Raw genomic sequence first — 57,671 nt, 5'->3', positions numbered from 1 at the left:
GAGTTGAGTCAAATTTTTCATATAGTTCCAGCGCTTCTTTCGTTTGCCCATTCAAAGACAATGCGTTGAGAAACAGACTAATTTCAACCGAATAGTCACGTTTGCAACCCTCTTTAATTAAGGTGCCATAGAGCTCAGATGCCTGTTTGAGCTCACGCTTTAAGAGATGATTGTTTGCTCGATTGAGTCGCAAGTCATGTTGATAGTCAACATAGTGATGTTCAAAAAACTGATAGCGCTCTTCAATGTCATCATTACTGTCTAGATTATCGGGTTGCAATAACGGCCAAACTTTATTTTTCTTCTTAAATACCTTACGGATGAGGTCGCTGATCTCTTGTTGGCTATCGTCTGGAATGATATGGACATCAGCCAAATAATAAGATCTATCGCGGACGAACCCTCTTTTACAATCCATAACAATAATAGAGCGCTCGTCTATGGCGTTGGCCTTCTTTAGCTCAAAAATTAAATCTTGAGATTTTATCTGCCCGTTTAGAAAGCTCTGATCACAGATTAAGATATCAAACTGCTGGTGGAAACTCCGATTAAGAGCTTCACACGGTGAGTTTAAGTGGATTATTTTATGCTGACGAACTCCAAGTGATAGTAGGAGACTAGATATACTGATGTTCTTATTTGCAAACTCTTTAATTAACAGTACATTCGCATCTCTCAACTTTAGCATACCAGCCTTCTTCCTTGATTTATTGGCCAGGCTCGTTGGACATATTGAAGTGACAATACATATAGATAACGAATTGTTGATTCTATACTGGCAGTAAAAATCAATAATATCGTTTAAAAGTGGTTAACTATTGTTCTAACGCTAGGATTGTGCGCTTGGTTCCAATGATAGGTTGGATTTTAGGCAAATTAGGTAAATAGCTCTAATAGCTAATATTCTCTTTTACCCATTCAATACCTAGAAAGCCGTCAAATAAAAATCTGACCACAGATGTTATTTCTGCATTCCCCACTGCTCATGAAATGCTTCAAACTCTTCTATAAATACTTTGAAACGCTTAGGGGTATGCACACTTTGTTTGTACAGAATATAGAGAGTACCTTCTTCATACCATTCTCCGTTGAAGAGCTTGATAAGCTCACCTTGACTCACTTGCTCTCTGACTTGGTTATCTGGAATTAGACCAATCCCAAACCCCTCTTGTGCCAAGTTAATTGCGATATCAATCGAGTTGGTGGTCATATCTCCGGTCACTTCAACCTGATGGCTTTCTCCTTCACTGTTAGTTAAGCTCCAGTACCTTTCGAGGGTTGGCGAATTGGTATGTGTGATGCATTGGTGAAGCTCCAGATCATGCACGTATTTGGGTTTTCCATGTTTTTGAATATATTTTGGGGACGCATAACAACATCGAGTAAAGCGAGAGGCTATTCGGCAAACGACTGACTCATCATTAGGTAAAAATGGCGCAATCATCAAATCCACATCTTCAAAAAGGCTCAAGGTATTGGGAGTTAGTGTGTGAAAATGAATATGAATGTTTGGATATTTTTCATGAAAATCGGGCAGGAAGCTCTTGGTTAAGAAGCGCGCCATCGGATGCAAACAACCAATTCGGAGCAGCCCATTAATGCCTTTACGTTCAACGTGAAGCTTCTCAACGGTGTGTTCGATAAGATCTAGAATTTGACCTGCCGATTCTAAGAAGCTCTCCCCTTGGGGCGTAAGGCTAATACTACTGCCTCTTCGGTGCACTAAGGTGACATTGAGACTCTCTTCCAGAGCTTTGATCTTTCTACTTAATGTTGGCTGACTTACATCCAGCGCTTTTGCGGTCTCAGTAAAGTTAAGCTTTTTCGCCAAAACAGAGAACATTTTAACTGCTTCGATATCCACTTTTAGCTCCTAAATCGTATCGCCAAGATATTACTGACTATTATGCAAATTTTCTTCTCTCATCACTGTAACTGAAAAAATATCCCCGCTTTCTTTGATCTCACATCCGCTATTCATTTTTTGAATAACAGCCATTACCTACCTGCGTATTGCCCAGTGAGCAACTCGATATAATTCGACACAACTTTTCATAACTACCACCTTAGAGTAGGCCTATTCATGCAGTTAAAACACCCTTTACTATTCTCCACACTCGCTTTGTGTACAACGCCTGTCGCGGCAACAACCTTTGAAGCACCCAACTTTTATGGCGACATCTTAGGGCAAGTACGCTGGGAAGCAGGACAAGATTATCAATCAGAAATTCATCGCGCGAATGCGGGTATCAAAGGCAAACACGATGCTGGTCTATTGCGTGTAATCTACAAACTAGAAGCTGAGTATTCTGAAGATCTCACTCAAAAGATTCCTGACGAACAGGACTTCGATACCCGCGTTAGCGAAGCAAACTTAATTCTAATAACCAAAGATTTCGGCGGCATCTACTTCGGCAACGGTACCACTGGCACCTATAAAGATCTCTACTCTCGCGTAGACATTTTTGAAAGTAACAATATGCGCCGTTCAAGCAATGCCGCTTTATTTCGTCAAGCAAAATCTGGTGACAACCAACTTGCCTATATGACACCCAAATGGAACGGTGTATACGCAAAAGTCGCGGTCATCAGCCCTGATAATAGCAATGGAGAAGACATTGATATTCTAGGTCTTAGATTACTGTATGTGACCGATAATTTTGACCTGGTACTGAATCGTGCCCAAGTGGACGATAAACAAATGCCAGGCCACCAAAACGATGACTACGTTCGTTACGCCCTCTCGTCTTCTTACACTTGGGATAACGTCTACCTCGGTGGCCTTGTTGAACTGAATACCGACGATCCCCAAGGCGACAGCACTGTATATGGCGTCTCAGGCAAATACTCTCTAGATAAGCTGACCTTTAAACTCGGGGCTCAACACAAAGCTTTCGACGATTCGAATAAAGATGGCCAAACGCTTTATCTAGCAAGTCTCAACTATGCCTTTAGTCAACAGTTCTCTACCTACATTGAAGTCGCTGAGTACGCTGAAGATTCAGCAACCAATGACCCAGCGAACAACAACGGTGAAAACCGAAATGACAACATTAACATCGGCCTCCACTTTAAATTTTAACGCTCTGCGCTAAGGACTGAATAAATGAAAAAGCTAATAGCAACATTAGGCCTACTCTGTGCGAATCAAGCTTCAGCAGGCGTTTCCATTACCGATTGTGTCATTGTTGAACCAGCACCTGGTGTCAATAAAACTGGATTATTTTTTAATGCCACATTTACCGAAGACGAAGAAGTGAAAGCACTAAGACTTCCTTCACCAGAAGCGATTCTTGGGGCAGAAATTCCTGAGCTAACGAACGAGATTCAAATGCACAACACTATCATAAAAGATGGCGTTATGAAGATGCAGCGTTTTCCGAAACTGTTCCTCAAGAAAAACACGGTGACCAAACTGGAGCGCGGTGGAACGCACTTTATGTTAATGGATCTTAAGAAGCGCCCACTCGCTGGCGAAAAGTACACGGTCAACTTATGGCTGACCTACCTTTCAGACCAACAATGTGAAGCGAACGTTCTTAAATCTTCTGACTTTCCACCGAAGCATAAAATGTAGGTGAGACGATGAAAATTATTGAGCAAATTAAACAAGTGAAACGCTCGGTCAAACTTGCCATTGTTGCTGTAGGCATCGGGATTGGTTTGATCTCCGCACTCCCTGCAACAGAAGTTTTGCATGTATTCAGCACCAACGAGTTTTGTGCGTCATGCCATACGATGGAACCGATGGCTGATACGTTCGCACAATCTGTGCATGGTGGTAATAACCAACACGGTTTTGTTGCAGATTGTATCGATTGTCATCTGCCGAAATCCAATATTGTCGAAGAACTTTGGGTCAAAGGAACGTCTGGTACGCGTCACTTGTGGGGTGAGTTTGTGCTTGGTATGGAGTCCCTTGACTATGAAGAGCTTCATCCTAAGCGTGGTGAGTATGTTTATGACTCAGGCTGCATCAATTGCCACCGAGGCTTGGAAGAGCGCGCTCAAGGTGCTGACGAAAACTCACCCGCATCGGACTTTTCTCACAACCTTGCATTTAACAACAAAGCTAACGATCCATCTTGGAAGTGTTCGAGCTGCCACTACGATATCGCACACCCAAATCTAAAACGTGAAATGCGTTTACGTGAAGAAGAACGAATTCGTAACGTTGCGGCAACTGAGGGCTTATAAATGAAATACTTAACCACATTATCACTGGCCATTAGTGTGGCATTAGCTGGTAACAGTTTTGCCGCAGAAGACATTGACAATGGATACGGTGATTACACCATCAATCGTACATTCGAAGATCTGAAGAAATCACCTTCAGATATGAAAGCCGCGAAGCGTATTTTGTACAGTTGCTACCTTGGATGTCACCGTCCAGCTAAAGAGGAAGTACCAGAAACACTCAGCCCGAAACTTGAAGGTTTCGATCCTCAGTGGTTCCTCGATCAATGGTTCTCAATGGATAATGAACGCCATTCTGGTATTGCATCTCAAATGAAAGAGATCGTCTATTCCAACCCTCCACGTGATATGGCATCGACTGCAATTTTACTTGGCGCTCAAAAAATGAAGTACAACCCAATGCCGGATGTACTAGAGAGCGAAGAGTTCAAACGTGGAAAAGAAACTTACGATAGAACATGTAAAGCCTGTCATGGAGAACAAGGAGCCTCGACGCAGAAAAATTTCCCACCTTTGAAGGGACAAATGCCAACGTACATCTACGAGCAAATGATTGCCTACCGCGATGGCAAACGTACAAATGGTGCTTTGGCAGGCATCATGATGCCTTACGCTAAGATGTTGTCAGACCAAGATTACCGAGATGTCGCGGCTTATGTTTCAGGACAGCGTGTAAAACCTATCGAGAGGGAAGAATTTATCACCGGGATTGGCATGCCTGCCCCTGAAGGTTTTAAGATTCCGGAAACTGGTCAGATCCAAAACTTTACCGATACTTTTGGTGAAGACTCTGATTTTCAGGGAAATGAGCCGAGTTACACGATTTCAAAATCTGGCAAACTGGTAAAAGATAACAATACCCAGCTTATGTGGGAACGTGACTCATCGCGTATCTGGATGACGGCGGTCGAAGGTAAAGAATACTGTGCAAACCTAGAAATCGATGGTTACACAGATTGGCGTTTCCCACTAATGAAAGAGTTGTTCTCCATTGCTGATATGGGTGAGTTCCGTCCAGCGATTAATACCGATGTGTTCTTAAATATGCCTCGTCAGAACTCAGGCATTTGGACGTTCCCAATTTCTGACCGTCATGATCACGTTTGGCACGTTGGTTTCCCCGATGCACATATCATGGGCCAACATACCGCATCAACTAAGCTTGTTCGCTGTGTTCGTGCGGATAACAACGCTGCCTATCACAACATGCAATACATCGATAATGGTGATGGTACCGTCACAGAAAAAGTGACCAATCGAATGTGGCAACAGAACATTGATTATGTGAAACGCAAGTTCGATGATTCTCTGAAGTACTGCCAAGACTTAGAGTATGCTGGCTATGATGACTGGCGTACTCCGGATATCAAAGAGATGAACTCCATTGTTAACTACAACAAAGTTTCTCCAGCAATTGATGAAGAGTTTTTCCCAAACACACCAGTGAAGTCATTCTTCTGGACCAGCACTTCTGATGTTGCAGGCCCTACGCTTCATGTGAGACCTCTATCGGCTCGTAAGAAAAATCAAACGCTAGAGCAATTGGATTTGAGATTCACCGGTGATAACGAAGGTTGGGCACATGGTTACCTAACTGGACAAGGGTTTGGTATGTCGAAAGATTCCGAGTTCTACACTCGCTGTGTTCGCACACCTTAATCCTACAAAGAAGCCCTTCCGGGGGCTTCTTTTGCTCCAACCAGTTGTTTTTTTTTCTTTAAATTCAAACCTTCATATTTTGAATAACGCTTATTCAAATGCTCTCTTGTCACGCGAGGTTGCTATGAACAAACTTATCCTTCCCCTACTCACCTCATTGCTCGCTTTTTCAGTACACGCCGATATTCCCGGCCGCTACGACGATGGCGCTCGATGGGCTTTTATTTCTGATGATGCATCTAATAATGTGGCGGTCATTGATACTTTTAGTTTCTCCTATACCGACCAAATTGGGTTAAAAACAAAACCAACGCAAATTGAAGTCTCTGATGTTCAAGATGTTTTGGTTTACATCGATGGTAAAACACCAGTGGTTTATGTGTATGACCTGGTTAAGAAGAAACACTGGTCAATTGAAATGGAGGCCATACCAACTGAAATTGCATTTCATGCCGATGAAGCACAGCTTGCCGTCGCGATGAAAGATCGTATTGATATCATCAAGCCTTTAAAACGTGAATATGTGGCGACGATTACAGGTGTTAGCTCTCCATTTAGCATGAACTTTGATAACGGTGGGTACAATTTATATGTGTCAGAGAGCAATACTGGTAAAACTCTTGTATATCGAAACCATGACGGTCAGAGACGCTATATCAATGTAGGAGAAGGCAACGTTTCTGAGTTGACTCTCTCACCAGATGCTCGTTTGGCGCTTACGTCGCAGTATAAAGATAACGCCGTTGTTGTATGGGATTTATCGATGGAAATGGAATTCAACACCTTTCAATTCGACTCGCAGCCTTGGCGACCATATGTTAGTTCGGATTCTGAATACATTGTTTTAGCAAGTGAGAACGGCCAAGCTCGAGTCGTCGAGTCTTGGGGAGGTGCCGTGGTTAAAGAATTTAAACTCACCGGCGCTCCAAAATCGATTCGTACCGGATGGATTGAAACGATGGGCATTATCGAGTCAAAGGACGCATTGGACATTTTCGAGCTAGGCTCCGATGCGCCTGTCCAATCTGTATCACTTAAAAATCACCTTAGAGAAGTGGTTGTAGTTTCAGACTCAAAAACGCTATTTGCTACACAGGAAGGATCCTCAAAACTCTTCGTTTACGACATCCGCACCAATAAGGTATTGAAAGAGATCGACACTAAGTTGTCCAAGCCCCACCTGCTAGCAATGGGCATTACAAACACCGTATGTCACTAAAGGAACGTACAATGAAACGACAAACTTCCTATACTATCTACGCTTTTTTAGCGGCATGCTTTCTGAGTTTTAGCGCCGTTGCGAAACCTTTAAAGTTTGAACTGCGAGAGAATACCCTAGGGACTGTGACCGAGAAAAATTGGCAAGGCCAGTTTCTCTTGATAGGGATTGGCTATACAAGCTGCCCAGATATTTGCCCTACTACGGTTATTGATTTAGCGACTGCGGTTAATTCTCTAAAAGAAGGGGCAAATAAAATTACGCCAATATTCATCTCTGTTGATCCTAACCGCGATACCATCGAAAACTTGGACATGTATGTAAAGTACTTTGACCCAAAGATGATTGGATTAACGGGAACTCAAGAGCAGATCAAATCAGTTGCAAAGAATATGAAGGCAACCTATGGCTATTCTCTTGAAGGCAAGCCCATTTATCCCCCTCTCCCAAAACAATATGAAGTTTACCACTCTGCCTACATCTACCTTTACGGGCCAGATCGAGAGCTTATTGATGTATTTGGCTATGGCGAAGGGGGTAAAAAGATTGGTCAAAGTTTGGAAAGGTATATTCATGAATAGAATGCCTATCATCATACTGTTTAGCATTGCGTTAGGCTCAATATCATCGGCTTCTGCGGGCGAATGCAAGACGCCGGAAGGCTTTATCACGCATAACGCATCTTACAATCTCACGGAACTCAAAAGTCGAGTTAGTTTGGTCAACCTTTGGGCAGTATGGTGCCCTCCTTGCCTGAAGGAGTTGCCAGCGCTCGACAGCATAGCGAATAACGAAAATTTTCGTGTTGAAACCGTTCATATTGGGGACAATCTTTCAACCATCAAAGAACGATTTTCTAAATTGGGCATTCAGCACCTACCTAAAACCATTGAACCGGACATGGGATCAATTCACGCGCTTGGCTTTCAAGGATTGCCAGCCACATTGGTGGTAATTAATGGTGAAATTAAGTTTCGTTATTCTGGGTATATCAAGCACTCACCCGGAGTGATTCAAGACTGGCTAACGTGTTTAAGTGAGGAGCTGTAATCATGAAACGTATGCTTATTTTACTTATTGCCTCCACCAGCTTCTCAGCTTTTGCCAGCACTGGAATTGATAAAGGCAAAGCGCTTTATATCGCCCCAGGGAAAGGTGGCTGTGCTACGTGCCATGGTGAAACCGGAAATGAGCCCGTGATGCCTATGTACCCGAAAATCGGTGGGCAAAATGAACTTTACCTCTTCAATCAGATGAAAGATTACAAGATGAAAAAACGTAAAAACGGATTATTCATGACCATGGAGGTAGCGATGGAACACTACTCCGATGAAGAGATTCGCCTTATGGCTAAGTACCTGAGTGCTGTTGAAAATCACTAATTACAGGCCACCCAATAAAAAAGACGGCCTGTAACACGGCCGTCTTTCTCTTTTTTAAGAGCGCTTAATCTTGGGGGGGATCCCCTTGTACTTCTGAATTCTCGATAACTTCTGTAACGCCCTGGGTCTCTGTATCTACCCACTTCATAAACACTTGGTAACCTGCTGCTAAGAAAGCTGCACCGATAAACATGCCTAGGATGCCGCCGGACATCATGCCGCCAACAGCACCAATCAGTACGATTGGCATCGGCACTTCAAGACCACGGCCAAGAATCAACGGTTTTAAGAAGTTATCAACCAAACTCGCGGCAAGAAGCAACACAGTAAAAATAACATTGTGTACCGTGCCAGTATCACCCGACCACAATAACCCAACAGCAACAAGCGCGATAATGGTGACCGGAAGTTGAACTATAGCAAATACCAAGGCAATGAGAGTAAACAACGCCGCCGCTGGTACACCAGATAATGCAACCACTCCTCCAAAGATCACCGCCGTTAAGAACGCAATACCAATGATGCCTACCGCAACTTGTCGGATGGTGGCAGTTGTCAGCTCATGTAAATCAGGCCCTCTGATTTCATCTGTAAAACTGATGAAGATCTTGCGTATTGACTTTGCAGCAGGTTGAGCCCAAGCAAGCATGATACCAGCAATAATGATGGCACCAATGAGCATAAATGCACTCTTAGCTGCACCAGTAGCTCTATCGATAAACCAACTCAGCACACCTTTTATTTGAGGTTGGCGTTTTTCAATGAAAGTTGGCAGATCATCCGCAGCTTCATACCAAACGGCGTGAACTTTGTTGCCAATTAAAGGCCATTCTTTAACGCTATCAGATGGCTTAGTGACAACTAAGGTGCCGTCTCGATAAGATTCAAATGTCCCAAGCGTTTTGGACGCAAATGAATTACCGACCATCGCAGTTGGTGTGCCAAGAAGAAGTACACCGATGATCGCTATCAGTGTTGCCGAGCGTGCAGAGCTTATACCCAACTTTTTTTCTATCACAAGTTTGACCGGATAGAGGGCTATCGCCAATACCAGTGCCCACAACAAAATAGGTAGGAAAGGTAAAAATGCCCACCAACACACAATGACGATCAGCGTCGTAATAGAGAATCGTATCAAAGACGTAGTAAATGCCTTTGCTAATACCTTTTCTAGGTTTTCATTTGAATTATTCACTGTTCATCCCTTTGGTTTCGCATCATATTCTCATCGCTGTAAACCAGCGACGAATAGCGTGTGAATCATTCCCAACACAGCATTTACCGCCACTTTGTCGAAACAAGGTTGCCCTTAAGGCTGGGATTCCATGTAGCAATCACTCATATAAAACCTAGTACATCACCCCGCACATTCAACGGTTTAGTATCATATTGTCGACCCATCTCTCTTATGTGCAGCCATAATAAGTGACGGCAAACTAGCTTTCCGCTATCCGGCTTTTACTTATTTCTTCCTCGCCTTATATTGGTTTAATGCACTATTAAGCTGTAAGGGTATATCAAATGTTGGCACTCAATCTCATGCGCTCAGGCGACGTTTACAACTGTCTCGACGAAGAACTTCAGACCATGCGTGATCGCACTGCAACACTCATATTCAAATTTAATCACGAACCAGATTCAGCCAATCGAAAAGCCATACTGACCGAGATGGGTGTTAGTTTGGGAGAAGGCTCGTGTATTCAAGCTCCTTTGCAATTGACCTACGGCTGCCACCTTTCAATTGGGTCGAATAGTTATATCAATTGGGATGCCATCATTTTAGATAATGGACGCGTTGTTATTGGCTCTAATGTAATGATTGGACCAAGAGTTCAAATCTATACGGCGGCGCACGCCTTAGATACAGAGCGCCGCTTAGCAGGCGATGAAGTTGCAAAACCCGTAACCATCAAAGACAAAGTATGGATTGGCGGCGGCGCGATTGTCATGCCGGGAGTGACCATCGGAGAAGAAGCGATAATTGGCGCAGGTTCAGTCGTGACTAAAGATGTTGCTGCAGGAGACCGTGTCGCTGGAAATCCAGCTCGATCTATCAAACATGCGGCTGATAAGGTTATCACCGCGTCTAATTAAAAACCGGAGTGATTCAACGGTTTGTATAGGTAAGCATACGATATACTAGTTCTTTTGTTTCATGGACTTGCTTTATGCCTTTCTCGACAAAGTCACTAATATTAGCAATATCTCTCGCCACTAGCTCGTTGTCCTTTGCTACTCCCGATGAGAGTAATACGACAACTAGCTTCCCATCCACTCAAGCGTGGTTAAAGCATGCCACAGAAGGCTTAGCACCTTACTGGATGAACGAAAATGCCTTTGGTGCTCCCATTGGTAACTTCCCTACTTTTCGTTGTAATGATGGTCAGGTGTTGGATACGGCTAATGTATGTCCTGAGCTGGATCGAGGCTGGATTACCCCGCACTTTGGTCGCGAATACACCCGTATGAAATCACGGCAAACCTACGCTTATGGTGTGCTTTATCATCTGACTGGTAATGCGCAGGCTCTTGAGCTTGCGAAACAAGGGGCTTATTACCTTATCAACGAATTGCAGGACAAAGAGCATGGCGGCTTTGTCTCGTTCACGCAAAATCAAAAAGCAGGATTAAAGTGGACGCAACGTACCTCACAAGACCAAGCTTATGCCCTCGTTGGGCTAGCGATGTATTACTACCTGACACGAGATCCAAACGTAGAGAAAGTGCTTATCGAACAGCAAAAATTTATCTTCGATAATTACAAAGTAAACGATGATGTTGGCCTAGCTTGGGTTTTGGAGGATGGCGATGAACAGAGCGCAAAGCAGCACGAGTTGGTAGCACAATTGGACCAAATTAATGGTTATATGCTTTTGGTCGCGCCTCTGCTTCCTGAGCCTTATAAAACACAATGGCTAAATGATCTTAAGTGGTTAACCAGCACCTTAGTTGAGCACTATCACTCAGACAAAGATCAACGCTTTTATGGAGCTATTCATCATAAAGCGGTAATGCAACCCAATGCCAAGCACAACGACTTTGGTCATACGATCAAGGCATATTGGATGACTTATCTCGTTGGCAAACAGGTGAAAAACTCTGATTGGCAGCAGTTTGCTAGAGAAGGAATGAAAACCACTCTGGAACGTGCCGAATATCAGTTCCCATTTGACACCGTCAGCGACTATTTCTCCGCAGAACTACAAAACGAATGGGCGAACAAAGCGATTCCAGCATGGCAAAGTCGGCCATATTCTAACGGTAGCTCGTCCTGGGAATGGGCCGAGCTAGACCAATCCGCAATGACACTTGCGATCCTAGATAGCAAGGTTGGGAACGTACTACCATATACCACGCGCACATTTATGGACGCATGGGTCGATCATCAATATGGTGGTATTGGTCTTGACCCGAAATCGACCAAAGCGTTCCATTGGGGCAATGGCTATCATCAGTTTGAACACGCGTTGATCGGTACACTAACGTCTGGTGCCTTAAACCATCAACCGATCACCTTATACTATGCGAGTGAACAGAAACCAATGCCAAGCTTCACCCCATACTATTTCAAGGGCCAAGTGAAACAGGTTGATTTAGTGGACGACGGTAAGCGTCAAGCGGTAACGTTCACAGGAATTACTCCCTAACTAGTCCCTATATATCAATTATCCATCCACAAAAAAGGCGACCCTCTGGTCGCCTAATGCGTTTAAAATTTTGAAGATAGTTAGTATGTTCTCTAGGGAAGTAGTACGGTGTCGATGATGTGAACCATACCATCACTGAGCCTGTTGTCAGTGTCTAACAAACCTGCTTCAGATTCATTTGCGAATATCAATCCACTCTCGAAGCTAATGCTATTTCCGTCGAGCATGTTTATCTTTTTCGCTCGAATCACCGAGCGAGAGTTTCGGATATCAGCGGTAACGTGATAGGCAAGCACTGCGGTCACGCCTTCTACGTCAAGAAGGTTTACGACAGCATTAAACGCATCAGCGTCATTGTCGGTGCCAGTAAGATCATAGAATGCTTGGTCTGTTGGAGCGAAAACTGTGTATTCGGTACCGTCAAAGATCGCGACAGTACCCGTGGCGATGAGTGCGGCAACCAAAATGTCAAAGTCCCCACCGTTGTCATCAAAGTCAAATGGTTCACCAGATGCTCCAACGGCGAACTCAACGATGCTGGCATCGATTTCGTCAGCCCACTTAGGTTTTGCAGCGAATACTGTTGCAGCACTTAAAGCAAAAATAGTTAAAGCGGTGATGAGATTAGTGAATGTTCGTTTTAAAGTGTTCATGGTCAGTCTCCCTTTGGCGTGCGATTTAAACGTTATCAGTCGAGACTTACGGGAAACTAAAGAACTGAGATCAGTTTTACTCCAAAAATAGATAGCACTTTTTTGCCATAACACTATCGCTATTAATTATCGCTTCAACTAAATCAATGAGCTCCGAAGATAAGTTAAGAAAGTGATTCGGCTCAGTGTTTATCCTTAGATACTCTACTTTTCAATACCCAAGGAAGCATGCCTTGTCGCCTACTCTTCTCCCAAGCTTCACATTGTTTGGAATTCATTGCTAACACTCTCAAATTAAAAAAACACTTATAAACTATCAAATACCTTTGAGATATCAAACTATTAGGAGAGGTATATGCATGCCTCATGCTGATTTTACATTGAACGGTGGCTGCCACTGAAGACATCTTTCTATATTATATCGTTCAAGCCAGACAGCGCAGTTTTCTATACACGCTTAACATGCCCTCCTTCTTCACGAAGAAGCGGCTTAAGTGCAAATGGCTAGTTTTATAAATCCCACAGTGCTCACCACTCAAATTTTTTGTTTCTGCATACAAGTGGAAACAGTGTTCCTTGAAGAATAATATCTTAATTACTGTTTGAAATTTTATTTACTACAACAAGGTCTTCTCCATGTAACTTAATAATGGAGTGAATTTATGCAAAAAAATATGACTGCTGTTAGCGAACGAAATATTGGCTATAGTCTTGGGGTTCTTGGTGTGGCACTTGTATTAACTTGGATCGGTATATACAAGTTTACTCCTACTGAAGCAGAGCTCATAAAACCCTTAGTAGAGAATCACCCTGCTATGGGGTGGCTGTACTCGGTCATATCTGTGCAAGCCGTATCAAATCTTATTGGCGCAGTGGAAATCGTTGTTGCTATTGGATTGGTGGTAGGCTTAAAAAATCGAAAGGTCGGCTTCTTTTCTGGTATTTTTGCTACCGTGATATTTCTATCCACACTTAGTTTTCTAATCACAACGCCAAATACTTGGAAAGTGTCTGACGGAATTCTAATAACAAACTTCTTTTTAGTAAAAGATATATTATTTCTAGCAACCTCAATCAGTGTAATTGAAAAGAATAGATAATATTATCACGTGATAAATAGAGGAGTTATGGTATTTCCTCTATTTATTCAGTTCCTTTTCCATTAAAAAATTCGTTAGCGTTTGCCCTCTGATATCTACTGATTGCTGCTTAATCACAATGAATCCGTGACGTTCGAAAAATGGTTTTGCGGTTAAGCTGACATTGGCGTATAAGCGATTGTTAAAGTTTCGGGCACCCTCTGCGATTAACTGCTGCATCAGTGCATTGCCAACCCCCTTCCCTTGATGCTGCCAGTGACAAAAGAAGTGATCGACATACCCATCGGGTTGTAAATCAGCGTACCCAACCACTTGTCCATCAAGTATTGCTATAAATGGATTCAATGATGCTATTTTCTTGTCCCAGTCTTCAGCCACATAGATGTTTGGTGCCCAAGCGCTTACCTGTGCATCCGTATAATCGTTTATACATATTTTTCTGACCGTATTGTAGAGAAGCGTTCTTAATGTTTCTTCATCACCACTTTCAAAGCGTCTAATTTCTAACATTCTGCCTCCTTTGCTACTTTTACGTTGCCACAATCTCAACTATATCGCTCACGCTTTCGGCCAGAAATTTGATATTAACCGTCATCTAAGATTTGGGGCGAACGAATTTAGCCGTTGCTGATACTCTGACTTCACCTCCAACCTCTAGGCTCGAAGCCATCTGAAAAATACCTCTTGTTTCTTTTACAACCCTAGCGGTAATGTTTATCTCTTCACCTACCTTAATCGGCGAATGAAAGCGCATTTCTAACTGAGCCGTCAACGCCTTCACTCCATTTGCTAGCAAACAATGAGTCATGGCACCATCAACCAAGCATGTCGCAATACCGCCATGCAATAGTCCACTGTAACCTTGGTGGTGTTCGTTGACTATAAATGATGCAACTACACTACTTTTATCTTGAGTTTGATATTCAACACCCAATGAGTAAGGGTTCTCTTTAGAGCACACCGCACAACATTGGTGAGAAGGAAACGTTTCACGCATAAGATCGTCCTTAAAAGGTTATTAGCATATGCCAATAACAACAGATTCGGACTCAGGTAATCTATGTTTGCACTTGTCTTCTTGTTTTGCGCAGTGGGTGACTTATACCAATTTCGTTAATTAGATGTTCAAAAAATTGCGCCGGTAAAATCACTTAGAACAAGGCAAAGATTGCAGCTAGCTAGTTACTCTACCTACAAAATCTTTAACACCGTTATAAGTGATTTTAACCAGCAAGAATGAGCAGATAATTGATGGAAATGGTATTACCTATCATTGACGTGCCAACAATAAAAAACCGCACTGCTGCGGTTTTTTACTTTCTATTCAACTTAGCGACGCTGACAAGACGTGCAACCACGGCAAGCCGAGCGTGTGGTTTTATCCAGTAAACTGCGCTGCACCTTGCAGTATGCGTTCTTTAAAGCGCGACGAGCCGCAAACCAATCTTCTGGCTTAGTCAGAATCAAATAGCCATTGAAGCGCTTCACTAACTCCACTCTGTGTTTATCAATAAAGCGGCTATCAAAACCAATATCGAAATAGTCCAGAGCTTCTTCGATACAGGTAAAGCTGGCGATTTTGGTTTGAATGTCGTTTTGGCTCATAGCCTCGTTTCTGAGTTTATTTACTTAGCTTGGAGTATAAGAACTTCCGTTCGACTGATCTTTGATTTACATCCGTAGCACGTCATTTTGCTAGAAACTGCAAGCTTGCTGTTTTCAAAATGAAAATCAATATAAGAAGTCACCCTGCAAAACTGCTCTCATCCTTATAACCGCTACTAAGACTCTGATTTTCAAAGACCAAATTTTGGTGCGCATTTTGCGTTAGATATGTCGTTGACTAGGGAGAAAAGCGATGACATACAGAGCAGAGATTGATGGATTAAGAGCGATTGCGGTCCTATTGGTGATTTTTTTCCACGCGAACATACAAGCGTTTGCTGGTGGCTTTATCGGCGTAGACGTGTTCTTCGTGATCAGTGGCTATTTAATTACCACAATTGTGATAAACGACTTAGACAAGAACCAATTCAGCCTTGCTGACTTCTACGAGCGCCGTATTCGTAGGATCTTGCCCTTACTACTGCTGGTTATTGCAGTATGTTACCTGCTCTCTTGGTGGTTGTTCCTTCCCCACGCACACAAAGAGGTGGGCGAGTTTTCTGTGTCTTCCATTCTGTCCGCTTCTAATGTGTTGCTGTACCTCAAAGGCCACAATTATTTTGGGCTGGAAGAGCAAGCCAACCCACTCTTTCATACTTGGAGCTTAGGTGTCGAAGAGCAATATTACATTGTGATCCCTCTTTTGCTTATGTTGCTGGCACATGGCAAGCTCATGTCTTATCTCACCTTCTTCATCGCAGTATTTGCACTAAGTTTGATGACTATTTGGTACGCCAGTGGTGATCCTGATTTCGCCTTTTACATGATTTTCTCCCGGGCTTGGGAGTTGGCGGCAGGCTCTCTGATTGCCCTAGTGATGCGTAAAACCGTCATCAAGCCCAACAACACACTTGCCATGATTGGTTTAACACTGGTGCTTGCCTCCGCCTTGTTGTTCGATAAATCAAAAGATGGCGCCGGGCTCATGCTGTTAATCCCTGTGATTGGTACCGCGCTTATCATCTTGTTCTCATCCAAAGACAACACGCTGGGTAAAGCTCTAAGCCTCAAATCTGTGGTTTTTGTCGGTTTAATTAGCTACAGCCTCTATCTATGGCATATTCCGTTACTGGTCTTTTATCGATACGTACTCACTGCCGGACAAGAGTTCAGTCTCGCGTTTTATCTAGTGGCTCTATTTGCTTTTTCTTACCTAACTTGGCGCTTTGTTGAAAAGCCTTTCCGTAGCCGCAAGAAAATCGGCATGAGCACACTTACTGCCTCACTTGTATTAGTTACCCTGCCACTGCTTGCTTTTGGTGTCGTCGGCCATAAAAACGGAGGCTTTCCCGACCGTAGCGCGTTTTTCGAAGCCATGCGCGTGAACAACGGCTACGGCATCGCATGTAACGGTAATACCGGCATCAATGACACCTGCTCCTCATCTTCCCAGCCTACTGTCGCTGTATTGGGTAACAGCCACAGCATGGTCTTTGTTCAGCAACTCGCGAATGACACACCAACAGGGGTTGTTCAACTTACGCAAGACTCTTGCGCGGTTGGCTATGTCGATAAGGTTTCAGGTGCAAACCATTTGTCTTGCAGCAATTTCTTCACTGATGCAATAGAAACCATTTTGAATACCCCTTCTATCCGTCGTGTGGTGATTTCTTCTAACTTCAATAAAGAGCTATCCAAACAAGACTACCAAGCTTCGCTCACTCGCCTTTTGAACGAGTTAGAAGATCGAGAAGTTCTGGTCTTTGGTCCAACACCTTCCGCACCGCATGCCATTGGTGAATGTTTGTGGAAAGCGCGACTGTTTGGAGACAACACTGGCAATGAATGTGACTTCACGCCAAGGCAATCACACCCACATCGCGTGGCTACGTTGGCTCACTATTTTGAACAATTTGAACATGTGGAGTTTGTCGACCTTACCAATTACATCTGTCAGCAAGGCAAATGTGCAATGAAAGTAGGCGATAACAACGCCATGTACACCGATGCGAACCACCTATCCTACAAAGGCGCAGAAATTGTATTGAGTAGCTATCAGAAGGAGTTGAGTGACAATCAACTGCTGACTGCTCAGCATTAACCCAATGACAAAAGAAAGCTCAGCGCTAATCCAAACGCTGAGCTTTTTTATTTAAAGATTCGTGGGTCAAAAGCAAAATCAAGCTTCTCTGCTTTCTTCAGGATGTCTTTCATCTTGGGATGGTTTGGATTGACGACGTAGTTGTTATCACGAGGCGAAATCGTTGAAGGCACTTGCAGTGCAGCGAACTCAGGATGCGGATCGTTGAGAAACTGGTCACCGATGTATTGTGTGGATTCACTAGCAGGAATGGAGCGCCAAGTGACCGGCAGATCTTCTTCATCCAGTGCGGCAATTAAGTATTCTGGCATCTCGATACGATACAAGTCGTAAAGCTTGGTGATCGCCGGATCGTTATTTACATGAACGAAAACTTCTAACGAGCAAAGAGATTCGGATTGAGAAAAGTACAGTGCTTCGGTTCCTTTCGAGTTCCATCGCCCGCCGTATAGCTTGGCACCGATTGGGCTAAATGGAGACTCAGAGAACTTCTTTTGAGTCAGTCGATAGAGCTTCATATTACGAGAATACCCCGTGCTCTAGTCGTCCAATCAAATCTTTTACAATTTCAAAATCAACCGTGGTTGAAACCATGTCTAGTGGGCGTTTGCCGCCCAAACCGTAAACATTTTCACGCATCCAACCTAGTGCGCGTTCTTCATCATCAAACAGTTCTGTTGCTAGCTTAAGTAGCATCGCTAAACGATAGATGGCATCACTCTCTTGCGTGTTGAAGCGCTCTTCGTTTTTGAGTCGACGTTTGATGGTGCTCACCGGGATCAATGTGACGTGTTGGAATTCGCTTTGAGAAAGCTTCACACGCTCGACGATATTACGGTATACCTTTGGCTCAAAGCCTTTATGAACCGCATCGGTACGACCGGTTTCGGCATCTTCAATGCCCAGCATAAACCAAAAGTTTGCCTTATGAGGCGGCTTCGGTTTAAAGCTTTTTAATGTCGCCGTTGCCATACTGAGCTCCTATAGACCAAATGGTCTTATTATTATGGTCCATATGAGCTCAATTATCAATCGTACAAATTGCAGCCACAGTAAAACAGGCGCTAATCAGAGAAAGAGAAACGTTAAGGCTTGTCTACGCCCGCGTATTTCACCCCAGAAAGCAACGCCATATCGCGATTCCAAGTGGCGAGGTCGTGTTGATTAAACTTGCTGAGATCATCGTGTCCACACGCCCTTGCCATCACTTGCATCAACTCAACCGAGGCTTCAAAGAAGTTCTTCAATTGAACCGACGCTTTATCCACATTCAACCGCTGTCTTAAGTCGGCTTTTTGCGTTGCAATGCCTGCTGGACAATTGTTGGTATTGCACATTCTCGCGGCTACACAACCTATCGACTGCATCGCACTGTTAGAAATCGCAACGCCATCTGCACCGAGCGCCATCGCTTTTACAAAGTCCATTGGAACACGCAGTCCACCCGTAACGATCAACGTGACACGGTCACTCACACCTTGTGCATCCAGATAGCGCCTTGCTCTAGCGAGAGCGGGAATGGTTGGCACGCTGATGTGATCACGGAACATAGCAGGCGCTGCGCCCGTACCTCCTCCACGACCATCCAAAATGATGTAATCCGCACTGGCATCGAGTGCGAACTGAATGTCTTCTTCGATATGATTTGCACTGAGCTTGAAGCCTATCGGGATACCACCTGTTACTTCACGCACCCGATCAGCAAACTTTTTAAAATCTTCTGCGGTATGCAGATCTTTAAACGTCGGTGGTGAAATCGCAGGTTGCCCTTCGGGAATGCCACGCACTTGCGATATTTTGCCCACATTTTTATTTGCAGGAAGATGACCACCAGTCCCTGTTTTTGCTCCCTGCCCACCTTTAAAGTGGAAAGCTTGGACATTGAGTAACTTAGATTCGTCGTAACCAAATTGCGCACTCGCCAGTTCATAGAAATAGCGGGAGTTCGCCGCTTGTTCTTCTGGCAGCATGCCACCTTCTCCAGAGCAAATTCCGGTTCCGGCTAACTCCGCACCTTTCGCGAGTGAGATTTTAGCTTCTTCTGATAATGCGCCAAAGCTCATGTCAGAGACAAACAACGGAATTTTTAGTACCAGCGGCTTCTTCGCTTTTGGACCAATCACCAATTCGGTTTTGACTGGTACATCTTCCATCAGAGGTTTGGTTGCCATTTGTGCGACCATCATTTGCAGGTCATCCCAATGTGGCAATTGGTCTCTCGGCACACCCATCGCCGTCATCGGTCCATGGTGCCCTAACTTTGATAGCCCTTCTCTTGCCAGTTGGTGAATAAACTCAACCGTGGGTTCTTCTTGCGTCGCCACTGCAATTGGGATCTCGTTATTTCCTGCTTGGATACCCGGACCTTCTTGTCCCACTTGCTCAGAGGTAAACTGCTTATGCGTCCCATCGCAGAAAGGCGCATTTGCAGTGTGCTTACACTGACACAGATACGCATCTTCATCTTTCTCAGCGATAAAGCTCATGGGTTTAAAATCGGTTCCGGCGTGGGAGCCATCACAATAAGGTTGGTTCTTAGATCGCCCGCATCGACAAAAGTAATATTCTTGCCCTTGCACAAGCTCAACTTTGATGGGTTTGTTATCCGCTATTACTGGTTTGCTCATTTTGCTTCCCTTTTTCAATGCCATACTCTGTGGCTGGCTTTCAGTAAGCGTAGAACAGCTCAAGTAATGCGTCAGGAGAATAAAGATTTACCTATACTTTATGTGGGTATCAACACTCTGGAGGCTAACATGACCATGTCAACCCGGCTCGACCACTATTTGACTGAGCATCATATTCACTTTCAAACTGTGAATCACAGTCATAGTAATAGTTCGCTGCAAAGCGGTGTTGCAGCGGGTATCCCTCTCAATAACTTGGCAAAAGGCGTGATTTTAGAAGATCACCAAGGTCATCATATGATGGCTGTCTTGCCTGCGAATAATAAAATCAGCTTGTCTCGATTGAATGACGAGCTCAATGCCTCTTTCCACTTAATCAAAGAGCGCGAAGTCTACCGTCTATTTACCGATTGCGATAACGGTGCAATACCACCCGTCGGAGGCGCTTATCACATGGCAACTATTTGCGACGAAATGCTTGCCAACTTAGACCATGTGTATTTGGAAGCAGGCGATCACGAAACCTTGATTAAGTTAGATAAAGAAGCGTTCCGTGAACTGATGGGAGAAAGTCGTTTTCTACGCTTTAGTAGTGAAGTATTCCACTAGCATCAGGCTACGATAAACCTGATATATAGACAATGTTGGCTCTTGTTGTGACGATTACATTTTGAATTGCTCATACAGCAAGAGCCTTTATTCATCCTTACTATCAGCATCTTTAACCTCCTCAACTACACCCGCCCTGTCAATTCGATAATGTGCGAGATCATGAGCAAGAAAGAGGCGACCAGAGTAAGCTGTTTGAGCTTCTTTCCGAATCTGCTCGATCGAAACCTCCGCTTCAGAGCTGAACTGATAGCGAGGACTAAAGTGAGTGAGAATCAAGTTCGGGACTTGTTTTGCCTGCGCATAATTGGCGACTTGTGATGAATAAGCGTGCCCGACTTCTCCCGCTCGCTCTTTCATCGTTTCTGAGTACGTTGATTCATGTACCAACAGATGCGCGCCCTCCATCAGACCATCAAGCTTTTCCGGTGTATCGTTATCACCACAAATGATCGCTTTTCTCGGTGGATGAGCAAACTTAGTAAATGCTTTGCTCATTAAGGTTTGACCTTGGTACTCCACATCATTTCCCCGCACAAGCTCTCCCCAGATAGGTCCCCTCGGAATGTTCGATTGCTCAAGCTTATCAATGTCTGGATACATGCGAATGGTTGACTCTTCAAAACAGAAAGCAAAGCTAGGAACGCGATGCGAAAGTGTGGTAGCGGTAATCGTAAACTGACCAATTTCAATCGAATCAAACTGCTCAACTTCGATGAAGTGAAGTTCAAATGGCAGATAGAGTTTGGTGAACGCTTGAGTCGCTTCAACCCACTGTTCAATCCCCTTTGGCGCAATGATCGTCAGAGGATCTTTACGGTTATTCATGCCCGCACTGGCGAGCAAGCCCGGTAAACCATAACAGTGGTCACCGTGAATATGGGTAATACAGATGGCTTGCAAATAATTAAGTGATAACGGAGTGTGTAGCAATTGGTGCTGAGTCGCCTCTCCGCAGTCAACTAGAAACCACCCTTTCCCCTCGCTCTCCAGCAAAGCAGTCGCAGAAACATTACGGGATTTTGTTGGAACTCCAGAAGACGTCCCTAAGAAATACAGCTCCATATGCTCCTCGACACTTACGTAAAAGCTCTAATCACTCATAAAGTTTAGCATGCGATTCAGTGATAAATTGCGCCATTTTCGCCAACTTTCGCTTTAAGCCTTAAAATTCAATTAAACACACGTTTAAAACAATCGTACTAAATTAACTTTATTACCATCTACCATTCGCTAACACTTAAGCATCGCTTTTTAAGCGAACATCAAACAGTAAAGAGGAGCTTCATCAAATAGAAGCCTTAGAAAAATATCGCCTAAGTATAACATTTACAGATAGTTAGGATGGCAATTACAAACTGATAGTTATATGAGATGGAAATAACAAATTCTGAAATTCAATGTTACAAGTATGTTAATTGTTTTTATGCTTGAGCCGAGTGTGTAGTGAACAACCGATTCACCCCGATATGGATTTATCAGCACTTTTATTTAAAACGCATCCTAAAAACACATGGAGTTTCAGAGTGATATGAAGACAAGGAATGCAAAACTCGCGCTTGCAATAGGCATAGCGCTTAGCTCCCCTAACTTATACGCTGCCGGGTTTCAATTATCTGAACATTCTGCTGCAGGCCTAGGGCGTGCCAATGCAGGTGAAGCCGCCATTGCTGATGGCGCATCAGTGGTCGCACATAACCCGGCCGCCATTACGATGTTCGATTCGTATGAGTTGTCCGTTGGCGCCGCTTACATCATGCCTGAAGTTCGCGTAACGGGTAACGGCCCTTCAGATTCCTTCAATAATCAGCTAACCAACAATGACGTCGTTGACAATGTGGTTGTGCCGTCATTTTATATCGCTGCCCCAATCAATGATTCTTGGTCCTGGGGGCTTGGTATCTTCACTGACTTTGGGTTGGCAACCGAATACCCTGATGACTATTTAGCCGGACCGATTGGTGGGGAAACCAGTTTAGAAACCATTAATTTTAACCCTACCATCGCCTACCGAATCAATGACGAGTTCAGTGTTGGAGCTGGCGCTAGCATTGTTTATGGTAAAGCCAAGCTCACGCGCACACTGGGTATTCTTGCCGATGCCATCAATGCTGATACGGGCGCAAATTTTGCTCGTACCGACGTGGCGAAATCACTCGATGGTGATGGTTGGGGTTACGGCTTTAACCTCGGCGCGCTTTGGGAGATCAACGAGAAGCATCGCTTCGGATTCAGCTATCGCTCTAAAGTGGATGTGGATTTTGAAGGCGATTATTACTCAGATGTTCCAAGCGCAATTTCGATGCCGGGTCAAACTGTCACGGGAGACTTAACCCTCAATCTGCCGAGCATCACTGAATTCTCTGGTTTCCATCAGATTATCGAACCCCTGGCTATCCACTACAGCGTGATGATGACGGGTTGGGATGTGTTTGAGGAAATCCGCGCCACCGTAGATGGGCAAGAAGTTCTACAAAAGGATGAGAACTTCGAGAACGCCTTCAAATACGCATTTGGTGCGACTTACCAACTCAACCCATCCTTCACTCTGCGTGCCGGTATTGCTTACGACGAAACGCCTAACGTGAACGACAAGAGCATCAGTTTGCCAGATTCAGACCGAATCAATTACAGCTTTGGTGCCACCTACGCCTTCAATCAAAACAGCCGAATCGACTTTGGCTTCACCTTTATTGATGCCGAAGAAGTCACGTTCACTGAGCCGCTTGAGCCGCACGCTCTACCGGGCGTGGATATCGCCTATCGCTCCGAAGGTGATGCGTACATATACGGAATCCAATACAACCACTCTTTCTAATTATTCCTGACTGAGTCAATAACACTAATTACAGGGAAGCAAATCATGCACGGAATAAACAAAACGGTTGTCGCTACACTCATCAGTTCCAGTCTTTTGATGGGTTGTAACAGTGACGATTATGACGAGCCGCAAACCTCTAGCGGTTATGAATTATCTGAATACGGTACACCAGAATTATGTGGCAACGGTCAGGAATGGGCGAGCGCGGAACAAGTCACCGCGATTGAAAACCTAGTCGAACTTGCCGAAGACAACAGCGTGGTAACACTGCCCGCCGGTTGTTTCAAAATGAATAACCAATTGACAGTCGATTCGAAGAATAACCTCGTGTTACGTGGTGCAGGCATCGACCAAACCTACCTCGACTTCAGTGGTGTAGATGGCAAAGATGGTATTGCCATCAGTGGTGGTTCGAACATCACCGTATCCGATCTCCAAATTGCGGAAGCTTCTAAGAACGGTCTTAAAGCCGACGGAGTTGAAGGCATCATTATTCGTGATGTCGCGGCGGTTTGGCTCGAAGTGCCTCGTGCACGTGACGAAGATGGTAACCTACGCGGCACTTACGGCATCTATCCAGTAAAATCTCAAAACGTCTTGATCGAAGATACGTGGAGTTACGGCAGTGCTGATGCGGGTATCTATGTGGGTCAAACCATCGGCGCGGTTATTCGTGACAACGTAGCGGAAAAAAACATCGCCGGTATCGAGATTGAAAACAGTTCGAATGTGGATGTCTACAACAACTTAGCTCTGGGAAACACAGGCGGAGTGCTGCTATTTGACCTACCGGGCGCGACCACTATTGGTCGCTTAATTGATGATGTACGCATCTTTGATAACGTCATTCGTGACAACAACTTAGAGAACTATGTTGATACCACCTGTCAAAATGGACTAGGCGGCTGTGGCGTAGTAGGCATCGTCCCTCCTGGTACTGGCGTCGTCATTTTGTCCGGACGTAATAGTGAGTTCTTCAACAACACGATTACTAACCACGACTCAATGGCACTTGCTATGACGAGTTACTTGTTGGTGAACGGCGATCCCAACGCTTACAGCCCACTCAATGGGACATCTGAAGGCAATGCCGTTATGCAGGGCTGGAACCCGGTTCCGACCAACATGTATTTCCACGACAACACCATTACCAACACGGGCGCCAATCCAAATGGTTCTCTGATTGAAGATATGATTTTAGCGTATACGTTAAATCATCAAGCCTTCCCTGCTCTGTTTTACGATGGCGCAGGTGAGTCACTGATTCGTTCACAAATGTTTGCACCATTGCGTGATGCGCTCAACGGTATGACAGGAACAACCAACTGGAATTACCTTACTGAGTTTACCGATGCAGACAGCAACTGTTTAGTGAACAATGGCGCAAGTGTCGGTGTATTGGTTGATAACATGGACCCAACCGCAATTGGTCGTTATGCAGAAAACCCAGCCAATGCAGATTTCTTATATGAGAACGAGCAAGCAACATTACTTACCGCAGGTTGTGATTCCAAGACGCCATTAGACATCAATACCGTCACAATTAATGGCGTGGTGTATGGTTACAATCAAACCGAAGACGGAGCGACGGATCCTGATAATCCAGATACACCAAACGGTATCGTTGGCAACGCAAGCTGTACCCTAGACAGCGTAGCGGGTATTAACTGGGATGCTATTACACGTGAAAGCGCGACATACGGTGAAAACTGTGTGAGCTTGTCGCAATACAATCTGTTTGAAGATGCCAAAGATCCAACACAAAACCTCAACTTAGCGGCATCTGCGAAAGGTACTTTGTATGAGATGAACGTTGAACTCTTTACTGACTACGCACGCAAATACCGCTTTATTGTGATGCCGAACGAAGCCTCTGCAGGCTATCGGGAGCAAGAGGTGTTCGACTTCCCAGTCGGTACCGTATTGATCAAAACCTTTGCGCTACCTTCAAGCACAGAGAATGCCCGTGGCGAAAACGAAGAGCTCATTGAGACTCGCCTATTGATTCGTCGTGGCAGCGGTTGGATTGCCCTGCCTTACGTATGGAATGAGGACAAAACCGACGCTTACCTGACTGCAGTATCGGTACCCTTTGAGCGCAGCGTAGAACATAATGGCGAAACGCTTAATTTCACTTATGAAGTACCAAGCCGAAATGAGTGTACCTTGTGTCACAAAGTAGAATCTGATGTTTCCGATCCTACTGGTAACACACAGCCAAAAGGTTTCTCTCCTATTGGTCCTAAAGCACGTAACCTAAATAGTGTTCAAGATGTCTCTGATAGCTCGCCAGTCAACCAACTTGTACATTGGGAAACGCTGGGGCTATTTACAGAAGCTTTACCAGATACGCCAGAGAACTTACCTAAGACCCCTGTCTTTGATACCGAAGCGGGAGCAAGTAATCTAACGGATACTGAGCTACTGGATTATGCCAAAGCGTACCTTGATGTTAACTGCGCACACTGTCACCGCACTGAAGGTAAAGCGGCGAGCAACCCGTTCAAATTTGAATACTGGCGTGAAGGGATCAGTGAGATGGGCATCTGTGCTCGTGGTATCACCTTCCACAAAGGTCCATCTCCGTATGTGATTGTACCGGGTGATCCAGAAAACTCTGTGTTGCACTACCGCATCAATGTCGACAACGGAAATATGATGCCAGAACTAGGCAGACACGTTGTTCACGATGAAGGTGTTCAGTTACTTGCCGATTGGATTAACTCGATTGATACCACAGGCTGGAGCTGCGTAGAGTAATACCATCAATGGCTACTAGATGTTTAGGTAGCCATTAACTTACTTCAACACCCCGAGTTAATAACAAACAAAAACCGCCTCACTGGGCGGTTTTCTTATTCTTGGGTGTTCCAATGTCAGTAGCGTTAACGCATAAAGAACTTTTGTAATGCTTTTATCGCCATGCCTCGACGTTCCAGCAACATACCTACACGAGGTAACCAAGTTGGTGTACTCAGAATGGTTTTGGCGTGACTAAAGGTTCTAAAACCTTCCTCGCCATGGTAGTGACCGATACCAGATTCACCAGTGCCACCAAATGGCGCATCTTCCGCACCGACGTGCAAAATCGTGTCATTCACCCCAACCCCGCCACTGTGGGTATTACGGGTAATTCGCTCAATAACACTCTTATCTTCTGACATGATGTAGAGCGCAAGTGGGCGTTGATTCTGGTTGATGTAACTGATGACCTCTTGGATATCACGGTAAGGCTTGATTGGCATAAGAGGACCGAAAATCTCTTCCTGCATAATGGCCATCTCTTCGGAAACATTGGTCACTAGGTGCGGATATAATAGTCGGCCTTCTGCGCTCGTCTCGGACACGGTGTGTATTTCTGCGCCCTTGACTTTGGCATCTTCCAATACTGCCTTTAAGCGGTCGTACTGACGTTGATTGATGATATGAGTAAAGCCTTGGTCGTTTTGGCCTTTGAGGTACAGCGCTTCAAAACGTTGTAGAAACAGTGCGACAAACTCGTTGATTCTTCCCTCGGGTACAAAGGCATAATCTGGCGCAACACAGATTTGTCCGGCATTGATGCATTTACCAAACAGTATCGCATCAACCGCTTTACTCAAGTTAGCGTCATCCGCCACGATGACTGGAGATTTACCACCGAGCTCCAACGTAATTGGGGTTAAATTTTCCGCTGCAGCACGAGCAACCGCGCGACCAACATTGGTTGAGCCGGTAAACAGAAGATGATCAAATGGCAACTTGCTGAACGCTTGAGCAACTTCCGCTTCGCCTTCTACGACTTCAACATCTTCAGGTAACGCTCTGCAAATCTCAGAAATCACTTTGTTGGTCATAGGGGTGAACTCGGAGAGTTTCATCATCACTCGATTACCCGCAGCAAGCGCAGTCACTAATGGCGATAAACTGAGAATGACTGGGAAGTTCCAAGGAGAAATGATGCCGACTACGCCAACCGGTTGGTATTCAACGGTGACTTTAGAAGGCGCAAGCAATAAGCCAGCATGACGACGACTTGGCTTACACCATTTATTAAGGCGTTTTAGGGTATAATTGATTTGGGCAACCGTCGGCAATACATCCGTCATCGCCGTATCAAATTCAGAGCGATAACCAAAGTCGGCACTTAAGGCTTCCACCAGCGCTTGCTGGTTATTCAAAATAGTATGCTTAAGAAGGTTCAGCTTTTGCTTTCTTACCTCTAAAGCTGGATAAGGTTCGGCATTGTATGCGGCTTTGAGCTTATCTAACTTGTGTTGCAGCAGTTGACTAACTTCGACGTCGACGATCGCATTCATGTTTTTCTCCTTGTGCACCCAATCAAGGGCAATGTCGCACTTATGTACGATTCAAAGTTAACACAAGGGCAACATTCTGACTATTAACGCAATAAGGAAGTTAGAGTTCAAACTCAGATTTGCTCTGCTTAAAGCGCAAGCTTCATTTTGTAATAAGGAACGTCAGATTTATAAAAGCGCTCACCTTCAACTTGCATCCCAAACCTTTCGTAAAACGCTAGTGCTGATTCTCTCGCATCGCACCAGCAATACTCAACAGGTGAAAACTTAAAGCTTTCTAACACACATCGAATCATGGACGAACCAATGCCCTGCCCTTGATACTCAGGCAAGACAGCAAACTTGCGCAATCGAGCTTGATTGTCATCTCGGTATATCGACGCCACCCCCACCAATACGTTGTCGACGAATGCGCCAAAATGCTCCGCTTCCTCGTCACCTTCTACTTGGCAATGTTCGATGGGTTTATTTGCCCATAGTACTTGATGGCGAATTGGCATCGCATCTTGCCAAGTAATGGTATTAATGCTTATTTCCATTACTCTTTTCCTTTCCAGCTCACTTATCCCTTTATATCGCCGCAACGAATTTTAAGCTACTATTTTCAATTACTTATTGTAGCCAGATCCAGCTCATAAATACCCAGTCGTTGAGAAGAATCTAGGGTTTCAAAATCATGTTCAACGTATTCCTTTAATATCGCACCAGCACGTTCTGCAATTTTGATGCTTGGTATATTGTCTTCCATACAATGGAACTGGATAACGCTAGCGCGCCCTCTTTGCTTGACGGACGGTATAATAACGGAGAGCACCTGGTGAACCACCCCATGACCGCGTCCAACCTCCGCTAGCCAGTAACCAATCTCGACAACTCGCGTATCTTCGTTCATACCTTTAACCCCTAGCACGCCAACAAATTGGTTATCCAGAAAAAGGGCAAACCAGTACGAATCGAGTGCAATGCTGTTGACCCGCTGTGAGATATAACGCAAGGCCTCTCTTCTATTCGTGACAAAGTCTGTCCAAGGTAGATATCGAGACAAGCTGTCACGGCTTTCATTGACTACTTCGAGCAGAACATTCGCGTGTTTTGCCAGCAAAGGCTCAATGGAAATACGCTCCGAAATTTGCAGTGTCTGATGTTGTTCATACCCTTGGTACATAGTGATTCCGTAGTTAACTTTGCTTAATCAAAGTGAAAGGTGTCGGTTCGCTTTCAACATAGTGCTTCCATACATGCTCGTACAGGTGGTGTTGATTGGCAAATGGCGCGAGCTGTTTTACTTCTTCCAACGTGCACCAGCGGTAATCGCTGTGCTCATGATTTAGCGTTACAGTTTGATTCGGCTTACAGAACAAAACAAAGCAAGGGATAACCATGATTCGATTCTTGTGCGCCTCATAAAACTGTTCGAGAAAGTCTGCGCTATGAAGCTCGACATCTTCGATTTGTGTTTCTTCCTTAAGCTCTCGTACGATGGTTTGCCAGCCAGCTTCGCCCTCTTCGACGCCACCAGCGACATGACACCAATAGCCACCTTTCACGCGCTCTAGCAACAGCATTTTCTTTATGCCGTCAAATTCAGAAATCACCACACCTGACACATGCGTTGCTTGAATAGGAATCATGCACTTCTCCTTATGCATTTATTGTTTTTTACTCAAAGTGAGACAGTCTACCTTGGTTCGTGAAGATGCAGGGCCTTATTCTCAAGCTGCTGATCTTTTTGCCAGTTTAGTGTGCTAAAGTGCGATCTCCCGCAATAAACGAGCAGTAACATGCCAAACTCACTCAACTCAATGATTCCCATTGGCGTGCGCTTTATGGTTCTGTCCGCTTTTGGTTTTGCACTGATGTCCGCCACAGTAAAGCACGTTAGCTTACACGGTATACCTGTATTTGAAATCGTAGCTGCTAGGGCTCTGGTTTCGCTAGTGATCAGCTATCTCGATGTGAAACGCAAAGGTATTTCTGTTTGGGGTAATAATAAGCCCTTGCTCTTTGCTCGCGGTGCCGTTGGAACCATGGCTTTAATGTGTGTGTACTATTCTGTTACGACGCTGCCATTGGCTGAAGCGACCATTTTTCAGTACATCCACCCTGTATTTACTGCCTTACTTGCCGTTTTCTTCCTCAAAGAGCGCATCCAGTTCTCGACGTTTATTTGCATCGCCCTGTGTTTGCTTGGGGTATACGTTATGGTGAGGCCAGAAACCGGTCCAGATACCGAGCATGCTTTACCTATGTTTAGCGTGATGATCGCTATCCTAGGTGCTTTTGGCAGCTCAATCGCGTACGTGATCGTTCGTAAGTTAAGCCAGACCGAAGACAGCTCCGTCATCATCTTTTACTTCCCTTTAGTGGCATTGCCTGCATCGATTCTTTTGATTGGAGATCCATTCGTGATGCCAGATTTGTATCTGACCATGATGTTGGTCTTGGTCGGCGTATTTACTCAGATAGGACAACTGGGGTTAACGAAGGCAATGCAAACTCAGGAAGCCGGAAAAGCCTCTGCCTACTCATACGTTCAGATCATTTTCTCTATTATATTGGGAATCGTCTTCTTTGGAGAACTGCCTTCGGCATGGACATACTTAGGCGGAGCATTGATCGTAACGGGGGCTCTGATTAATGTCTTTGGTCAACATCTACTGCTGTTTATGAAAAAGCGCTCGTAAAATCTCACATGCTTAGGGCTTCTCATCATTCAAATAGCAAAAGCCAGAGCAGAACTCTGGCTTTTCTTTCGCCTGTTATTCAAAAATTAAGCAGCAAACTTTAACCCTGCGATACCGACAACAATGAGCAGCAAGCTGATGAGCTTGATTAGCGTGGCTGGTTCATTAAATAAATAGATACTGGCAATCGCAGTCCCTATCGCTCCAATACCAACCCAAACACCATAAGCAACACCTAATGGTAACGTTCTAAGTGCGATACCCAGCAACCAAAAGCTTAACCCCATAAATCCAATAGTGAATGCTGATGGGGCAAGCTTACTAAAGCCTTCTGTGTATTTAAGGCCAACCGCCCACGCGACTTCGCATAGACCAGCGAGAAATAGAATTGCCCAAGCCATTGAGAGATTCCAAATGATTGGGGTCGTCCCCGATAGTGATGAGAGCGGTGAGGTCGTCCTCACTTCTTGTAAGCCCGTATTATAACCAAAAGATCAGACACGAAAAATACCAAAACAAAAGGCTCTGAACAGTGTCAGAGCCTAATAAAGTCGAAAGCAAAGCTTACGGTTTCAGTATTGTAAGGACTCGCTCGTCACTCAGGGTAAAGTTAACGGCGCCGGTTTTCTTCGGAATCCCACTCAACACACACTCACTATCAGAGTTACATACACCGCCAATAGACCAAAAACCACCGAGCAATCCAGAGCCAGAAACTCGAGCTGTCCATGTTTTACCGTTATTTGTCGAACTGGTTGTGATGTCTGTTTCTGGCGGAGGCGGCGGGGCCTCCCCCTCAACGTAGGTCGCTGTTACAGAAAGATTACTGTACGCCGCATAAGCATAAACACCAATGTGCCACGTGCCAGTACTTGGAGATACTAAGGTACAACTTTCATTGCTGTTACTACTATAAGAGCGACAATCATAATCCGATTCTGAAGGTGCACTGCCCAGCTTAACGTATAAATCAGCATCGCCATTACTGCCCGACGTTACGACATTAAGTTCTGTTGCATCACTTGGTACATCAATGGTGAAACAACGCCATTGACCCGTAGAAGCAGAGTCAATCGATGTGCCTACACCGTTCGCCAATACCGTGATATCACAAGATACCACTGGTGGTTCAACAACGCCGCCGCTTGTAGATACCCCAACTTGTGCGAATGCGCTAGTAATGTCCGAACCAGAATAACCTAGCGCTTGTGCAGCAGCCAATACACCAGCAGCAGCTGAATCATAAGTCGCATCAGGCGTCCAATAGTTCTGGTTTGCGTAGGCAAAAGTCACAAACGCTTTTTGTGTCCCCCAACCATATTCGGTTGCAAGTAAATAAAACGCCTTGTTAAACACCCCACTCGAATAGTGCACATCCATACCACTAACATAGTCGGAGGCATGACCGATTGAGCGCCCATCTAAAGGCGGATTGTCCATGTATCGCAATGCACCGTTTGCGGATTTACGAATGTCATAACCGACTTTCCAATCGTTACTGCCTCGCGAGTAAAACTCAGCGGCTTCACCTGCAATGTCTGAAAACGCTTCGTTGATACCACCCGATTGCCCCGAGTAAATGAGGTTCGAGTTTTGCTCGGTAAACCCATGACTTACCTCATGGGCGGAGACATCCAAGCTCACCAACGGATAAAAATAAGTAGCGCCATCACCAAAGGTCATGCTGGAACCATTCCAAAAGGCGTTTTCATATCTTTTTCTGTAATGGACGCGCATCTCCAACTGGAAAGTCAGCGGGGCAACACCCAGCCAGTCTAGGTACATGTCGTAGACGACTTTACCAAAATAGTGGGCATCATTAAGAGGACTATAAGCCCCATTAATTTGCTTTACCGTATTGGTTGGGCAAGTAAAAGTATGAGTGCTGCCTGATGTTCGGCCGTTCAAGTTGATCGTTTTTACGATTCCATCAATCGCCATAATACAAGTACTACCCGACTGCTGAACGTTTAACGCTTCATAGTCCACTCCATAGTGATACTCACCAATTTTTTCATTCCCTCCAGGCCCAATCGCGTCAGCATGCGCTAGACCTTCATATTGATAAAGCACCTTTCCAGTATGAGCATCGATTAGAAAAGTGGGACGGGTTGGTTTATTTGCATTATCCGAATCAGCAAAAAACCGAATCTCATAAGCTAAATGAGCAACATTATTGCTATCGACGTAAATGGTTAACGCCTGCTTTTGGTCTTCAATCTGATAGCCATCTGAGACAAATTGTTTTTGAACGTTAGCCTTTACTTCTGCCGCTTTTAGCGATGGTGATACATTGGAAATATCATTCGTAATGTCTTTAACTAACGTCCCGTTGATACGCTGTATTTTGCCATTCTTATCTCGGTGAACAACAATCTGCTTCCCCCATACAGGAATGCCTTTATACGTTTGCTTATAGCGTGTATGTAGGTTGCCATTTTTACCTTGGTTGGATTGAATTTTTTCTACTTTGTACTCTTTTTGAAGCCCCAAAGCCTTACCGACATTTTGGGTTGAAGACTGATTGCGCTTTTCTAGAGAAACAAGATAGCCATGATTGTTTTCTAATCTTTCTGCTTTTGCGGAAAAAGAATAAGGTGAAAAACATATTGCAGAGAGAAATATTGTCGTCGCGACAACGCTGTAACGATGAGGTGTTACTGTTTCCATCATTTGATCCCCGGTCTTATTAACTAAGCACAGCCACCCTGACAGAGTCGAACGTCTACGTGTAAATAGCGTTATTTTGTAGTTATTTGAGTCGTTATCTATAGTGATTCTAGTTGGCGGTTGCAATAAATCCACCCAATGATTTCATGTTAATCAAATCACTCGACCATCGATATTTAACAGTTTGAATATAACCTTCTGGTGTTGAAAACGATGCGTTAGCCTCACAAATCACAAATAAGCTGGTTACATATGCAAATACGCAATCGATTGTGTGACAAAGATCGCTTACAAAAGCTACTGATAACTTTAGTATTTGCGCGAATCCAATTATAAGGTATGACATACCCATGAAACATTTTAAAACTCCCTTAGCTCTCCTTATTGGCGCAGCGTTACTTACCGGCTGTAACGACGACGATATCAAATATGTTCAACCTCAAGACGTAAAGATCGCCACTTATAACCTCTCTTTTGATCGCAGTACGTTTGAAGACCTTGTAGAAGAAATGCAAGTTGAGCCAGTAAAACAAACTGAACTTGTAACGGCTTATCTTGATGGCACCATCGCGGATGAAGATAAAACAATGGCTGAGAAAGTCATTCAAATCCGTAACGTTGCAGCAATTATTCAGAAAAACCGTCCTGACGTGCTAATGATGGCAGAGTTCAACAACGATGGTACTGGCGAAGATAAAGTAGCATTGGAAGGTTTCCAGAAGAACTACCTATCTATCGCACAAAGCCTAGAAGGTGCTGGCGGCGAAGCAAACCTTGAGCCAATCGAATACCCTTACGCAGAATCTTACTCAACAAACACGGGCCTAAACAGCGGCCTTGACCTAGACAACAACGGCACTGCAGGTCAACTTCCGGGCGATGCATGGGGCTTTGGTTTCTACCACGGTCAATACGCATTCGCATTGATGTCTAAATACGAGATCGACACAAAGAACACGCGTACTTTCCAAGAATTCAAATGGAAAGATATGGAAGGTGCTCAAATCCCAACAATTACAATCTGTGACGGCTCACAAACTATCCCCGATGGCATGGAGTGTGGAGACGATTGGTACACCGCAGACGAATGGGATGTCGTTCGTCTATCTTCGAAAAACCACGTAGATGCACCGATCATTATTCCAACAGAGAAAGGCGACGAAGTTGTTCACCTTCTGATGTCTCACCCTACTCCACCTGTTTTTGATCCAGGTAAAAACAAAGTACAAAATGGTGCTGAAGTTGAATTCTGGCATCACTATGTACAAGGCAAAGAATACTTCTACGATGACGCTGGAAACAAAGGTGGTCTAGCGGAAGGTGCTAAGTTTGTAATGATGGGCGACCAAAACCTAGATCCACTAGATGGCGATGGCTTTAGTGAAATCATGCAGGCGTTCCACAATGACCCATTGGTAAACCAAGATGTAATGAATGGTGAGTTATACCCAACAAGCTTTGGCGCAGCCGAGCATGCGGTAGACAAAAACTCTACTCACCCAATTCCAAATCGCATCACTTCAACATTTGGTCTTGGTGTTGACTATGCAATGCCATCAGCAAACCTAAACGTTGTGGATTCTGGTGTTTACTGGGCAGCATCTTACGAAGAAGGTCGTAAACTGTTCAACGATGCTCGCATCGGTAAATACGGCAACGGTAAAGATGTCTCTTCTGACCACCGAATGATCTGGATTAAAGCTCAGTTCTAATTACTGAAGTCATAATATTTAGATGCAGCAAAGCCTCGGTTAATACCGAGGCTTTTTATTGTTCAGAACTCAAACTACCAACGATAAGTGATTGATACACCGACGTCTTCACTCGTTACCCAAGGAACAAGCTGCACATTTTCATCATATGCGTCAGTAAATACATATGCGGTTAAAGTTCCAAGTGCAGCACCTGCGAGCACGTCGCGCCAGTAGTGCTTCTTCGCTTCAACTCGTCCGAACCCAACTAACGCAGCAACACCGTACGCAGGCAAACCGGCTTCCCAACCATAACGTAAATAAAGGTTTGTCGCCGAAGCAAAAGCGTTAGCGGTATGGTTTGAAGGAAAGCTATCATTACCACTTTTATCTGGGCGCTCCGCATCAATAGTCACTTTCCCGATTAAGCCAATTCCTGATGCTGCACCGATACTAAATCCAGCTTGCCAAAAACCCTCCCAGTCCCCTTTATAGACAGGAACGGCTGCCGCTGTTGCCACTAATCCATAAGCGCCAATATCAGTAAGAACGTCCCAATCTTTTTCACTCATCGCATAAACTGATTGAGAACCCACTACAGATATAACACCGACCAAACGTACAATTTTCTTCATTAATACAACCAACTAGATTTTGAATGCAGGCGCAAACTATCACAGCCATCACGAATATTCGAACGTAAACTGTAACAATTAAAACGTGAATTGATTGTGAAAAAAAGCCAACCACAAAAGTTGTGATTGGCTGTGTATACATGTGAACAATCTGGTCCACTAACAACGTCAGTTGGCTAGGTGACCCTCGGCTTAAAAGGGTCATTAATACTAGTGCATTAGCTATGCCAACTTAAAGAAATATCAAAATCGACTAATATTCAATTAATTGCAATTTAACTAAACGAATTGCAAACAAGAACACGTCAAACTAAGTGCATTATGCAAATTAGTTTTCGCAAATCGCAACCCTGCTTCATCAATTAAGGTTTACGAGCTAGATCTCTCGCTAAGATCAGAGCCAAGCCAAATACCTGAAGAAACAGAGCGATACTTTTATACCACGCGATCTTTTCTTCCAAGTCGGACATCTCTTCCGTTATCTCCAAGTTATTCAGGTAGTAGCCATCAATGCGATTTCTGTAGCTACTTTGGGCATGATTAATTTCCGACATTAAATTGGGTAGTTGCGAGATATCGATTGAACTCACCTCTTTCCCCGTCCAAGCAGTGAGCTGTCCTTGTAAAAGGTAATTCATTTCGTCAGGAAGCACTTCACTTTGGCCAATGTGCAAGTGCAATAACAAGACTTCTCGCTTACGTTCTAGTGTTTCAACACTACTCCAGGCCAGTTGTATCGAATACAAGTTATCCGCTTTTTGGTCCGCGAGTAACCCTGTCTCTTTTCCCAACTGATCTAGCACTACACTGGTTAGAATAATTGCTGCAACATTGAGTACTAATCCTATCAGGACTAGTAACCAAGCGGGAGGTAAGTAAGTCGAAGGCTTTACCATAGGCTATCGTAAGGTAAATAGATCAAATTAAGAGCAACTAAACCAAGCATAGTAAAGAAGGTTAGCTTCATTCCAGTAACTCGACCTTTTAGATCCTCACTTAGTATTCCTTTAGCATGAATCACTCGCCCAACAACAAAAGCAATGCCTGTAAGATGTATCCATAAAACCGATGCACCATTGTATTCCAGTAGGGCCATGAGAATCAGAGTTATAGGTATGTATTCACTGGCGTTACTTTGGGCACTGCGAGCTATTTGAAGAGACTCAACACCACCATCCGCATAAGCAATTTTGTTGCTGCGACGTTGTTTTATGACTTGAAAAGCAAGCCAGATGAGCAGTAGGGCGAGAGCGGACGCGTAGAGAGCGGTAATCATAAAACTTCCTTCTTTAGATATTGATATGTTCTAACACTTGCACAGTACCAGCATTCTCTCGAGGCTAACTATACCCAAGTAACCGAGAAATGCTTGGTTAAGCGAGGATCACTTGGGTATATATTTTATATAAGTCAGCCCTATGAATCTAAAGAAGCAATTGACTAAAGTGAGTGGTTTGCCAACTTTTTACGTTTCGAACGCTTTACAATGCCTTCACAAATAGTGAACAGCAGACCAACCCAAATAAAGGCAAAGGTCACTGCTTTTACACTATCGAACAACTCACCAAAAAAGACCACGGCCAACACAAATTGAAGGCTTGGTTCAATGTATTGCATCAGACCAACAGTAGACAAGTTAGTGATACGAATCGCGATTGAGTAGAAAATCAGTGGCAATATGGTCACTGGCGCACTGCCTAAATAAAGCATAAAAGTCGTCACATCTACCGTAGACGTCAACTCACCTACAGACCACTGCTTGATAAATAAATACGCTAAGGCGAAAGGCGTAAGAACCACAGCCTCTATAAATAAAGTTGTGCTCCAATCAAAATTAATTTTCTTCTTAAAGAGGCCATAAAGTGAGAAGAACAACCCCATTGTGAGAGCCACTAACGGTAACTGGCCGTATTGAATCACTTGGTACAGAACACCAATCGTCACCAATAAGATCGCAACAAACTGCCCCTTAGATAACTTATCACCTAAGACGAACACCCCGAGAGCCACCGAAATTAGAGGACCAATGAAGAAACCCAAGCTCGCATCAATGACTCGGTTATTCGTTAACGCCCAGGTAAACGCAACCCAAGAGATACACATCAAGCTGCTTGCCACAAACGTATAGCAAAGCGATTTTTTATCTTGCCAAATCATATTCCAGTTGGGCTTGTGACGAGTAATTGCCAGCACCAAGATAAAGCCCACAGGCACAGAACCAATAATACGTAGCGCTAATAGCTCATCCATTGACGCATTTGGTAGGAAGCGATAATAAACAGGCAGCAATCCCCAAATAATGAAGGATAGTGCAGCCATAAAATTGCCGTAACGACTGTTATTCATAACTAACTCGACAAATAAAAAGTGACGCGATTCTATAGAGCAAAGTAAGTTTGTAAAGTGAATTTGAGAACGAAGACCCGCTATTACAAAGCTAGACCTTGAATCACTGCCGTAATACCGCTGACAAAACAGAGTGTCAGCGCGCCAAAGCGAATTTTTTCTTTTGGTAGAGTTTGCGTTGTTTTAATTGCTAACCAGTAACCAAGAGCCCCCGCTGGTAAAAGCGGTAAAGTGATCACCAAATGATGAAGTGTGAAGAATCCAACCGGAATTTGCACCACTAGCGAGATAATAGAGCTAAAAACAAAGAAAGCAGAAAGGTTACCGCGTAACTGATTAGCTTCTTGATGTTGCAGCAACAAAGCCATTGGAGGTCCACCAATTGCAGAACTTGTACCAAATAAGCCAGAGAAGAAACCAGCAAACGTCATACGACCCGGAGTCGGCTCTATGCGAAATGGAAGAACACTGACTGCCACGGCAAAAAGTACAAGAAAACCAATCCAAAGCGTGAGAGCTTCTGTTGAAACAAAGTACAATAGTACTCCCCCGGCAATCGAACCAGGCACTCGACCAATCAGCGCCATCTTTAAACCGCCAATTTCAACGCTGCTACGGTGCTTCATCGCATTCATCAAAGAAATAAATAACGCAACAAGACAAATTGGAGCAGGCACATATTCTGGAGCCCAAAGAATAAGTAAGGGCGCAGCCACAATAGCCAAGCCGAAACCGATAGCGGTTTGTACGTATGAGCCGAGAAAAATCAGCCCCATCGCAAGCAAATTTGTAGAATCGAAATCCATCGACGTTATCTTACATGTAATTTATTAATTAAAAGCCAGATTAAAATAAATGTTATTTATAAATAATCATCTCTTACCGTGCGTAGAATTCATCAAAGTTATTAAAAAAACAATCAAAATATTTCCTGAGCAGCATTTAATCACTTCTTTTATTTTCTTTCCGCCTTTCACTATTCAGAAGGCTAACTACAGCAGTATAATTGACATTAACATTAGAGTGATTACCTCCCTTGCGAGTAATGAAGTCGCGCGGCCATGATGTGGTGAGCTGTGCGGTATGAATACATACACGAGCTAGTTTAATTCAATGCATTATTCTACTCGTGAATACGAAAAGGAAACACCACTAGGCTAACGCCAACCCACCGCTCCCTACGAGCAAAGGCATAAAAGCGAAAAACACATCGAAATACTCGCTTCTCTTCGATAACCTAATCAATATTGGTGCTGAGAAGAACATAACAATCAAATACTGAAGAACGTAATCCTGAGGGATCAATAACAGCATACTTACATGCGAAAACAAATGTGCGAGCACACACCAATGGTGGGGTTTAGTACGTAGTACTAAAGCAAGCGTAAATATAAAACTAATAACAATCGGCATACCACACCTACATGATAATAATTCTCACTTGCATTATAATATTGGTAATCACTCGAGTTCAACTCATATGGGACAATTAATTTACAATTCCTAACGGATAGAAACTTAGGTCGATACCCTCCTCAATTAGATGCCCTAAACAAAGGTTCATGCTCAAAGCGTTTCAATCAATCAAGTAGATAAATATCCTCTTACTATCAATCAACATAATAAGTAAAACTATCAATGATTTTTCTCTTAAACGTTTGCGTAATCGCTAACCTTCTCTTAACCTCTAATTGAGGCTTTCATCACGGTTTTTCCATTGCTATAGTTAACCCATCAAAACGAACAAGACCATTCGAGGCATGGAGCTTCCTCACTAATCTCAAGATGAGAAGAATTGGTACCGACAGAATTCGGCAGATTTAGAGGGTCAAATAATGGAAATGAATATGGTTGAAATTTTAGGTTATGCAGCTTCAATCATGGTTGCAATTTCACTAACAATGAAAGACATCGTTAAGCTTCGTATTCTTAACTTTGTTGGCTGTGCACTGTTCACCGCTTACGGTCTAATGATTGATTCATGGCCTGTAGTACTGACTAACGGCTTCATCGCGTGTGTTAACGTGTACTTCCTTGCAAAAATGCAACAGGAAAAAAAAAGCCTAACGCCTGAAAAAGCGTAAAAATGTAGTTTTAAAAAAGCCCGCTAGGTGAATAACCAGCGGGCTTTTTTCATTATTACAATAGCCTGTTCCGCTCTCCGATCCTCACCACCCATCAAACTTCACAAGCGTTTTTAAGGCGGTACTCGACGGTTCTCTCCAAAAGGTAGTTAATCGCATCTACGCATTGAACGCTCTCGCAAAGCTCTTTGGGTAAGCCCACACTTGGGGTTATAATCACGATACACGATATCTAAAATACCGAGGTCATCATGAATATTGGTGCTGTGGCCAAATTAACGGGCCTATCATCTAAGTCCATTCGTATGTACGAAGATAAGGGTATTATCTCACCACCAACTCGAAGCGACTCTGGTTATCGAGAGTATTCGGACAAACATATCCAAGAATTAAACTTGGTTTCCCGAGCAAAAAACGCTGGTTTTTCATTACAAGAGTGCAAAGAGTTTGTCCAACTAGCTCATAATCCAAATCGTAAAAGTAGCGAAGTAAAAGCACGTACGATAGATAAACTACAAGAAGTAGAGCAAAAAATCGCCCACCTGTTGGATATAAAAAAACAACTGGAAGGTTGGGTATCCTCTTGCCCAGGAGATGCAAAAAGTCATTGCCCAATCATTAATGATCTAATCAAATAGACCAGTCATAACCGTTACATGGCCAGCACCACCCACAAACAAACGCTTTGTTAACTGCTCTAGGTAGTCATCACTATTTGGTGATAAATTTAGATGCTTGCAGCAAAAGAAGATGGGATTATTAGCAGCGATATAAGAGCTCTAGCGGCTAGTTTGTTCTTTATTTCTTTTCTGAATTGGTACAATAAATCAACAAATTACAGCGTAACCACGTTAAAATTGAGACGGCAAGCTCAAAGTTATAATTTTATTATTTATCACCTTAACGAATGTTTATACTACTTTTAAATAACTCACTAAAAAGGACTAGAGAATGAAGAAGTTAGCATTAATTTTATTTGTAGCAACACAACTGATGGCATGTACTGAAGTGGGCAGCGAAGCATGGTGTAACGACATGAAAGAAAAGCCGAAGGGTGAATGGACAGCGAACGAAGCTTCTGATTTTGCTAAGCACTGCGTTTTCTAAGCCTCGGTATTAACCGAAAAAGATAAACAAGATAACCCGCGATCCTGTCGCGGGTTATTCGTAAGCATCAAGAAAAGCTTTTAGTGCTAACTCATCAACGATCTCAAGCCCCTGCTCACCTTTTTTGATCAAACCTTTATCCATTAAATCTTTTACTGCTCGACGATAAACGCGTCCTGACGTACCAAACCTTTCGGCTTCTTGGTTTACTTTGTCAAAGCCACCCAATAACGTATTGGTCTGCTTTTGTACTAGCAAGTCATAAGCAATGTTGTAGGTGATTGGATGTAACAAGCGATTGGTATAGATACCCATTGAGTCTTGATAATCCTCTGCCAACGCAGAAGCAAAGAAGAACATCATGTCAGGTTGCTGATGAAGTGCCTCAGTCAGTTTTTGGATGCAGATAATATCCACTTGCATGTGCTCATCTGCGACAACGTTCCATTGGCACGGGGTTTGCGTGAAGTACTCCATTTCACCATAGATGTGATAGTCACAATTGGCTTCACCCAGCTGGAAACGACGACCGTTGGCGGCAATGATACTCATCGAGACTCGACCTACCGCCACCACATAAAGATATTGGAGCTGCTCACCTTGACGAAGAATCTCTTCACCAGAATCAAAGTATCGGCTGCCGATTTGGCATTGATAGATTAAGTCACGAAACTCGGTACTTTTCTGTTCTAGAAAGCTTTTGAAACGTCCGGTTGGGTAAGGGCTTATTTTCATGTGAGTTTCTCTTTAATGATAACTATCTCAAATGGATTGTACTCGTTAGAATCGTTTGATGACAGCCAATAAAAAAGCGACACCAAGGTGCCGCTTTAAAAATTAATTAAGCTGTGATCTGACTAACTCTGTGCAATCAAGGCTTCAAGAGCGGCATAAGATGCCAAACGCTCTCCTTCCATCATTACTTGCGCTTCGTCTACGTACTGCCCTACACCTTCCTTCACATCTTGTTGATACAGGACGACATTGTTCAAGATAGAGGCAACGTTTAGACCACGCAGCCGACCTACGGTAAACAGAGCCGAGGTTTCCATATCCGCACCGAGAATACCCTTCTTGTTCCAGTACTCGCAGACCGCTTCTTCGTCATCGGTATAGAAGCTGTCGTGGGAGCGAACCACACCTAAATGATAACGCGCCACTTTTTCGGCTAAACAGCTGTCCAACGCTTTCAGTAATGAAAAGCTTGCGTAAGCCGGATACGAAGAGCGAACGTACGCTTTCGAGCCACCTTCGTCTCTTACTGCACCTTCAGCCACAATCAACTCACCAAGTTGAATGCCAGATTGCATCGCCCCAGCCGAACCCACTCGAATTACGTCTGTCACTCCACACTGTTTTAGCTCTTCCACCGCAATAATCATCGATGGTGCGCCTATACCAGTACTGCACACTGATACGCGCTTACCTTGGTATGTGCCCGTAAACACTCGATACTCACGGTTTTCAGAGACTAATTCTGCGTTATCAAACAACGCGGCAATACGGTTTGCTCTATCTGGCTCACCGCAGACGATCACTCGCGGTGCTATCTGGGTGCTATCTACGCCAATATGAGGTTGTTTCATCATTGGCTTAACCTTGCGCTGTCGCTTGAGTTAGGGCCTTGTCACCATTGCGTTTCGCACTACGTGCCCATTCTCTTGTGCCGTTTGCTGCGATGAACATTAGAATCGCGTATTGAACCGACATTGCGTATACGCCTTGTGTCGCGTAAATACCAACGCTGATGATGTTGATTACGACCCAAAGAATCCAGTTCTCAACGTACTTACGTGTCATCAAGATTTGCGCCACGATAGAAAGCACTGTCATCGTTGCATCCCAGAATGGAAACGCATCTGGCTCTAAGACTGGATCAGACAAACCAGCACCGAACACATTCAATGTATCAACAGCAATGCTAGCTAACGCAAAGAAGAATGGGTCGATATAAATCGTTAACATCGCAATCGCAACAATGCTCACAGAACCTGTAGCTATCAACTTCTGTTTGCTTAACCAACGAACTTCCAGAGTTTCACCTTGCGCATTTGGCCTGGTCCACGCATACCAGCCATAAATGTTGGCGCAAAAGAAGAACAGCTGAAGCAGAAGCAATCCGTAAAGCTGAATCTGGAAAAAGATAACAGCGAAAAGTGTTACGTTCAGCAAACCGAACAAGTAGTTGATGGTTTTTTCTTGGCTCGCAAACCAAATACAAAGTAAACCGAAAACCGTACCAAAGGCTTCGATCCAGCTCATTGCATAACCATCACCAATAGGGATGTTTACAAGGGTATTGTTGATGTCTAATAGGGCAAATAGGTCCATGAAGATGTCCTTTATTATTGTGCTTGGGATACGCTCATCTTATGGTGTCGCAGCAAACAAAAAGGAGGACATTTGTCCTCCCTTCGATGTACCCGATCATAAATCAGATCAATACTTGCTTTAAAGCGCCGGATGCATATTGATTGAAGCGTAATAATTTACGATTCGTGCCCTAAATAACGTTTTTTGAAAGTTGATGCAGCAGCGAAAAGAGCAGTAGCCATGAACGTAAATACGATACCCAATAAGTAGATGAATTCTTCATTGGCAAGCAACTCATAAACACTCACAGAAAACACTAATAAGACTAAGAGAAGGTTGATACGGTGAAACCATGGTCTCTTAACTGAATGCAGAGCGTATCTCTTAACGAACATAAATTTCTTCCATTTTCTACAATAATTTATAAATCTATTTATAGACCCTTTTAATAATAAGCTTTTTAGGATATTTCTACACGAAATCTTTTATTTTACGGGCAAAAAATCACATTTTGCTGGACTTATTGTTCAAAAGGCGTGGGGATGCTTCTTAAATCCTTGTAAAAAGCACCTTCAATAAAAGTATAGATCTATAACTTATTGAGAATGAACAAATTTTGAGCTAAGAGAGACGCTTCACACTTTCACGTTCAACCAATGTCGGCTCTAATTGCACAACCTGAGCTTCATCAGACTTATCATCCAATTTACGTAACAATGTCTCTACAGCAGCTTGACCCAAGCGATACTTGGGTTGGTGAATAGTAGTGAGTGATGGAGACATAAATTTTGCGATGTGAATGTCATCATATCCGATAATCGAGAGATCATCAGGAATTTTGATTCCAATCTCATTTGCCGCGTTAATTACGCCCATCGCCATCATGTCATTGGATACAAAAATTGAGCTTGGAAGCGGACCGCGTTGAGCCATCTTCTTGAGGGCTTGATAACCACCTTCACACTCAAAATCCGACTCCACAATCCAGTTGGCATTGAAATCAAGCGCAGCTTCAATCATTGCACGCTTATAGCCTTCATAACGCATTTGAGCTTGGTGCTTAATTAATGGCCCCGTGATACAACCAATCTCTTTGTGACCACAGTCGATAAGGTATTTAGCAGCCAGATAACCACCACGAAGAGAGTTATCTTGAATCTTATCGCTCGTGAACAACATTGGGCCCCAATCCATCACTACAACCGGAATGTCAGAGTAACGCTCGAATACATCAATTCGTTCCCCTTCTAACGATGAACACATCAAAATAAGCCCATCAACGCGCTTTTGTAGCAATGTATTGATGGAGTCACGCATGCGTTCATTATCGCCCTCAGTGTTACACAAGATCAGGCTGTAACCTTTTTGGTAACAGCTACGCTCAACACCTTTTACTACTTCGCCAAAGAATGGGTTGGTTGAGGTAGTCACCAACATGCCAATGGTTTTGGTGCGGTTGACTTTGAGGCTACGCGCCAAAGCTGAAGGCGCGTAGTAATTAAGCTCTTGGGCAGCGTTGTTGACTCGTTCCGAGATCTCTTCGCTGACAAAACGAGTTTTGTTAATAACATGGCTCACAGTTGAAGTGGAAACCCCTGCCAGTTTTGCGATGTCTTTCATCGTTGCCATGTTATTACTCCTTAATTAGTTATTAACCAGAAACTCCTCCACCTCTTTGCGGGTTGGAATGGAGGTTTGCGCGCCAAAGCGAGTTACTGAGATCGCTGCTGCTGCGTGGGCAAACTTAATCGCTGATTCTAAAGGTAAGTCTTCCAATAAACCAGTGACGAATGCCCCATTAAACGTATCCCCAGCGGCGGTAGTGTCCGTTGCCTCTACGCGAAAGCCAGGAATGAGCTCACCGCGGCCATTTTGACTCAGCCAAACACCTTTTGCCCCAAGCGTAATCATCACGATGTCGATGCCCTTTGAGTGCAGAATGTTCGCCGCCTCTTGTGCACTGTCATCGTCAGTTACGGTCACACCTGTCAGTACTTCAGCTTCTGTTTCGTTTGGTGTAATGACATCGATGCAAGACAGTAATTCATCTGACAACTCGCGAGCTGGCGCTGGGTTTAGAATCACGTTGGTTTTGGCACCTTTTGCGATTCGCGCTGCTTTCTCGATGCCACACATTGGCGTTTCCAATTGCATCAACAGGTATTCTGCCTTACGAATGCGATCCAAATCGGGTTCAATCGCTTCTGCGGTAAGCTTCGCGTTCGCTTCTGCGGAGATACAAATGCTGTTCTCACCGCTGTCTGCTACTTGAATCATGGCAATGCCAGTTGGGCAATTAGGCTGCATCTTCACACCAGTGATGTCGATGCCATCCATTTTGAAGTTCTCACGAATGTTGATGCCGAACGAATCGTCACCCACACACGCAATAAAACCGATGTCTGCGTTTAATCGAGCTGCTGCAACAGCTTGGTTGGCACCCTTGCCACCTGGGATAACTTGATAGTTGCGACCATGTAGCGTCTCGCCAGGGCGAGGGAAAGAAGGCACTTGAAGAACATGGTCAGCGTTTACACTACCTAACACCACTAACTTATTCATACGGTTATCCTCGGTTCTTAATGAACCCTTTAGTTTGAACAGGAGTAATAGGTTTACGCTCTTTGAAAAAACGTAAGCGTATTACGATTCAGCGAGATTTAATTTTCTAACCTACAGCTTTCGTTGTTTAGAATGACCCAACACATTCATTGGGTCATTCCACAGTCCTCAAGAGTAATACCTGAGCCTAGCGAAAAACTTACTTAGTCAGCACTTTTAGCGGAACAGGAATGTACTCCTCAACCTTCTCACCTTTCAATACTTTATCTGCAGTTTCTACACCTAGCGCACCAATTAGATCTGGTTGCTGTGCAATAGTTGCTGCTAGCTTGCCACGGTTAACTGCTGCAATGCCGTCGTCAGTACCGTCGAAGCCAACGATGAGTACATCTTTACCAGACGCTTGAACTGCGCGAAGTGCACCCAATGCCATCTCATCGTTCTGAGCAAATACCGCTTGAACATCTGGGTTCGCTGCAAGCAAGTTTTCCATTACGTTCAGGCCTTTAGTGCGGTCAAAATCAGCAGGTTGGCTTGCTAGTAGCTCCATGTTGCTGCCCTTCACTGCTGTCATGAAACCTTCACCACGCTCACGCGCTGCAGACGTACCAGCAATGCCTTCTAGTTGGATGACTTTCGCTTTCTCACCCACTTTTTCCATGATGTAGTGACCAGCCATTTCGCCACCAACTACGTTGTCAGATGCGATGTGGCTCACTACGTCACCACGGCTTGCACCACGATCTAGTGTCAACACAGGGATCTTAGAACGGTTCGCCATACGAATCGCATTTGACACAGCGTCTGAATCTGTTGGGTTAATCAGAATCGCTTTTACGCCACGAATCGTTAGGTCTTCGATGTTTGACAGTTCTTTACTCGGGTCATTTTGCGAGTCCAGTACAATCAAGTCGTATCCCAGTTCTTTCGCTTTCGCTTCTGCACCGTCTTTCATCGTTACGAAGAACGGGTTATTCAGTGTAGAAACTACAATCGCCATTGTATCTTGAGCGTGCGCCGCTACCGATACAGTTGAAGAAAGAAGTGCAGCAGAGATAAGAGTTGCGAGTTTTTTCATCGTTCTAGTCCTTTGTGTAGGGTGAGCCAGCACACGTCCTCTGGCTCGGTTTGTATTCAGGATGTAATGGAGCTCTTTATTTAAATATCAATTACTTGTTTTTGTTGTCTACCAGTACTGCTAGCAAGATAACCACTGCTTTCGCAATCATTTGGTAGTAAGAAGAAACATCGAGTAGGTTCAGCGCATTGTTCAAGAAACCGATAATTAGAGCACCAATCAAAGTACCCATGATGCGACCTTTACCGCCCATCAAGCTAGTACCGCCAAGAACAACCGCTGCGATAGCGTCTAGCTCGTAGCCCATACCCGCAGTTGGCTGTGCTGAAGACAGACGAGACGTCACGATAATGCCCGCAAGCGCTGCCAACATACCGCAGATGGCGTATACACCGATCTTTACACGGTCAACGTTGATACCAGAAAGGCGCGTTGCTGATTCGTTGCCACCAAGTGCGTACACGTAGCGACCAAAGCGAGTGTGGTTTAGTAGGTACCATGCCGCAGCAAAGACAATCACCATCAACCAAACCGGTACTGGAATACCAAGTGCGTAACCTGTACCAAACCATGCAAATGCATCAGCAGTGTCAGTAAAGCCTGTAGAGATAGGACGACCGTCAGTGTAAACCATGGTTACACCGCGCAATAACGTCATGGTAACCAGTGTTGCGATAAAGGCTTGAACCTTGCCTTTGGCAATAATGATACCGCTGATCGCCCCCAGAGCTGCACCAGCGAACAATGCTGTTGGAACCGCGATAAGCACAGGTACTTCTAGTGCAATCATGCTCGCGGCGAAGGCACCACATAGCGCGAGTACAGAGCCTACACTCAAATCGATGCCTGCGGTCAGGATAACCAACGTCATACCTACCGCGATGATCGCGTTAACAGAGGTTTGACGCAAGATATTAAGAATGTTGTCTACCGTAAAAAAGTTCGGATTTAAAAATGACACGACAACAATCAAAAACAGCAGTGCAATCAATGATTTTTGTTCAATCAGCCACTCTTTGGTGAACAGCTTCTTGCTGCCAGTTTCGTTTGGTTTGCTCATGGTATTAGTACTCATGCTGCTTCCTCATTCATTCTCTTGCCTACGGCACAAGCGAGTAGTGTTTCTTGGTCGGCGTCTTTCGCATCAAATTCGCCTGTAATTCGACCTTCGTGCATCACCATGATGCGGTCACTCATGCCTAGCACTTCTGGCATCTCAGATGAAACCAAGATGATGCTCATGCCGTCGGCTTTAAATTTGTTGATTAGCTGATAGATTTCTTTCTTCGCACCCACGTCGACACCGCGAGTTGGCTCATCCAGAATCAGAACTTTAGGTTTGGTCATCAACCCTTTTGCGATCGCCACTTTCTGTTGGTTACCGCCGGAAAGGTTGCCGATGATTTGGTCACGCGTTGGCGTTTTGATGTTGAACAGTTTGATAAAGTCTTCAACCGCCACAACTTCTTCGCCGTGTTGGATTTGGAAATCTTTGGTGAGCTTATCTAACGCACACAGAGACATGTTCTCTTTCACGGATAACCCGAGCACCAAGCCATCGCCTTTACGGTCTTCAGAGATGTAAGCAATACCGTTTGCCAAACCATCTTGTGGGCTAACTGGGTTAATAGTCTTGTTATCTAAGTTAATGACACCACGCTCACTTGGTAGTGCGCCGTAAATCACTTTCATTAGTTCAGTACGACCTGCACCCATCAAACCCGATACACCAAGAATCTCTCCGCGTTGAAGGGTGAAGTTGATGTCGTGAACACCAGAACCAGTTAAGCCAATCACTTCAAGACAAACTTCGCCGTGCTTCACATCGATACGCGGGTATTGCTCTTCCAACTTACGGCCAACCATCATCTCGATAAGTCCGTCTTCGTTGGTATCTTTCACTTGGCATTCGCCAATGAACTTGCCATCACGTAGCACGGTAATGTCATCACAGATTTCAAAGATTTCTTTTAGGCGATGTGAGATATAAACGATGCCGCAACCTTGGTCGCGAAGCTCGTTGATCACTTTGAACAGTGATTCCGTCTCTTTATCGGTTAGTGCATCGGTTGGCTCATCCATGATGATGACTTTAGATTCGAAAGACAGCGCTTTGGCAATCTCCACCATTTGCTGCTCACCAAGACTTAAATCACCAAGCAATGTTTTTGAAGAGTGCTTTACATTAAGGCGCTGAAGCAATTTGTCTGCTTCTTCGTACATCTTGCCCCACTGAATACGACCCATCGAGCCAGTAAATTCACGACCTAAATAGATGTTTTCAGCGATTGTCAGCTCAGGGATCAGATTCAGTTCTTGGTGAATGATACTGATGCCCGCTTCTTGAGAGTCACGCGGACCTTTAAACGCCGCTGGCTGACCTTGATATTTAATGCTTCCCGCATCCATGTGGTAGATGCCCGTAAGCACTTTCATCAAGGTCGACTTACCTGCCCCGTTCTCGCCCATTAACGCCATCACGCGACCTGGGTAAACATTAAGGCTGGCTTTATCCAACGCCTTAACGCCCGGGAACGCTTTCTCGATGTCGCTGAGTTGTAGAATGGCTTGAGTCATAATTTATCCTCAATTAGTTGTGGCTTAAAACACCACGCCGGCTTGGAAAATCACGTTCGCGTATGGTGTGCACTCGCCTGTTCTAACAACAGCGCGGCTTTGTTCTGTGCGAGCTTTAAAATCTTCATGCGATACATAGTTAACCGCGATTTGCTTACCTGCTAGCTCGCTTTCTTTTGCTAGCTCAGTGATCAATGCATCATGGTGAACAGGGCTAACTTTTGCGAATTCTTCAGCAATGATGACCCCTTCAATTTGAGACTCAGACAGAATCACGCGAACGGTATCAAGGAAACCAGGAATACCATGAGTCAACGCTAAATCTATACGTTGAACATGATCAGGGATTGGCAAGCCCGCGTCACAAATGGTGATTTCGTCGGTATGACCCAGCGTCGCCACCAAGTAAGAAATTTCTGAGTTAATTAGGGTACTTTTTTTCATCTCATCGACCTTTCGGTTACACGTTCATACAACTGTGAGTGTCTAACTTGGATTAATTTCTATATTGACAAAACACTCATCGAAACGTTTCGATGCAATAATAGAATGCCAGGAATAATTGACCAGTCACAGATCGATAAGGTGTGAGAATGATCCGCAATTGAGTACTAACTGATTAAGAAAAGGATAGTGAGGTCACACTTTGCCATCGAAACGTTTCGATGATGAATAACTAACCACGAAACTGAGGTTAACGATCATTTCCAAGTCCACTTTTGTCTTAAATTCAAGAATACAAAGCCCTCTGTTTATAAATTACCCTTTCCTTCACAAATTTACGACATTTGTAAGACTTTGTTTCATATACAACATACAATTCGTTGAAAAATCAATCTATGCAATAAGTGGCTTCTTATTAGAAGAGAAGCAATGGAAAACTAAAATTATCACCACATGAAACTTAGCAATAGAATCATTTTGCTTGTCACGCCAGTCATATTGCTCAGTGCATTGGTGTCTAGCTATATCATCTACAGCATTCAAAAAGTCACGTTGATAAAACGCGAAGACAGCTATATCCAACTTCAGATGGATCAGCTTGCAGGTCAACTTCGCCAAGCGAATGTGTTTCTTAACAGCTACGCACACACCCTATCAAAAAGTTATGCGGTGTTAGATTATTTAGCCAACCAAGGCTCAAATGAACAATCTACTCGTTTAGAAAGCCAGTTAGCAGAAACGGTGGAAGTGTTAAGCCATGGCTACAACGGCGACACTAACATGGCAATTCTTAACGGCCAAAGCCAAGCATTGTATTTCCAAGAAAGTGCTTATCAGCCCTCTGGCATACTAGACCCCAAGATTTCAGCGTACGTAAAGAAAACCTTTAATAACCAACAGGCCTTTAGCCATACCGGGTTTATCTACAATTCTAGCGGTCAGAGTATCTTATTAAAGTATCAAGTCCTTGATAGCCGTACCGGTGAAGTAGCGACAACATTTGAACCAGCCTTTAACCTATTCATTGTGGCATCCGTATCATTGGAGTCATTTAATGATATAAAACACGAAATTGAATACGATACTCATAGCGTCATCACCTTTTCTGATAAACCTATCTATCTCGATATACCATTGGCGCAAACGATAGAGCTGCTCCCCAGTTTTTATGCCATTCTCTCGCCCGCAGAATATCTAATGTGGAATAAAGTCGAAAAGGTTTGGTTAGAACTTGCCCTCTCTTTTGGTGTCGCTGGTCTCATCACCATCGCCTTGATTGTTATCACGTTATATCTCTATGTTATGCGGCCTATTGCCACGCTTGATGACCAGTTAACAGACATTGAAAGCAATGCGAGAGATAACATCGAAAAACTCAACAGCAATGATGAGATTGGGCGCTTGTCGCAACGCTTTTTTGACATGTACCAAGAGCTAAGAAAAAGTTATGAGCAAACTAAGCGCCTTGCTGAAACAGACCAATTAACACAACTCGCAAACCGCTCTCGCTTTCAAACCCTCGCCTGTAGAGAGCTTGCCTCTTGCACAGACAGCCTATGGGTTATTTATGTCGATCTAGATAATTTCAAGTTCGTGAATGACAAGTATGGCCATGAATGGGGCGATAAACTGCTGAAAGCCTTTGCTGGACATATTCAAAGAGTATGCGCTTTATTCGCACACAAACACGATAGTGCCTGTTTTGGTGCTCGTCTGTCAGGAGATGAGTTTGCCATTCTTTTAAGCAGTAAGCACCAATCCTCTTCTCTACCAGATGAACTGACCAATGCACTCCTTGAACCGATTAAGAATTGTAATCATCACCATTTTGGCGGGTTACCTGTGACGGCAAGTGTCGGTATCGCAGGATTTCCTCAAGACGGACAAGATATTGAGAAGCTCTTATCTTGTGCTGATGCCGCGATGTATCAGGCAAAGCGTGCTGGTAAAAACCAAGCCTCTTACTATTCCATTGAAATGGATGAAGCCGCCCAGAGAAAAGGTGATATCGAGCGCGAACTACGAAAAGAAGATATAGAAAAAGAGTTCCACTTAGTATTTCAGCCGTACATGAATAACAAAGCAAACGAGATTGAAGGCCTTGAGGTATTGCTACGCTGGAATTCACCCAACCTTGGAGTGGTGGCACCCGCCGAGTTTATTCCAATTGCAGAACAAAGCGGTCAGTTTAACAAGATAGATCGTTGGGTCTTCTCCAATGCAATGCTGGAATACCACCATCTAAAAGAGATTTTCAGCAAAGATATTACTTTATCCATCAACCTCTCCTCAGCTGAACTCAACTCGCTGTCGATGGCAGAATACATACACAAGCATGCCCAGGCCAATTCAGTACCTCCACAGTGCATTGAGCTTGAGATAACGGAAACGTTCGCGAGTGATCAGCAAGGAACAGTGTTACTCGACGAACTATCTAGACTTGGTTATCGATTGGCGATCGATGACTTTGGTTCTGGTTACACATCATTGACCCAACTGGTTCAATACCCCGTTCAAAAGATCAAGTTCGACCGAGAGTTTCTGCTGACCTTAATGCATACCGATAATGAACATGTTATTAAGCCAATCATCGAGCTTTGCCATGCACAAAACAAAACAGTGACAGCTGAAGGCATTGAACACAACGTAATGCATGAATGGCTTTCTGCTTACCGCTGTGACTTCATGCAAGGTTACTTGTTCGGCAAACCGATGAATAGAGAGCAACTGGATCATTGGTGGCGCTCAGCAAACGATGTTCGATTTGAAGAGCCAGTCAGTGCATAGGGTGACTTAGGCACAAAAAAGCAGCGTTTTATCGCTGCTTTTTTAAGACAATTACATCTGCTTAAGCATATTTAGCGTAATATTGGCGGAGTTATCTGCTGTTGCCTTTTTTAAATCTGAATAAACGACATCCGCAGAACCGTCCGCTTTGTCCGAAATTGTTCTAATCACCACATACGGCACTTTAAACGCTTCGGCAACTTGACCAAGAGCAGCCCCTTCCATCTCCACTGCCATCGCATTGTATTCTTGATAGATGCCCGTCACTTTCACTTTGCTTGCAATAAACTGGTCACCAGATGCAATAATGCCACGATAAACGCTCTCTTTGCCTAAGGTTTCAACCGCGGCATCAAACGCATACTTTTGAAGAGTTTTGTCTGCGTAGAAGTAGCGTTCTTGATAGTCAGGAAGCAGTCCTCTTGGCATATTAAATGCTGTTAGATCAACATCATGCTGAACCAACCGGGTTGAGACCACCACATCGAGTGGGTCCAGCTTAGGATCACTAGCACCAGCAATGCCAGTAAAAATAAGTTGGTCAACACCGAAAGATTGAATCAGGAGTGTGGTTGTCATTGCGGCATTCACTTTACCTACGCCCGATTTAGTCACGACAACCGTTTTACCTTCTAATTCACCAATGTAAAAATGGTGACTACCAATCTTCTTTACTTGCTGATTTTGGATTTTCGGTAAAAGCGCTTCTACTTCAACGTCCATTGCACCAACAATGCCAATTGTTGAACTCGCAACAGAAGGGAGTGAGTATGCGACCAGCATAAACACAAGAGATTTCTTCAACATGGGGATCCTGAAATGTACCACGCGCCACCAAACTGTGACACAACGCATATTATACAGTAGTTCACCCGATAAGTAATCGTTTGCAGTGACTTGTTAATACTGATTGTTTAAACAATTCCCAACTAATGATAATTCTTTAGGGCATGTTGGCATTTCGCGGGCTAATCACTCGGTCTTTTGCTCGAATTGTCGGCATAAAGTACTCACAAGCGTTTCTTTTTGCATTAGTCGGCTGACCCCAAGCATCACAAAGATCAACGCTACCTTTTTGGCGAGTAAACTGCCTGCACTGCCCACATCGTTGACTCATAATCTCTCCTCAATCCACATGCACTTGAAAATCTTCACTGTAAAAAGCATCGAACACCACTTCAATATCTCTCGGTAGCGTTCGGCTTTGTGATAGCTGAGGGATCTTGTGCTGGTCAAAAAACTCTATCTCGGAGACCTCTATGTTTTCTTTTGGCTCACCAGAAACATACTCACATAAAAAAAACATTTTGTAGATATGGAACGGATAAGGTGGTTGATAATCGTGAATTGCCCTATCACGTATAGCGATCAACTTTGGATTTGCAACAACTAAGCCAGATTCTTCTAATACTTCTCGAATTACTCCATCACTTGGTGTTTCACAAACGTCAGCCCAACCGCCAGGCAATGTCCAACCACCATCTTCACGTTCTCTCACCAGTAAAATCTTGCCATCTTTAATAACGCCAGCTCGAAGATCGACTTTCGGTGTCGGGTAACCTTTTTCATCAATAAACAAGTTTTGAATATCAGCCACTGGTTTTTGGCTGATGTCAGCAAACATTTGATATGCAATGGACTCGACCATTTTAAACCGTTCCAAATCAAAGACGTCTTTACTATACGCCTCCCCCGCTTGAGCAATTGCTTGAAGTTGCTTTGCCCAATCTAACCATTTCGACATACACTTCCCTTTATTCGCTTTCCTTTTCAAAAAATAGCATAACTGACTGAAAGTGAAGTTTATTTTTGATCAAGTTTTCGCGAGGTATCGCTATTTAAAAGAAGGACATTTCAATATATTTTAGAGTGGGTCCAACTTATAAAAACTATCGCCCACACTACATTTGTTATTTGTTCGAACTCTACGTATTAAACACAGGCTTCAACGACACTTTTAGTCGCTGATATTCACTTAATGCTATGCTGTCGACTTTTGTTGAAACTGGCGCTTTTATTATCGAATACCAATCAACCGATTCCGCTTCTAGACTCTGAATATCACCTTGCCAGCTTGTAACGACATAATAGTGAATTAACTGCAGCTCGATCGTTGGGTGATATAAAGAGCACAAGTAACCAAACTGAGAGGGATTGATTTTCAGCTCTTCCTCCATCTCCCTGAATAAGGTTGTTTGCTGACATTCCCCCTGCTCCATGTGGCCACCAGGTATTGCAATTGCACCTGGATCTGAGTCTTTATCCTTTGCTCTGGTTTCCAACAATACTTGATCATCCTTGACTAGGATAAACGAGACACACTCATGAACTTCCATCTTCTTCGCCTATTGGTAACAGTTTTCTAGCAAGCTAACACAAAACAGGCAAATGATGTGAGCAACGTAAGTGAATAAGTTGACAATATACAACAGCCTAGCTGAACACTTGGTTGAATATGCTTAATAATCCATAGTGGCAACCATTACATTAAGATTTTGCAAGTAATGGTTTGTTACGACTAGGATCACAGTCTAATAATTTTTTACGTAATGCTGTCGCTGAAATAATCTAATTGAATTAAAAAGAGATTTTTATTAAAACGATAATTAAACGTTGTTTTATTTAATATCCTTCTTGGTAAATCTCAGTAAACACAGTTTTATTAATTACTCAAATCGGATAGTATTTGTTCTGAAGATTTTTAAAGTCATCGATTAACCTCTTAATGTTGAATAATTTCAGTCAGTTAGTTGGATAATCCTTACCAAATACTAATCATATTTGAGTAATAGGTGTCACTACGCATAATAGGCAACATTGAGAATAGAATTAAATTGATGTACATGCTGTATTAACGACTGCAAGAAGCGTTCGCTAAATTTGCTACACCAAGAGTTTTATTTAGTACAAATGAAAAAGCTATTTTTATTATTGATATGGACATCACTGGCAGTCTCACCGTTTGCCTTTGCTCACCAATCAGAAAAAACGACAGAAACAAAAGCTACAAAGCAACTTGTTGAAAAGACATATAAAGAAGCCAAGTTGGGAGGTGTCATTGATTTTCATTTATTCAATGATGCGTTTTTAGCTTACAAGAAGACCTCAGACCGTAAAAAGCCTCTTTTAACTATCATCGATTACAGTAAACCATCTACTGAAAAACGATTTTACGTGGTCGATTTAGACAAGAAGAAGCTTATTTTCAACACCTATGTCGCTCACGGGGTAAACAGCGGTAAGAAGACCGCGACGAAATTCTCTAATGTAGTGAACTCTCGTAAGACCTCTTTAGGGACATTCTTAACCGACACCACTTACTATGGCTCTAATGGTTATTCGCTTCGCTTGGATGGCCTGACGTCTGGTGTTAACGACAAAGCACGTGAGCGATACATTGTGGTTCATGGTGCCGACTACGCTAACCCTTCATTTATACAAAAAAATGGCTATCTTGGTCGCAGTTGGGGCTGCCCAGCTTTACCACAAAACCTTTCACGTAAAATCATCGATACAATTAAAGGTGGCAGTGTTATCTACGCCAGCGCATAAGGTTTCTTGACCTAATTTTGAAAAGGGAGCAAATAAGCTCCCTTTTTAATGTCACAAAAAACTGTTCATCCTTTCAGCAAGTCGTTAGTATACGCAAGCGCCACCTTCAGGTAGCAAACGAATATCGATTCCATAGTGTTTTAGGGTTAGTTTTGGTTCACGTATTTCGCCTTTTGCTTTTGTTGTCACTCTCCCTGTTCACAGGGCAAATCCTTGCAGCGCAAAACTACCAAACCTCAGAAGCCCAACACACATATTCACAGAAGCTCTTTAAGCTATCTCACGTAATAAAAACGCCCTGTTGTGCGTGGAAGGCTCATGACTCTTGGATCCATGAAGGTTACTTCCGCCATTTAAAGCGTGAACTGCTTGGCCTACTGCCATACAGGCGTTCATCTAACAACGATGGTGACCCCGTATCGAGTATTTCTCCGAATTACCATTTACTTGTTGCCTTCTCTCCCCCAGCCCTTTTGGAAATGGCGCTTAAAGCTGTACCTTTGCCTAATAATCCAAACTTGTTCGCCAGTAATAGCGGTCACCACCTACCAGGCTGGAAGCAAGCTAACTTACTTTACGTATTCAAACACAGTCGCGATTTATAGCTCGCGCATCGACTGTACTGACATCAAAACGGAAACCGTCAGTATTAGCCATGGATGATCTCTAAACATTGAATTAACTCGAGATCCTGATTATGAAAAAAATCGCGACTGTTGCAACTCTGGCTTTTATTTCTTTATTCACTACTTCGGCTATGGCGGCTAAAACTGAAAATATGAGTGATATGACACTGCTAGAATGCGCGAATGCCTCCAATATTAGAACTGCGGTACCTGAACATCGTGCTATGTTCCGCCATTACTTAATGACCAAACGCGGCTATACCTTTAGCCAATTGTCCTCTGCTGAGAGCGAGTTCAAAGCAAAAGGTATCGATGAAGGAGAACTCACACAGTTTTACCAGAGTGAATGTAAAGAAGCTGGTGAACTGCTCTACAATGCCGGTTACTAATTAAACTGACTTGAATTAAAAAGGCGCTACCACAGCGCCTTTTTAATTTCTGAAGCACATTTAAACACTGTACCGTCCTAAATAAGGTTGACACATTTCCGACATGAAATTGGAGAGTGTCATGAAATCAACAAGTAAACGAACCCAACGAGATTATTCTCTTGCTTTTAAATTGACGGTCGTTGACCAAGTAGAAAAAGGTGAAATG

60 protein-coding genes (1 of these 60 running past the window's edge) are annotated in these 57,671 nt (G+C 43.8%); 24 read left to right on the top strand and 36 right to left on the bottom strand.

All coding sequences use genetic code 11. The annotated features are described in order from the left end of the window. Together ACTS60_RS03185 and ACTS60_RS03180 are read right to left on the bottom strand one after the other, a co-directional pair. Positions 1-688, bottom strand: partial view of a hypothetical protein gene (locus ACTS60_RS03185; RefSeq protein ID WP_440887103.1) — the 5' portion only. The gene continues 686 nt to the left of window position 1, outside the view; the window shows 688 of its 1,374 coding nt (coding positions 1-688); its start codon is at positions 686-688; the stop codon falls past the left edge of the window. A gap of 273 nt (positions 689-961) precedes the next feature. Next, on the bottom strand, positions 962-1,864 hold the full coding sequence (locus ACTS60_RS03180) for a LysR family transcriptional regulator (protein WP_440887102.1): 903 nt from the start codon (positions 1,862-1,864) through the stop codon (positions 962-964). A 219-nt stretch (positions 1,865-2,083) separates the two neighbouring features. Between ACTS60_RS03180 and ACTS60_RS03175 the strand changes: the two genes are divergently transcribed. From ACTS60_RS03175 to ACTS60_RS03140, 8 genes are all read left to right on the top strand, one after another. Beyond that, positions 2,084-3,082: a porin gene (locus tag ACTS60_RS03175; protein WP_440887101.1), complete on the top strand. Its 999-nt coding sequence runs from the start codon at positions 2,084-2,086 to the stop codon at positions 3,080-3,082. A gap of 24 nt (positions 3,083-3,106) precedes the next feature. Continuing rightward, positions 3,107-3,577 (top strand): copper chaperone PCu(A)C, encoded by a 471-nt coding sequence (locus ACTS60_RS03170; protein ID WP_440887100.1) that lies wholly within the window; start codon positions 3,107-3,109, stop codon positions 3,575-3,577. Between the two features lie 8 nt (positions 3,578-3,585). Further along, positions 3,586-4,197, top strand: coding sequence for a cytochrome c3 family protein (locus tag ACTS60_RS03165; protein ID WP_440887099.1), 612 nt, complete (start codon positions 3,586-3,588; stop codon positions 4,195-4,197). Further along, positions 4,198-5,856, top strand: a complete 1,659-nt coding sequence (locus ACTS60_RS03160) for an Lcl domain-containing protein (protein ID WP_440887098.1) — start codon at positions 4,198-4,200, stop codon at positions 5,854-5,856. It begins immediately after the preceding gene. A 124-nt stretch (positions 5,857-5,980) separates the two neighbouring features. Continuing rightward, a complete protein-coding gene (locus ACTS60_RS03155) occupies positions 5,981-7,075 on the top strand; it encodes a YncE family protein (protein WP_440887097.1) in 1,095 nt (364 codons plus the stop codon). Positions 7,076-7,086: 11 nt separating this feature from the next. Next, positions 7,087-7,656: an SCO family protein gene (locus ACTS60_RS03150; protein WP_440887096.1), complete on the top strand. Its 570-nt coding sequence runs from the start codon at positions 7,087-7,089 to the stop codon at positions 7,654-7,656. Further along, entirely contained in the window at positions 7,649-8,125 is a 477-nt protein-coding gene (locus ACTS60_RS03145) for a TlpA family protein disulfide reductase (RefSeq protein WP_440887095.1), read from the top strand. Before ACTS60_RS03150 ends, ACTS60_RS03145 begins: the two co-directional genes overlap by 8 nt. Before the next feature lie 2 nt (positions 8,126-8,127). Continuing rightward, a complete protein-coding gene (locus ACTS60_RS03140) occupies positions 8,128-8,457 on the top strand; it encodes a c-type cytochrome (RefSeq protein WP_440887094.1) in 330 nt (109 codons plus the stop codon). Between the two features lie 64 nt (positions 8,458-8,521). Here the strand turns inward: ACTS60_RS03140 and ACTS60_RS03135 are convergent, their stop codons facing one another. Continuing rightward, a complete protein-coding gene (locus ACTS60_RS03135) occupies positions 8,522-9,652 on the bottom strand; it encodes an AI-2E family transporter (RefSeq protein ID WP_440887093.1) in 1,131 nt (376 codons plus the stop codon). A 326-nt stretch (positions 9,653-9,978) separates the two neighbouring features. Between ACTS60_RS03135 and ACTS60_RS03130 the strand changes: the two genes are divergently transcribed. Then, positions 9,979-10,551, top strand: a complete 573-nt coding sequence (locus tag ACTS60_RS03130; RefSeq protein WP_440887092.1) for a sugar O-acetyltransferase — start codon at positions 9,979-9,981, stop codon at positions 10,549-10,551. 74 nt (positions 10,552-10,625) lie between these two features. Next, entirely contained in the window at positions 10,626-12,104 is a 1,479-nt protein-coding gene (locus ACTS60_RS03125; protein ID WP_440887091.1) for an AGE family epimerase/isomerase, read from the top strand. Between the two features lie 92 nt (positions 12,105-12,196). Here ACTS60_RS03125 and ACTS60_RS03120 read toward each other — a convergent pair whose 3' ends face one another. Then, entirely contained in the window at positions 12,197-12,757 is a 561-nt protein-coding gene (locus tag ACTS60_RS03120; protein ID WP_440887090.1) for a fasciclin domain-containing protein, read from the bottom strand. A 662-nt stretch (positions 12,758-13,419) separates the two neighbouring features. Between ACTS60_RS03120 and ACTS60_RS03115 the strand changes: the two genes are divergently transcribed. Then, entirely contained in the window at positions 13,420-13,857 is a 438-nt protein-coding gene (locus ACTS60_RS03115; protein WP_440887089.1) for a DUF417 family protein, read from the top strand. A 39-nt stretch (positions 13,858-13,896) separates the two neighbouring features. On the opposite strand, the gene ACTS60_RS03110 is transcribed toward ACTS60_RS03115, so the two are convergent. From ACTS60_RS03110 to ACTS60_RS03100, 3 genes are all read right to left on the bottom strand, one after another. Further along, entirely contained in the window at positions 13,897-14,367 is a 471-nt protein-coding gene (locus ACTS60_RS03110) for a GNAT family N-acetyltransferase (protein ID WP_440887088.1), read from the bottom strand. Positions 14,368-14,452: 85 nt separating this feature from the next. Next, entirely contained in the window at positions 14,453-14,854 is a 402-nt protein-coding gene (locus ACTS60_RS03105; RefSeq protein ID WP_440887087.1) for a PaaI family thioesterase, read from the bottom strand. A 332-nt stretch (positions 14,855-15,186) separates the two neighbouring features. Beyond that, entirely contained in the window at positions 15,187-15,462 is a 276-nt protein-coding gene (locus tag ACTS60_RS03100) for a nitrogenase-stabilizing/protective protein NifW (protein WP_005535903.1), read from the bottom strand. Positions 15,463-15,715: 253 nt separating this feature from the next. On the opposite strand from ACTS60_RS03100, the gene ACTS60_RS03095 reads away from it, so the two are divergent. Next, a complete protein-coding gene (locus ACTS60_RS03095) occupies positions 15,716-17,563 on the top strand; it encodes an acyltransferase family protein (RefSeq protein WP_440887086.1) in 1,848 nt (615 codons plus the stop codon). Between the two features lie 47 nt (positions 17,564-17,610). Here ACTS60_RS03095 and ACTS60_RS03090 read toward each other — a convergent pair whose 3' ends face one another. The 3 genes from ACTS60_RS03090 to ACTS60_RS03080 form a co-directional block, all read right to left on the bottom strand. After that, the gene (locus tag ACTS60_RS03090; RefSeq protein ID WP_005447071.1) at positions 17,611-18,081 is read right to left on the bottom strand and encodes an RES family NAD+ phosphorylase; all 471 of its coding nucleotides are present in this window, start codon (positions 18,079-18,081) and stop codon (positions 17,611-17,613) included. Between the two features lies 1 nt (position 18,082). Continuing rightward, complete coding sequence (parS, locus tag ACTS60_RS03085) at positions 18,083-18,535, bottom strand: type II RES/Xre toxin-antitoxin system antitoxin (protein ID WP_038886617.1); 453 nt, start codon at positions 18,533-18,535, stop codon at positions 18,083-18,085. Positions 18,536-18,648: 113 nt separating this feature from the next. Continuing rightward, positions 18,649-20,190 carry a glutamate synthase-related protein gene (locus tag ACTS60_RS03080; RefSeq protein ID WP_440887085.1) on the bottom strand — a complete coding sequence of 514 codons (1,542 nt, stop codon included), beginning with the start codon at positions 20,188-20,190 and terminating at the stop codon, positions 18,649-18,651. Between the two features lie 129 nt (positions 20,191-20,319). Here ACTS60_RS03080 and ACTS60_RS03075 point away from each other — a divergent pair, with 129 nt between their 5' ends. Further along, positions 20,320-20,799 carry an aminoacyl-tRNA deacylase gene (locus tag ACTS60_RS03075; protein ID WP_010452123.1) on the top strand — a complete coding sequence of 160 codons (480 nt, stop codon included), beginning with the start codon at positions 20,320-20,322 and terminating at the stop codon, positions 20,797-20,799. 87 nt (positions 20,800-20,886) lie between these two features. Here ACTS60_RS03075 and ACTS60_RS03070 read toward each other — a convergent pair whose 3' ends face one another. Beyond that, positions 20,887-21,864: a ribonuclease Z gene (locus ACTS60_RS03070; protein ID WP_440887084.1), complete on the bottom strand. Its 978-nt coding sequence runs from the start codon at positions 21,862-21,864 to the stop codon at positions 20,887-20,889. 466 nt (positions 21,865-22,330) lie between these two features. On the opposite strand from ACTS60_RS03070, the gene ACTS60_RS03065 reads away from it, so the two are divergent. Both ACTS60_RS03065 and ACTS60_RS03060 read left to right on the top strand, forming a co-directional pair. Then, positions 22,331-23,617, top strand: a complete 1,287-nt coding sequence (locus ACTS60_RS03065) for an outer membrane protein transport protein (RefSeq protein ID WP_010452127.1) — start codon at positions 22,331-22,333, stop codon at positions 23,615-23,617. Between the two features lie 45 nt (positions 23,618-23,662). After that, the gene (locus ACTS60_RS03060) at positions 23,663-26,380 is read left to right on the top strand and encodes an SO2930 family diheme c-type cytochrome (RefSeq protein WP_440887083.1); all 2,718 of its coding nucleotides are present in this window, start codon (positions 23,663-23,665) and stop codon (positions 26,378-26,380) included. A 125-nt stretch (positions 26,381-26,505) separates the two neighbouring features. Here ACTS60_RS03060 and ACTS60_RS03055 read toward each other — a convergent pair whose 3' ends face one another. From ACTS60_RS03055 to ACTS60_RS03040, 4 genes are all read right to left on the bottom strand, one after another. Beyond that, complete coding sequence (locus ACTS60_RS03055; RefSeq protein WP_440887082.1) at positions 26,506-27,918, bottom strand: coniferyl aldehyde dehydrogenase; 1,413 nt, start codon at positions 27,916-27,918, stop codon at positions 26,506-26,508. A gap of 128 nt (positions 27,919-28,046) precedes the next feature. Continuing rightward, positions 28,047-28,457, bottom strand: a complete 411-nt coding sequence (locus ACTS60_RS03050) for a GNAT family N-acetyltransferase (protein WP_440887081.1) — start codon at positions 28,455-28,457, stop codon at positions 28,047-28,049. A gap of 65 nt (positions 28,458-28,522) precedes the next feature. Beyond that, the gene (locus ACTS60_RS03045; RefSeq protein ID WP_440887080.1) at positions 28,523-29,083 is read right to left on the bottom strand and encodes a GNAT family N-acetyltransferase; all 561 of its coding nucleotides are present in this window, start codon (positions 29,081-29,083) and stop codon (positions 28,523-28,525) included. Between the two features lie 13 nt (positions 29,084-29,096). Then, entirely contained in the window at positions 29,097-29,549 is a 453-nt protein-coding gene (locus tag ACTS60_RS03040; protein ID WP_440887079.1) for an NUDIX hydrolase, read from the bottom strand. Between the two features lie 150 nt (positions 29,550-29,699). Between ACTS60_RS03040 and ACTS60_RS03035 the strand changes: the two genes are divergently transcribed. Then, a complete protein-coding gene (locus tag ACTS60_RS03035; protein ID WP_440887078.1) occupies positions 29,700-30,602 on the top strand; it encodes a DMT family transporter in 903 nt (300 codons plus the stop codon). An 86-nt stretch (positions 30,603-30,688) separates the two neighbouring features. Here ACTS60_RS03035 and ACTS60_RS03030 read toward each other — a convergent pair whose 3' ends face one another. Together ACTS60_RS03030 and ACTS60_RS03025 are read right to left on the bottom strand one after the other, a co-directional pair. Further along, the gene (locus ACTS60_RS03030) at positions 30,689-31,003 is read right to left on the bottom strand and encodes a DMT family transporter (protein ID WP_440887077.1); all 315 of its coding nucleotides are present in this window, start codon (positions 31,001-31,003) and stop codon (positions 30,689-30,691) included. A 163-nt stretch (positions 31,004-31,166) separates the two neighbouring features. Further along, complete coding sequence (locus ACTS60_RS03025; RefSeq protein WP_440887130.1) at positions 31,167-33,272, bottom strand: M4 family metallopeptidase; 2,106 nt, start codon at positions 33,270-33,272, stop codon at positions 31,167-31,169. A gap of 350 nt (positions 33,273-33,622) precedes the next feature. Here ACTS60_RS03025 and ACTS60_RS03020 point away from each other — a divergent pair, with 350 nt between their 5' ends. Further along, a complete protein-coding gene (locus ACTS60_RS03020; RefSeq protein WP_440887076.1) occupies positions 33,623-34,984 on the top strand; it encodes an endonuclease/exonuclease/phosphatase family protein in 1,362 nt (453 codons plus the stop codon). 74 nt (positions 34,985-35,058) lie between these two features. On the opposite strand, the gene ACTS60_RS03015 is transcribed toward ACTS60_RS03020, so the two are convergent. The 5 genes from ACTS60_RS03015 to ACTS60_RS02995 all read right to left on the bottom strand — a co-directional run bounded on the left by ACTS60_RS03015 (position 35,059) and on the right by ACTS60_RS02995 (position 38,750). Further along, on the bottom strand, positions 35,059-35,598 hold the full coding sequence (locus tag ACTS60_RS03015) for a phosphatase PAP2 family protein (RefSeq protein WP_440887075.1): 540 nt from the start codon (positions 35,596-35,598) through the stop codon (positions 35,059-35,061). A 362-nt stretch (positions 35,599-35,960) separates the two neighbouring features. Continuing rightward, positions 35,961-36,494: a DNA mismatch repair protein gene (locus tag ACTS60_RS03010; RefSeq protein ID WP_440887074.1), complete on the bottom strand. Its 534-nt coding sequence runs from the start codon at positions 36,492-36,494 to the stop codon at positions 35,961-35,963. After that, complete coding sequence (locus ACTS60_RS03005; RefSeq protein ID WP_440887073.1) at positions 36,488-36,874, bottom strand: MAPEG family protein; 387 nt, start codon at positions 36,872-36,874, stop codon at positions 36,488-36,490. The genes ACTS60_RS03010 and ACTS60_RS03005 overlap by 7 nt, the downstream gene beginning before the upstream one ends. Positions 36,875-37,038: 164 nt before the next feature. Continuing rightward, entirely contained in the window at positions 37,039-37,944 is a 906-nt protein-coding gene (gene rarD / locus ACTS60_RS03000; protein WP_440887072.1) for an EamA family transporter RarD, read from the bottom strand. 83 nt (positions 37,945-38,027) lie between these two features. Further along, entirely contained in the window at positions 38,028-38,750 is a 723-nt protein-coding gene (locus tag ACTS60_RS02995) for a sulfite exporter TauE/SafE family protein (protein WP_440887071.1), read from the bottom strand. A gap of 1,029 nt (positions 38,751-39,779) precedes the next feature. Between ACTS60_RS02995 and ACTS60_RS02990 the strand changes: the two genes are divergently transcribed. From ACTS60_RS02990 to ACTS60_RS02980, 3 genes are all read left to right on the top strand, one after another. Further along, a complete protein-coding gene (locus tag ACTS60_RS02990) occupies positions 39,780-40,028 on the top strand; it encodes a YgjV family protein (protein ID WP_010452360.1) in 249 nt (82 codons plus the stop codon). A gap of 251 nt (positions 40,029-40,279) precedes the next feature. Further along, positions 40,280-40,666 carry a Cu(I)-responsive transcriptional regulator gene (cueR, locus tag ACTS60_RS02985; protein ID WP_440887070.1) on the top strand — a complete coding sequence of 129 codons (387 nt, stop codon included), beginning with the start codon at positions 40,280-40,282 and terminating at the stop codon, positions 40,664-40,666. A 313-nt stretch (positions 40,667-40,979) separates the two neighbouring features. Then, positions 40,980-41,135 carry a DUF3012 domain-containing protein gene (locus ACTS60_RS02980; RefSeq protein ID WP_440887069.1) on the top strand — a complete coding sequence of 52 codons (156 nt, stop codon included), beginning with the start codon at positions 40,980-40,982 and terminating at the stop codon, positions 41,133-41,135. A 54-nt stretch (positions 41,136-41,189) separates the two neighbouring features. On the opposite strand, the gene ACTS60_RS02975 is transcribed toward ACTS60_RS02980, so the two are convergent. The 10 genes from ACTS60_RS02975 to rbsD form a co-directional block, all read right to left on the bottom strand. Next, a complete protein-coding gene (locus ACTS60_RS02975) occupies positions 41,190-41,870 on the bottom strand; it encodes a Crp/Fnr family transcriptional regulator (protein ID WP_440887068.1) in 681 nt (226 codons plus the stop codon). Positions 41,871-41,992: 122 nt separating this feature from the next. Beyond that, complete coding sequence (locus ACTS60_RS02970) at positions 41,993-42,724, bottom strand: nucleoside phosphorylase (protein ID WP_440887067.1); 732 nt, start codon at positions 42,722-42,724, stop codon at positions 41,993-41,995. A gap of 4 nt (positions 42,725-42,728) precedes the next feature. Continuing rightward, positions 42,729-43,466 (bottom strand): nicotinamide riboside transporter PnuC, encoded by a 738-nt coding sequence (pnuC, locus tag ACTS60_RS02965; protein WP_440887066.1) that lies wholly within the window; start codon positions 43,464-43,466, stop codon positions 42,729-42,731. A gap of 158 nt (positions 43,467-43,624) precedes the next feature. Continuing rightward, complete coding sequence (locus ACTS60_RS02960) at positions 43,625-43,843, bottom strand: hypothetical protein (RefSeq protein ID WP_440887065.1); 219 nt, start codon at positions 43,841-43,843, stop codon at positions 43,625-43,627. Between the two features lie 226 nt (positions 43,844-44,069). Continuing rightward, entirely contained in the window at positions 44,070-45,077 is a 1,008-nt protein-coding gene (locus ACTS60_RS02955; protein ID WP_440887064.1) for a substrate-binding domain-containing protein, read from the bottom strand. Positions 45,078-45,092: 15 nt separating this feature from the next. Continuing rightward, on the bottom strand, positions 45,093-46,010 hold the full coding sequence (rbsK, locus tag ACTS60_RS02950) for a ribokinase (RefSeq protein ID WP_440887063.1): 918 nt from the start codon (positions 46,008-46,010) through the stop codon (positions 45,093-45,095). Between the two features lie 199 nt (positions 46,011-46,209). After that, positions 46,210-47,088: a ribose ABC transporter substrate-binding protein RbsB gene (rbsB, locus tag ACTS60_RS02945; protein WP_440887062.1), complete on the bottom strand. Its 879-nt coding sequence runs from the start codon at positions 47,086-47,088 to the stop codon at positions 46,210-46,212. Positions 47,089-47,179: 91 nt separating this feature from the next. Continuing rightward, the gene (gene rbsC, locus ACTS60_RS02940) at positions 47,180-48,163 is read right to left on the bottom strand and encodes a ribose ABC transporter permease (RefSeq protein ID WP_005452248.1); all 984 of its coding nucleotides are present in this window, start codon (positions 48,161-48,163) and stop codon (positions 47,180-47,182) included. Further along, positions 48,160-49,665 (bottom strand): ribose ABC transporter ATP-binding protein RbsA, encoded by a 1,506-nt coding sequence (gene rbsA / locus ACTS60_RS02935; protein ID WP_440887061.1) that lies wholly within the window; start codon positions 49,663-49,665, stop codon positions 48,160-48,162. The genes rbsC and rbsA overlap by 4 nt, the downstream gene beginning before the upstream one ends. A gap of 24 nt (positions 49,666-49,689) precedes the next feature. Beyond that, positions 49,690-50,109, bottom strand: a complete 420-nt coding sequence (gene rbsD / locus ACTS60_RS02930) for a D-ribose pyranase (protein ID WP_440887060.1) — start codon at positions 50,107-50,109, stop codon at positions 49,690-49,692. 453 nt (positions 50,110-50,562) lie between these two features. Between rbsD and ACTS60_RS02925 the strand changes: the two genes are divergently transcribed. Continuing rightward, entirely contained in the window at positions 50,563-52,896 is a 2,334-nt protein-coding gene (locus ACTS60_RS02925) for an EAL domain-containing protein (protein ID WP_440887059.1), read from the top strand. Between the two features lie 51 nt (positions 52,897-52,947). Here the strand turns inward: ACTS60_RS02925 and ACTS60_RS02920 are convergent, their stop codons facing one another. From ACTS60_RS02920 to ACTS60_RS02905, 4 genes are all read right to left on the bottom strand, one after another. Then, entirely contained in the window at positions 52,948-53,703 is a 756-nt protein-coding gene (locus ACTS60_RS02920; protein ID WP_440887058.1) for a 5'-methylthioadenosine/adenosylhomocysteine nucleosidase, read from the bottom strand. Between the two features lie 136 nt (positions 53,704-53,839). Beyond that, entirely contained in the window at positions 53,840-54,013 is a 174-nt protein-coding gene (locus ACTS60_RS02915; RefSeq protein WP_170001043.1) for a hypothetical protein, read from the bottom strand. 9 nt (positions 54,014-54,022) lie between these two features. Beyond that, positions 54,023-54,640, bottom strand: a complete 618-nt coding sequence (locus ACTS60_RS02910) for an NUDIX hydrolase (protein WP_440887057.1) — start codon at positions 54,638-54,640, stop codon at positions 54,023-54,025. 181 nt (positions 54,641-54,821) lie between these two features. Beyond that, a complete protein-coding gene (locus ACTS60_RS02905; protein ID WP_010452399.1) occupies positions 54,822-55,232 on the bottom strand; it encodes an NUDIX hydrolase in 411 nt (136 codons plus the stop codon). Positions 55,233-55,806: 574 nt separating this feature from the next. Between ACTS60_RS02905 and ACTS60_RS02900 the strand changes: the two genes are divergently transcribed. From ACTS60_RS02900 to ACTS60_RS02890, 3 genes are all read left to right on the top strand, one after another. Further along, positions 55,807-56,448: a murein L,D-transpeptidase catalytic domain family protein gene (locus ACTS60_RS02900; RefSeq protein ID WP_440887056.1), complete on the top strand. Its 642-nt coding sequence runs from the start codon at positions 55,807-55,809 to the stop codon at positions 56,446-56,448. Between the two features lie 152 nt (positions 56,449-56,600). After that, on the top strand, positions 56,601-57,053 hold the full coding sequence (locus ACTS60_RS02895; protein WP_440887055.1) for a hypothetical protein: 453 nt from the start codon (positions 56,601-56,603) through the stop codon (positions 57,051-57,053). A 92-nt stretch (positions 57,054-57,145) separates the two neighbouring features. Next, positions 57,146-57,463, top strand: a complete 318-nt coding sequence (locus ACTS60_RS02890) for a hypothetical protein (RefSeq protein WP_440887054.1) — start codon at positions 57,146-57,148, stop codon at positions 57,461-57,463. The last annotated feature ends 208 nt before the right edge of the window (positions 57,464-57,671 follow it).

This window comes from Vibrio sp. WZ-1 (assembly GCF_052037695.1).
Classification (GTDB): Bacteria; Pseudomonadota; Gammaproteobacteria; order Enterobacterales; family Vibrionaceae; genus Vibrio.
Note: the sequence above shows the minus strand (reverse complement) of the source record. Positions and strands in the feature narration are given on the sequence as shown.

Excerpts from the sequence above, each read along its gene's own strand:
- ACTS60_RS03175 (WP_440887101.1), top strand. The coding sequence starts at position 2,084 with ATGCAGTTAAAACACCCTTTACTATTCTCCACACTCGCTTTGTGTACA.
- ACTS60_RS03170 (WP_440887100.1), top strand. The coding sequence starts at position 3,107 with ATGAAAAAGCTAATAGCAACATTAGGCCTACTCTGTGCGAATCAAGCT.
- ACTS60_RS03165 (WP_440887099.1), top strand. The coding sequence starts at position 3,586 with ATGAAAATTATTGAGCAAATTAAACAAGTGAAACGCTCGGTCAAACTT.
- ACTS60_RS03160 (WP_440887098.1), top strand. The coding sequence starts at position 4,198 with ATGAAATACTTAACCACATTATCACTGGCCATTAGTGTGGCATTAGCT.
- ACTS60_RS03155 (WP_440887097.1), top strand. The coding sequence starts at position 5,981 with ATGAACAAACTTATCCTTCCCCTACTCACCTCATTGCTCGCTTTTTCA.
- ACTS60_RS03150 (WP_440887096.1), top strand. The coding sequence starts at position 7,087 with ATGAAACGACAAACTTCCTATACTATCTACGCTTTTTTAGCGGCATGC.
- ACTS60_RS03145 (WP_440887095.1), top strand. The coding sequence starts at position 7,649 with ATGAATAGAATGCCTATCATCATACTGTTTAGCATTGCGTTAGGCTCA.
- ACTS60_RS03140 (WP_440887094.1), top strand. The coding sequence starts at position 8,128 with ATGAAACGTATGCTTATTTTACTTATTGCCTCCACCAGCTTCTCAGCT.
- ACTS60_RS03130 (WP_440887092.1), top strand. The coding sequence starts at position 9,979 with ATGTTGGCACTCAATCTCATGCGCTCAGGCGACGTTTACAACTGTCTC.
- ACTS60_RS03125 (WP_440887091.1), top strand. The coding sequence starts at position 10,626 with ATGCCTTTCTCGACAAAGTCACTAATATTAGCAATATCTCTCGCCACT.
- ACTS60_RS03120 (WP_440887090.1), bottom strand. The coding sequence starts at position 12,757 with ATGAACACTTTAAAACGAACATTCACTAATCTCATCACCGCTTTAACT.
- ACTS60_RS03115 (WP_440887089.1), top strand. The coding sequence starts at position 13,420 with ATGCAAAAAAATATGACTGCTGTTAGCGAACGAAATATTGGCTATAGT.
- ACTS60_RS03110 (WP_440887088.1), bottom strand. The coding sequence starts at position 14,367 with ATGTTAGAAATTAGACGCTTTGAAAGTGGTGATGAAGAAACATTAAGA.
- ACTS60_RS03105 (WP_440887087.1), bottom strand. The coding sequence starts at position 14,854 with ATGCGTGAAACGTTTCCTTCTCACCAATGTTGTGCGGTGTGCTCTAAA.
- ACTS60_RS03100 (WP_005535903.1), bottom strand. The coding sequence starts at position 15,462 with ATGAGCCAAAACGACATTCAAACCAAAATCGCCAGCTTTACCTGTATC.
- ACTS60_RS03095 (WP_440887086.1), top strand. The coding sequence starts at position 15,716 with ATGACATACAGAGCAGAGATTGATGGATTAAGAGCGATTGCGGTCCTA.
- ACTS60_RS03090 (WP_005447071.1), bottom strand. The coding sequence starts at position 18,081 with ATGAAGCTCTATCGACTGACTCAAAAGAAGTTCTCTGAGTCTCCATTT.
- parS (WP_038886617.1), bottom strand. The coding sequence starts at position 18,535 with ATGGCAACGGCGACATTAAAAAGCTTTAAACCGAAGCCGCCTCATAAG.
- ACTS60_RS03080 (WP_440887085.1), bottom strand. The coding sequence starts at position 20,190 with ATGAGCAAACCAGTAATAGCGGATAACAAACCCATCAAAGTTGAGCTT.
- ACTS60_RS03075 (WP_010452123.1), top strand. The coding sequence starts at position 20,320 with ATGACCATGTCAACCCGGCTCGACCACTATTTGACTGAGCATCATATT.
- ACTS60_RS03070 (WP_440887084.1), bottom strand. The coding sequence starts at position 21,864 with ATGGAGCTGTATTTCTTAGGGACGTCTTCTGGAGTTCCAACAAAATCC.
- ACTS60_RS03065 (WP_010452127.1), top strand. The coding sequence starts at position 22,331 with ATGAAGACAAGGAATGCAAAACTCGCGCTTGCAATAGGCATAGCGCTT.
- ACTS60_RS03060 (WP_440887083.1), top strand. The coding sequence starts at position 23,663 with ATGCACGGAATAAACAAAACGGTTGTCGCTACACTCATCAGTTCCAGT.
- ACTS60_RS03055 (WP_440887082.1), bottom strand. The coding sequence starts at position 27,918 with ATGAATGCGATCGTCGACGTCGAAGTTAGTCAACTGCTGCAACACAAG.
- ACTS60_RS03050 (WP_440887081.1), bottom strand. The coding sequence starts at position 28,457 with ATGGAAATAAGCATTAATACCATTACTTGGCAAGATGCGATGCCAATT.
- ACTS60_RS03045 (WP_440887080.1), bottom strand. The coding sequence starts at position 29,083 with ATGTACCAAGGGTATGAACAACATCAGACACTGCAAATTTCGGAGCGT.
- ACTS60_RS03040 (WP_440887079.1), bottom strand. The coding sequence starts at position 29,549 with ATGATTCCTATTCAAGCAACGCATGTGTCAGGTGTGGTGATTTCTGAA.
- ACTS60_RS03035 (WP_440887078.1), top strand. The coding sequence starts at position 29,700 with ATGCCAAACTCACTCAACTCAATGATTCCCATTGGCGTGCGCTTTATG.
- ACTS60_RS03030 (WP_440887077.1), bottom strand. The coding sequence starts at position 31,003 with ATGGCTTGGGCAATTCTATTTCTCGCTGGTCTATGCGAAGTCGCGTGG.
- ACTS60_RS03025 (WP_440887130.1), bottom strand. The coding sequence starts at position 33,272 with ATGGAAACAGTAACACCTCATCGTTACAGCGTTGTCGCGACGACAATA.
- ACTS60_RS03020 (WP_440887076.1), top strand. The coding sequence starts at position 33,623 with ATGAAACATTTTAAAACTCCCTTAGCTCTCCTTATTGGCGCAGCGTTA.
- ACTS60_RS03015 (WP_440887075.1), bottom strand. The coding sequence starts at position 35,598 with ATGAAGAAAATTGTACGTTTGGTCGGTGTTATATCTGTAGTGGGTTCT.
- ACTS60_RS03010 (WP_440887074.1), bottom strand. The coding sequence starts at position 36,494 with ATGGTAAAGCCTTCGACTTACTTACCTCCCGCTTGGTTACTAGTCCTG.
- ACTS60_RS03005 (WP_440887073.1), bottom strand. The coding sequence starts at position 36,874 with ATGATTACCGCTCTCTACGCGTCCGCTCTCGCCCTACTGCTCATCTGG.
- rarD (WP_440887072.1), bottom strand. The coding sequence starts at position 37,944 with ATGAATAACAGTCGTTACGGCAATTTTATGGCTGCACTATCCTTCATT.
- ACTS60_RS02995 (WP_440887071.1), bottom strand. The coding sequence starts at position 38,750 with ATGGATTTCGATTCTACAAATTTGCTTGCGATGGGGCTGATTTTTCTC.
- ACTS60_RS02990 (WP_010452360.1), top strand. The coding sequence starts at position 39,780 with ATGGAAATGAATATGGTTGAAATTTTAGGTTATGCAGCTTCAATCATG.
- cueR (WP_440887070.1), top strand. The coding sequence starts at position 40,280 with ATGAATATTGGTGCTGTGGCCAAATTAACGGGCCTATCATCTAAGTCC.
- ACTS60_RS02980 (WP_440887069.1), top strand. The coding sequence starts at position 40,980 with ATGAAGAAGTTAGCATTAATTTTATTTGTAGCAACACAACTGATGGCA.
- ACTS60_RS02975 (WP_440887068.1), bottom strand. The coding sequence starts at position 41,870 with ATGAAAATAAGCCCTTACCCAACCGGACGTTTCAAAAGCTTTCTAGAA.
- ACTS60_RS02970 (WP_440887067.1), bottom strand. The coding sequence starts at position 42,724 with ATGATGAAACAACCTCATATTGGCGTAGATAGCACCCAGATAGCACCG.
- pnuC (WP_440887066.1), bottom strand. The coding sequence starts at position 43,466 with ATGGACCTATTTGCCCTATTAGACATCAACAATACCCTTGTAAACATC.
- ACTS60_RS02960 (WP_440887065.1), bottom strand. The coding sequence starts at position 43,843 with ATGTTCGTTAAGAGATACGCTCTGCATTCAGTTAAGAGACCATGGTTT.
- ACTS60_RS02955 (WP_440887064.1), bottom strand. The coding sequence starts at position 45,077 with ATGGCAACGATGAAAGACATCGCAAAACTGGCAGGGGTTTCCACTTCA.
- rbsK (WP_440887063.1), bottom strand. The coding sequence starts at position 46,010 with ATGAATAAGTTAGTGGTGTTAGGTAGTGTAAACGCTGACCATGTTCTT.
- rbsB (WP_440887062.1), bottom strand. The coding sequence starts at position 47,088 with ATGAAAAAACTCGCAACTCTTATCTCTGCTGCACTTCTTTCTTCAACT.
- rbsC (WP_005452248.1), bottom strand. The coding sequence starts at position 48,163 with ATGAGTACTAATACCATGAGCAAACCAAACGAAACTGGCAGCAAGAAG.
- rbsA (WP_440887061.1), bottom strand. The coding sequence starts at position 49,665 with ATGACTCAAGCCATTCTACAACTCAGCGACATCGAGAAAGCGTTCCCG.
- rbsD (WP_440887060.1), bottom strand. The coding sequence starts at position 50,109 with ATGAAAAAAAGTACCCTAATTAACTCAGAAATTTCTTACTTGGTGGCG.
- ACTS60_RS02925 (WP_440887059.1), top strand. The coding sequence starts at position 50,563 with ATGAAACTTAGCAATAGAATCATTTTGCTTGTCACGCCAGTCATATTG.
- ACTS60_RS02920 (WP_440887058.1), bottom strand. The coding sequence starts at position 53,703 with ATGTTGAAGAAATCTCTTGTGTTTATGCTGGTCGCATACTCACTCCCT.
- ACTS60_RS02915 (WP_170001043.1), bottom strand. The coding sequence starts at position 54,013 with ATGAGTCAACGATGTGGGCAGTGCAGGCAGTTTACTCGCCAAAAAGGT.
- ACTS60_RS02910 (WP_440887057.1), bottom strand. The coding sequence starts at position 54,640 with ATGTCGAAATGGTTAGATTGGGCAAAGCAACTTCAAGCAATTGCTCAA.
- ACTS60_RS02905 (WP_010452399.1), bottom strand. The coding sequence starts at position 55,232 with ATGGAAGTTCATGAGTGTGTCTCGTTTATCCTAGTCAAGGATGATCAA.
- ACTS60_RS02900 (WP_440887056.1), top strand. The coding sequence starts at position 55,807 with ATGAAAAAGCTATTTTTATTATTGATATGGACATCACTGGCAGTCTCA.
- ACTS60_RS02890 (WP_440887054.1), top strand. The coding sequence starts at position 57,146 with ATGAAAAAAATCGCGACTGTTGCAACTCTGGCTTTTATTTCTTTATTC.